General features: G+C 32.0%; 32 protein-coding genes. 7 read left to right on the top strand and 25 right to left on the bottom strand.

The annotated features are described in order from the left end of the window. Positions 1-429: 429 nt before the first annotated feature. Positions 430-1,137, top strand: a complete 708-nt coding sequence (locus CVD18_RS10110; RefSeq protein WP_103865324.1) for a hypothetical protein — start codon at positions 430-432, stop codon at positions 1,135-1,137. A gap of 15 nt (positions 1,138-1,152) precedes the next feature. Then, a complete protein-coding gene (locus CVD18_RS10105; protein ID WP_103865323.1) occupies positions 1,153-2,127 on the top strand; it encodes a T9SS type A sorting domain-containing protein in 975 nt (324 codons plus the stop codon). Between the two features lie 77 nt (positions 2,128-2,204). Here the strand turns inward: CVD18_RS10105 and ilvA are convergent, their stop codons facing one another. The 19 genes from ilvA to CVD18_RS10005 form a co-directional block, all read right to left on the bottom strand. Continuing rightward, entirely contained in the window at positions 2,205-3,470 is a 1,266-nt protein-coding gene (gene ilvA, locus CVD18_RS10100; RefSeq protein ID WP_103865322.1) for a threonine ammonia-lyase IlvA, read from the bottom strand. 151 nt (positions 3,471-3,621) lie between these two features. Continuing rightward, the gene (gene ilvC / locus CVD18_RS10095) at positions 3,622-5,097 is read right to left on the bottom strand and encodes a ketol-acid reductoisomerase (RefSeq protein WP_103865321.1); all 1,476 of its coding nucleotides are present in this window, start codon (positions 5,095-5,097) and stop codon (positions 3,622-3,624) included. 109 nt (positions 5,098-5,206) lie between these two features. Continuing rightward, positions 5,207-5,746, bottom strand: a complete 540-nt coding sequence (gene ilvN / locus CVD18_RS10090) for an acetolactate synthase small subunit (protein WP_199185067.1) — start codon at positions 5,744-5,746, stop codon at positions 5,207-5,209. 51 nt (positions 5,747-5,797) lie between these two features. Continuing rightward, entirely contained in the window at positions 5,798-7,531 is a 1,734-nt protein-coding gene (gene ilvB / locus CVD18_RS10085) for a biosynthetic-type acetolactate synthase large subunit (RefSeq protein ID WP_103865319.1), read from the bottom strand. A 166-nt stretch (positions 7,532-7,697) separates the two neighbouring features. Continuing rightward, on the bottom strand, positions 7,698-9,374 hold the full coding sequence (gene ilvD, locus CVD18_RS10080; protein ID WP_103865318.1) for a dihydroxy-acid dehydratase: 1,677 nt from the start codon (positions 9,372-9,374) through the stop codon (positions 7,698-7,700). Positions 9,375-10,090: 716 nt separating this feature from the next. After that, the gene (locus CVD18_RS10075) at positions 10,091-10,738 is read right to left on the bottom strand and encodes a response regulator transcription factor (protein WP_103865317.1); all 648 of its coding nucleotides are present in this window, start codon (positions 10,736-10,738) and stop codon (positions 10,091-10,093) included. A gap of 154 nt (positions 10,739-10,892) precedes the next feature. Continuing rightward, a complete protein-coding gene (locus CVD18_RS10070) occupies positions 10,893-11,564 on the bottom strand; it encodes a sensor histidine kinase (protein WP_233194521.1) in 672 nt (223 codons plus the stop codon). Positions 11,565-12,342: 778 nt separating this feature from the next. Beyond that, positions 12,343-12,759 carry a hypothetical protein gene (locus CVD18_RS10060; protein WP_103865314.1) on the bottom strand — a complete coding sequence of 139 codons (417 nt, stop codon included), beginning with the start codon at positions 12,757-12,759 and terminating at the stop codon, positions 12,343-12,345. A gap of 288 nt (positions 12,760-13,047) precedes the next feature. After that, positions 13,048-13,908 carry a biotin-dependent carboxyltransferase family protein gene (locus tag CVD18_RS10055; protein ID WP_103865313.1) on the bottom strand — a complete coding sequence of 287 codons (861 nt, stop codon included), beginning with the start codon at positions 13,906-13,908 and terminating at the stop codon, positions 13,048-13,050. Then, positions 13,905-14,630 (bottom strand): 5-oxoprolinase subunit PxpB, encoded by a 726-nt coding sequence (gene pxpB, locus CVD18_RS10050; protein ID WP_103865326.1) that lies wholly within the window; start codon positions 14,628-14,630, stop codon positions 13,905-13,907. Before pxpB ends, CVD18_RS10055 begins: the two co-directional genes overlap by 4 nt. Positions 14,631-14,640: 10 nt before the next feature. Further along, entirely contained in the window at positions 14,641-15,366 is a 726-nt protein-coding gene (gene pxpA / locus CVD18_RS10045; protein ID WP_103865312.1) for a 5-oxoprolinase subunit PxpA, read from the bottom strand. Between the two features lie 26 nt (positions 15,367-15,392). Continuing rightward, the gene (locus tag CVD18_RS10040; RefSeq protein WP_103865311.1) at positions 15,393-16,607 is read right to left on the bottom strand and encodes an Nramp family divalent metal transporter; all 1,215 of its coding nucleotides are present in this window, start codon (positions 16,605-16,607) and stop codon (positions 15,393-15,395) included. Positions 16,608-16,687: 80 nt separating this feature from the next. Then, entirely contained in the window at positions 16,688-17,824 is a 1,137-nt protein-coding gene (locus CVD18_RS10035) for a DUF2891 domain-containing protein (protein ID WP_103865310.1), read from the bottom strand. Positions 17,825-17,968: 144 nt separating this feature from the next. After that, positions 17,969-19,507, bottom strand: coding sequence for a YifB family Mg chelatase-like AAA ATPase (locus tag CVD18_RS10030; RefSeq protein WP_103865309.1), 1,539 nt, complete (start codon positions 19,505-19,507; stop codon positions 17,969-17,971). 188 nt (positions 19,508-19,695) lie between these two features. Next, positions 19,696-21,459 (bottom strand): hypothetical protein, encoded by a 1,764-nt coding sequence (locus tag CVD18_RS10025; RefSeq protein WP_103865308.1) that lies wholly within the window; start codon positions 21,457-21,459, stop codon positions 19,696-19,698. A gap of 12 nt (positions 21,460-21,471) precedes the next feature. After that, entirely contained in the window at positions 21,472-22,668 is a 1,197-nt protein-coding gene (locus CVD18_RS10020; RefSeq protein WP_158250425.1) for a DUF4249 domain-containing protein, read from the bottom strand. Positions 22,669-22,692: 24 nt separating this feature from the next. Beyond that, the gene (locus CVD18_RS10015) at positions 22,693-25,431 is read right to left on the bottom strand and encodes a TonB-dependent receptor (protein WP_103865306.1); all 2,739 of its coding nucleotides are present in this window, start codon (positions 25,429-25,431) and stop codon (positions 22,693-22,695) included. Positions 25,432-25,438: 7 nt separating this feature from the next. Continuing rightward, the gene (locus CVD18_RS10010; RefSeq protein ID WP_103865305.1) at positions 25,439-26,185 is read right to left on the bottom strand and encodes a hypothetical protein; all 747 of its coding nucleotides are present in this window, start codon (positions 26,183-26,185) and stop codon (positions 25,439-25,441) included. Between the two features lie 516 nt (positions 26,186-26,701). Further along, positions 26,702-28,036, bottom strand: coding sequence for an aspartate kinase (locus CVD18_RS10005; RefSeq protein ID WP_103865304.1), 1,335 nt, complete (start codon positions 28,034-28,036; stop codon positions 26,702-26,704). Positions 28,037-28,147: 111 nt separating this feature from the next. Here CVD18_RS10005 and CVD18_RS10000 point away from each other — a divergent pair, with 111 nt between their 5' ends. Continuing rightward, positions 28,148-28,792 (top strand): hypothetical protein, encoded by a 645-nt coding sequence (locus CVD18_RS10000; RefSeq protein WP_103865303.1) that lies wholly within the window; start codon positions 28,148-28,150, stop codon positions 28,790-28,792. A 125-nt stretch (positions 28,793-28,917) separates the two neighbouring features. Here the strand turns inward: CVD18_RS10000 and CVD18_RS09995 are convergent, their stop codons facing one another. From CVD18_RS09995 to CVD18_RS09980, 4 genes are all read right to left on the bottom strand, one after another. Next, positions 28,918-30,987, bottom strand: a complete 2,070-nt coding sequence (locus CVD18_RS09995; protein ID WP_103865325.1) for a M13 family metallopeptidase — start codon at positions 30,985-30,987, stop codon at positions 28,918-28,920. A 205-nt stretch (positions 30,988-31,192) separates the two neighbouring features. Then, a complete protein-coding gene (locus CVD18_RS09990) occupies positions 31,193-31,648 on the bottom strand; it encodes an RES family NAD+ phosphorylase (protein ID WP_103865302.1) in 456 nt (151 codons plus the stop codon). Then, entirely contained in the window at positions 31,648-32,100 is a 453-nt protein-coding gene (locus CVD18_RS09985) for an antitoxin Xre-like helix-turn-helix domain-containing protein (protein WP_103865301.1), read from the bottom strand. Before CVD18_RS09985 ends, CVD18_RS09990 begins: the two co-directional genes overlap by 1 nt. Positions 32,101-32,145: 45 nt before the next feature. Next, complete coding sequence (locus tag CVD18_RS09980; RefSeq protein ID WP_103865300.1) at positions 32,146-34,479, bottom strand: patatin-like phospholipase family protein; 2,334 nt, start codon at positions 34,477-34,479, stop codon at positions 32,146-32,148. A 448-nt stretch (positions 34,480-34,927) separates the two neighbouring features. Between CVD18_RS09980 and CVD18_RS09975 the strand changes: the two genes are divergently transcribed. The 3 genes from CVD18_RS09975 (at position 34,928) to CVD18_RS09965 (ending at position 38,465) form a co-directional block, all read left to right on the top strand. After that, positions 34,928-35,461 carry a hypothetical protein gene (locus CVD18_RS09975; protein ID WP_146052750.1) on the top strand — a complete coding sequence of 178 codons (534 nt, stop codon included), beginning with the start codon at positions 34,928-34,930 and terminating at the stop codon, positions 35,459-35,461. A 175-nt stretch (positions 35,462-35,636) separates the two neighbouring features. Continuing rightward, positions 35,637-37,040: an ATP-binding protein gene (locus CVD18_RS09970; protein ID WP_103865298.1), complete on the top strand. Its 1,404-nt coding sequence runs from the start codon at positions 35,637-35,639 to the stop codon at positions 37,038-37,040. A 123-nt stretch (positions 37,041-37,163) separates the two neighbouring features. Beyond that, positions 37,164-38,465 (top strand): carboxypeptidase-like regulatory domain-containing protein, encoded by a 1,302-nt coding sequence (locus CVD18_RS09965; protein WP_103865297.1) that lies wholly within the window; start codon positions 37,164-37,166, stop codon positions 38,463-38,465. Positions 38,466-38,542: 77 nt separating this feature from the next. Here the strand turns inward: CVD18_RS09965 and CVD18_RS09960 are convergent, their stop codons facing one another. Further along, on the bottom strand, positions 38,543-39,364 hold the full coding sequence (locus CVD18_RS09960; RefSeq protein ID WP_103865296.1) for an IS5 family transposase: 822 nt from the start codon (positions 39,362-39,364) through the stop codon (positions 38,543-38,545). Positions 39,365-39,554: 190 nt separating this feature from the next. Next, positions 39,555-43,991 carry a glycosyl hydrolase family 18 protein gene (locus CVD18_RS09955; protein WP_103865295.1) on the bottom strand — a complete coding sequence of 1,479 codons (4,437 nt, stop codon included), beginning with the start codon at positions 43,989-43,991 and terminating at the stop codon, positions 39,555-39,557. Between the two features lie 340 nt (positions 43,992-44,331). On the opposite strand from CVD18_RS09955, the gene CVD18_RS09950 reads away from it, so the two are divergent. Beyond that, positions 44,332-45,048, top strand: a complete 717-nt coding sequence (locus CVD18_RS09950) for a LytTR family DNA-binding domain-containing protein (protein WP_103865294.1) — start codon at positions 44,332-44,334, stop codon at positions 45,046-45,048. Positions 45,049-45,330: the final 282 nt, after the last annotated feature.

Below are 45,330 nucleotides of genomic sequence, written 5' to 3'. Positions count from 1 at the left end.
TTATTTCTTCTTCTCACAACCTAAAAATAAGGATTTTTAAAACAAAAGATAAACTAATTTATGCTCTTATTAATAACTACCTCTATTTATTTAAAAAAAATATTTATCAAAACAAAAGAGATAACCATGTGGGATCATCTCTTTCTATAATTATACATTAAATTTAGTTTTAATGATAAGAAATAATTAATCAGTTACAATAAATTGTAGTTAAATTATAATTTCATTAAGAACTCTCTTAAAACCAATATTACACAAAAAAAATCATAAAAAACTAAAAATCAATCAATTATATTAAAAATGTTTTTAGGGTTTTATTATCATTCACTGATCAGAATACAATACTCAGTTAACCTTCTGTATATCAGGAATTTAAATTTGTTTCTTCCCTAACTTTGAGTCTATTAACTCAAATTAATATACTCACAAATGAAAAAAAAATGTTTCACAATTGCACTTTCCTTACTTTTAGGAATGAGCATCAAGGCCCAGATCAGTGAGGGTGGTACTCCACGATTTGCTACAGAAAATGTTTCAAAATCAAATGGTATACCTAAGGTAACCATGCCCAAAATTGATTTTAAGAAATTACAGAAAGAGGATCTACAGGACGAAGGTAAAAACATTGCTTATCGATTTGCTTATGGACATGATGTACATCTCAACACAAAGAACTCGGGAAAATGGTATACAGATGCTCAAGGTAATAAGTTTTGGTTATTAACCATTTATTCTCAAGGAGCAAAATCTCTTAATTTTACCTTTTCTGATTTTTATATCCCTGAAGGTGCAAAACTATTTCTTTACAACAAGGATCGTTCTGACATAAGAGGTGCTTTTACCTCTCAAAACAATCATGAATCTGGAGTTTTTAGTACTGCACCAATCAAGGGTGATCAAATTACTATAGAATATTATCAACCTAATACCGTAGTAGAAATTCCAGCATTGCAAATAGAATCGGTAGCTCATGACTACATGGATATTTTTGGTATTGCAAAAGCGATAGGTCACTCAGAAGCAAAAGATTTTAATAGCTCTGGTGATTGTAATATTAATGTAAACTGTCCCCAAGGTAGTCAATGGAAAGATCAAATTAATTCTGTTGCCCTTGTTGTAACCGATAAAGGGAAATGATTTTGTTCTGGATCTTTGCTTAATAATGAAAAAAATGACGGCACTCCATATTTTATAACCGCTTATCATTGTTCTGATAGTTTTCAGCAGACCACTAATATAAAATCTTGGGTTTTTGTATTTAATTATCAATCTCCTAATTGTAGTAGTACTGATGCTCCTAATGCATTTAGAGATTACTCTATATCAGGCTCTAAGGTATTGGCTAATGGTAAAAAAGATAAATTGGGACAGATTGGGCATAAAGAAGATTATTTATTAGTACAACTATCAAAAACTCCACCACTTAGCTATAATGTATATTATAACGGTTGGGATGCTTCAACAAATGTTCCAACACAATCGGTAGGGATACATCATCCAGTAGGAGATATAAAAAAGATATCGATTGATAAAGATCCTGCTACAATAGGTTCACCTACACCTTTTGATACTAAAAACAAAGATCATTTTAAAATTATGTGGGATAAGGACATGGGGATCACACAATCTGGTTCTTCTGGATCTCCTTTATTCAATCAAAATAAACGTTTTGTTGGGCATTTAGAAAGAGGGGAATCTGGTTGTAATCTTCCTTTTGAAACTAACGACTCTTATTTACGATTCAACAGGGTCTATCCTTTCTTAAAAAAATGGTTAGCACCAACTCAAAATATAACATCACTTAATGGACGAAAAGGTAGTGCAAGTAGTGTTGACCCAAGAAGGAGAATGCTACACACAACTTCTAATAATATTGTTACAATTCACCCAAACCCAGCACAGCATACTCTATTTGTAAACACTGTAATAGAACATATCAAAATTAAAACCATAGATATTCTTGATATTACAGGAAAAATAATTAAAAAAGTTCCTGTTAACAAAAATCAAACATCTAATAATCAATTAGAAATTTCTGTAGAAAAATTACCGAAAGGCAACTATTTTTTAAAAATTACTAAAGAGGATAATTCTTCTACTACTAAGAAGTTTGTCATTTCTAAATAATATTTATTGAATACAATACAAAAACGTCTCTATTCTGGAATAGAGACGTTTTATTTACAGCTAATAACTATGTTTTCTTATACCAAAAACTGAAATAAATCGGGTTTATCATTTAGATAATCTCCGAAAAAATTAAGTTCTTTCATTCTGGTAATTAGCGGTTGTAAATCTTTTTTATCTTTTAATTCTATTCCTACTACAGCTGGTCCGTTTTCTCTACTTGATTTTTTTGAATATTCAAAATGAGTGATATCATCATTTGGCCCCAGTACTTCTCCTACAAATTGTTTTAGTGCTCCTGCTCTTTGTGGAAAACGTACAATAAAATAATGTTTTAAATCTGCATACAACAATGCTCGTTCTTTGATCTCTTCTGTACGAGTAATATCATTATTACTACCACTTACAATACACACTACATTTTTCCCTTTGATTTTGTCTTTATAAAACTCTAATGCAGCTAGTGTTAATGCGCCCGCAGGTTCTACAACAATTGCGTCTCTATTATACAAATCCAAAATTGTTTGACATACTAGCCCTTCGGGTACAGTATACATATCAGATAAAGCTGATTTACAGATATCAAAATTATAGTCTCCTACTTTTTGCACTGCTGCTCCATCAATAAACTTATCAATTTCTGCTAGTTCTGTATTCTTATTATTTTGTAATGAGGTAAACATAGAAGGTGCTCCTTCTGGTTCTACACCTATAATCTTTGTTTGCGGTGATAATGCATGTATTGCTCCGCATAAACCAGAAGCCAATCCTCCTCCTCCAATAGCCACAAATATATAATCTATTGGATTCTCTGATTGTTCTATAATTTCTAACCCTATTGTTCCTTGCCCTTCTATAGTTTTAGGATCATCAAAAGGGTGTACAAATGTTTTTCCTTCGGCATTACATATTGCCATTGCGGCTTTATATGAATCATCAAATGTATCTCCTTCAAGTACAATTTTTACATGATCTCCTCCAAACATTTGCGTCTGGGCAACTTTTTGCTTTGGTGTAACAGAAGGCATATAAATGGTACCTTCTATCTCTAAATGGTTACACGCAAATGCAACGCCTTGCGCATGGTTTCCTGCACTAGCACAAACTACTCCTTTTGCCAGTTCTTCTTTACTTAAAGAACTTATTTTATTAAATGCTCCTCTAATCTTATAGGAGCGTACACGCTGAAGATCTTCTCGTTTCAATAAAACATTGGCTTCATATCTACGAGAATACCTAATACTATTCATAAGTGGAGTAACCATTGCCACTTCTTTTATGGTAGAAGCAGCTTTTTGTATATCTTCTAATTGAGGGAAATATGTGGTGGTTATAGTACTCATATTCTAAGCTTACTATTATATATTATTATTCATGTCTGGTTGGTTACTCCTTACATTTTTTTTATTTCTGGCCAGCCAGAATCTATCAAAGACTACACAATACACATCTTAAAACTTCAACAGATTCGGCCAGACAAATAACTTTTTATATTTATACTATTGGTTTCATCGCAGTCATAGATGCTCTCAACCTATCTCCAATGGTTTCTATTGGGTGATTTCTAAGTCCCGTATTTACTTCTATGAGCTTTGCATTATCTACTTCATTACTCTTATTTTTATCATATGCTGTACCAATAACATCTATATCAATTTTTTTCATAAAATCTGCTAATAATGGTTTACATGCATGATCAAACAAGTAACATCCATACTCTGCTGTATCAGAAATAACACGATTCATTTCGAATAATTTTTTACGAGCAATGGTGTTTGCTATCAATGGTGTTTCATGTAATGATTCATAGTACGCTGATTCTTCTATAATTCCTGAATCTGTCATTGCTTCAAAAGCTAGTTCTACCCCTGCTCTTACAAAAGCAACCATCAATACTCCATGATCATAAAACTCTTGTTCAGAGATTTCAACATCTCCTGCAGGCGTTTTTTCGAATGCCGTTTCGCCCGTTGCTGCTCTCCAAGACAATAAGTTTTTATCATCATTCGCCCAATCTTCCATCATTGTTTTAGAAAAATACCCTTTCATAATGTCATCCATATGTTTTTGAAACAAAGGACGCATGATATCTTTTAACTCTTCAGAAAGTTCAAATGCTTTAATTTTTGAAGGATTTGACAATCGATCCATCATATTGGTAATACCACCATATTTCATTCCTTCTGTAATGGTTTCCCATCCATACTGAATTAATCTAGAGGCATACCCTGGGTCAATACCTTTTTCTACCATTTTATCAAAACAAAGGATAGATCCTGTTTGTAATAATCCACATAAAATGGTTTGCTCTCCCATAAGGTCAGATTTTACTTCGGCAACAAACGAAGATTCCAGTACTCCTGCTCTATGTCCACCTGTTCCAGCAGCATAGGCTTTTGCTTGATCAAAACCATGTCCCTGAGGGTCGTTTTCAGGATGCACTGCTATCAATGTAGGTACTCCAAATCCTCTTTTATACTCTTCTCTTACTTCAGACCCTGGACATTTTGGAGCTACCATAATCACAGTAAGATCATCACGTACTTGCATACCTTCTTCTACAATATTAAACCCGTGTGAATACGACAATGTAGCTCCCTTTTTCATCAAAGGCATTACTGCATTTACTACTTGTGTATGTTGCTTATCTGGTGTCAAATTAATAACCACATCTGCCTTAGGAACTAATTCTTCATAGGTTCCTACATTGAACCCATTCTCTGATGCATTTTTAAAAGACTGTCTTTTTTCTTTGATCGCTGCCTCTCGTAATGCGTATGAAATATCTAATCCAGAATCTCTCATATTCAATCCTTGATTTAATCCTTGTGCTCCACATCCTACGATCACTATTTTTTTTCCTTTTAGCGCTTCTACTCCCCCAGAAAACTCTTCTGGTTGCATGAATCTGCACTTTCCTAACTGGATTAATTGGTCTCTTAATGATAGCGTATTAAAATAATTTGCCATTGCTTTTAATTTGTTGTGATTTCCGCGAGGAAATTTGGTTTAATTTTGATTTTAGTTGTTTTATTTTTAATTGTATATATCAATTAATTTTTTGAGAACCTATATCTCTTTATACAAGTTCTTCTTCTATTCCAAAATTCTCTAGTATTTTAGAAATATGCATTTTCTGTTTTGTGATAGAAATTCTACCTGATCTCACAAATTGCATTAAACCATACGGTTCTAATTGATTATATAATTCTTCTACATCCCTTCGTCTTCCCGTCTTTTCTAATACAAAAAACTCTGGAGTTACGGTAACGATATTTGCATTACTATCTTTAATTACGTTTTGGATTTTACGTTCTTCAAATAATAATTTTGAAGCAATTTTATATAATGCCGTTTCTTGATAAATCGTTTCATCATCTTTATGATAAAAAGCTTTGATTACTTCTATCTGCTTTTCTATTTGCCCGATTATCTTTTTTACTTGCTCTTCTGTAATACTTACTACAATTGTAAAACGAAAAACATCTTTGATTTCTGATACCGATGCAGTAAAACTTTCTAAGTTGATATGGCGTCTCAAAAATATTGCAGAAATCCTATTCAACAGTCCTATATTATTCTCGGTATATACTGATATGGTATAATTTTCTTTTTTCATTACTGATATATTGTATATGGATTCCGGTTCTATTCGGAATAACCTATTTTATTACTCTAATCTTATGTCTGAAACTGATGCTCCTGTTGGAATCATAGGGAATACATTATTTTCTTTTTCTACACATACTTCTAAAAAGTACGATTCTTTGCACGCAATCATTTCTGCTATTGCTTCCTGCAGATTTTCTCTTTTGGTTATTCTTGTTGATTTGATATGATATCCTTCTGCTATTTTTACAAAATCTGGATTTACCATTTCTGTTGAGGCATATCTTTTATCAAAAAATAATTGTTGCCACTGGCGCACCATGCCAAGAAAATCATTATTCAAAACAACAATCTTTACTGGTATTTTAGTTTGAAAAATAGTTCCTAGTTCTTGTATTGTCATCTGGTAACCACCATCTCCTATAATAGCTACTACTTCTCGCTCTGGAGTTCCCATTTTAGCTCCAATAGCTGCTGGCAATGCAAATCCCATTGTGCCTAATCCTCCAGAGGTTATATTACTTTTGGATTGAGTAAATTCTGCATATCTGCAAGCAATCATCTGGTGTTGCCCAACATCTGATACAATAACAGCATCTCCTCCTGTTTCTTGATTAATCCCTCTTATTACTTCTCCCATAGATAATCCATCTTTATCAGGAAACAACTCATTCTTAATTACTTTATCATATTCTATAACATCATAATCTCTAAATTTTTTTAGCCAGGAATCATGGGTTTTAGGTTCTACCAAAGAAAATAATTGAGTTAGGGTATTTTTTACATTTCCCATAACGGCTACATCTGCTTTTACATTTTTATTTACCTCTGCTGGATCAATTTCAAAATGTATGACTTTAGCTTGTTTTGCGTAGGTTTCCAAATTACCTGTCACTCGATCATCAAATCGCATTCCTATGGCTAACAACAAATCACATTCATTCGTCAACTTATTAGGGCCGTAGTTACCATGCATTCCAACCATTCCCACATTAAGAGGGTGTTTTGTTGGTAATGCAGAAAGCCCCAAAATAGTCCATGCAGATGGTATTCCTGTTTTTTCTACAAAAGTCTTTAATTCTTCTTCTGCTTTGCCAAGAATTACTCCTTGACCAAATACGATCATAGGTTTTTTGGCATTATTAATAAGTTTAGCCGCTTCTTTTATTGTACTTGGGTCTGTTTTTGGTACTGGCTGATAGCTTCGTACTCCTACACATTTCTCATATATAAAATCCAGCTCTCCAAATTGCGCATCTTTTGTTATATCGATTAATACGGGTCCTGGTCTACCTGAACGCGCTATATAAAAAGCTTTTGCTAATACAGAAGGAATATCTTCTGCTTTGGTAATCTGATGATTCCACTTGGTTATTGGAGTAGAAATTCCTATAATATCTGTTTCTTGAAACGCATCTGATCCTAAAAGATGAGACCCTACTTGTCCTGTAATACATACCATAGGTGTAGAATCAATTTGTGCATCTGCAATCCCTGTTACAAAATTGGTTGCTCCTGGCCCTGAGGTAGCAAGTGCGACCCCTACTCGACCACTAGTTCTAGCATACCCCTGAGCCGCATGTGTTGCTCCTTGCTCGTGTCTGGTTAACACATGATGTAACTGATCCTGAAACTTATACAGTTCATCATAAACTGGCATTATGGCTCCACCAGGGTATCCATAAATTAAATCTACTCCTTCTGCCAATAGACACTGGATTACTGCTTCTGCACCTGTCATACGTTTGTTTGACACTTTTGTTTCTTTTTTTAATGTTTCCGTTTGTGTTTCCATACACTCTTTTTTTTTGAGACCAGACTTTTAGAAACTAGAGTCTAGACTTTTTTTAGATTCTGATCTGTACCAGAATGATAATTTATCAGCATCAAATGCTATCTTTTTTGATTCCAGCATTTGCTGGAAAACAATTATATTAAATTTACAGTGTTCTAAAACATTTTTAGAATTCGTCTGTTACACATCCTTGTGATGCAGACGAAACTGTATGAGCGTATTTATACAATACTCCCTTGCTAAACTTGAGAGGCGGCTGTTTCCATGCTGTTCTTCGTTTTTCTATTTCATTTTTATCAATAGCCACGGTAATAGAATTTGTTTCAGCATCAATGGTAATGATATCACCATCTTCTACCAACCCTATCAGGCCTCCTTCTTGTGCCTCTGGAGTAATATGTCCTACTACAAATCCATGTGTTCCCCCAGAGAACCGTCCATCAGTAATTAAGGCTACATTTTTACCTAAACCTGCTCCCATAATAGCAGCAGTAGGTTTTAGCATTTCAGGCATCCCTGGTCCTCCTTTTGGGCCTTCATATCGTATTACAACGACATCCCCTTTCTCTACTAAACCATCTCTTATGCCATCATTGGCAGCATATTCTCCATTAAATACTTTTGCTTTTCCTTGAAAACGTAGTCCTTCTTTACCTGTAATTTTTGCTACACATCCGTCTTCTGCCAAATTACCAAACATAATTCTCAAGTGACCAGTTTCTTTTATTGGACTTTCTAAAGGTCTTATTACATCCTGTCCTTCTTTAAGGTCAGGTATATCCAACAAGTTTTCAGCTATTGTTTTTCCAGTAACTGTTAAGCAGTCTCCGTGAAGTAATCCTTTCTTTAGTAAATATTTTAATACTGCTGGTATACCTCCTACCTCATGCACATCTTCCATCAGATATTTTCCACTGGGTTTTAAATCTGCCAAAAATGGAGTTTCGTCACTAATTCTTTGGAAGTCTGCTAACGTAAAATCAACATCGGCCGCTCTGGCAATTGCCAAAAAGTGAAGTACGGCATTGGTTGACCCACCAAGAATGGTTACTAATCGTATTGCATTCTCTAGTGATTTTTTGGTTACTATATCTTTGGGCTTGATATCTTTTTCAAGAAGATTTCGCATTGCACGACCTGCCGCAATACTCTCTTCTTCTTTATTTGAGCTAATTGCAGGGTTTGAAGAATTATATGGTAATGACATTCCTAATGCTTCTATTGCAGATGCCATTGTATTTGCCGTATACATTCCTCCACAAGCTCCTGCCCCTGGACATGCTTTTTCTATAACACTTTTATATTCTGTTTGCGTTATGGTTCCTGCTACCTTTTCTCCCCAAGCTTCAAAGGCTGAAACTACATCTAGTTTTTTTCCTTCATGACACCCTGAAGCTATCGTTCCTCCATATACCAGTATTGCAGGACGATTCAATCTAAGCATTGCCATCAACGCTCCTGGCATATTTTTATCGCAACCTACTACAGTTACCATACCATCATATGACATTGCTTGCACCACGGTCTCCATAGAATCGGCGATCACATCTCGTGAGGGTAATGAAAAACGCATTCCTGGAGTTCCCATAGAAATCCCATCACTCACCCCAATGGTATTAAATATAAGCCCTACTACATCTTCTTCTAATGTACCTTTCTTAACTAGCTTTGCCAGATCATTAAGGTGCATATTACATGGGTTTCCTTCGTAGCCTGTACTAGCAATTCCAACCAATGGTTTACTAAAATCTTCATCTGTAAGACCAATTGCGTGCAACATCGCTTGTGCCGCTGGTTGTGTGTCATCTTGGGTAACTTGTTTACTAAACTTATTGATGCTCATCCTTTTTGAATATCAGTTTTTGTGAATTATTTAAAATTTTAACTTTTATTTTGCGATATATCTATCTTATAAAATAAACCACGATATAAAATTATTTCGTTGTAACTAAATCTTTATACATTATTCAATATCCTTACAATATCCAATGAGCTTTAACGCATCATTAAATATTGATTTTCAAATACTTACATTTACTATATTTACAATCACTATTTGTTATTTTTTTATTTTAAGAAGCCTTAATACTAATTCAACTTTCTAATGACGCATTAAATTAAATTGGTATTAGACCAAAAAAAACTCCCTTCAAATACTGAAGGGAGTTTATATTTTTTTGATATACCAAGGCCCTTCATTATGGTGAACTAATCACAATAATGCTAATGACATTGATACGAATATTTATTACTTGTATTTTCATTCTTCTTTAATCTATTTCAAAAAAAAATCCCTTTACTTCTGTAAAGGGATTGTCTATTTATATTTTTACAATACTATCCCTTATCAAGGTGAAATAATCACCTCAATGCTAATGACAATATTGATATGTATGTTTCTGTTATTCATTTATGTTTTCAAATATAGAAAAATATTTATTAGATATACAAAAATAATATAAAAAATTAGAGCCGTCTGCGAAAGACTTAAGATCGCTATCACTTTAAGAAATAAGAAAAACAACGTTTTATTCTATAAAACTGTGGTGAATATGTTCATTAGATCATAATGAGCTTATGTTTTATACAATAAATCACTAATCCTACTCTGGTTTTTATTTCCAATTTTTTAAAAATTGCTTCTCTATAGTTCTCTACTGTTTTTGGACTTAGACTCATTTCTTCTGCAATACCTCTATATGTAAGTTCTGAACAGGCAAATTTCAAAAACAACTTTTCTTTATCTGTTAGTTTTTCATGCAATTCCTCTCTTTTCTTATTCTTATCAGAATTTTGCAATGCTACCTGTATTTTTCCAGAATAGAAAAAACCTTGTTCTAACACCATTTTCATAGCAAATTGAAAGTTTTCTGGGTGCACATCTTTCAGCAAATATCCTTTTGCCCCTGATCGAAGCATTTTTATAATAGTGTCTTCATCATCCTCCATCGTTAGTGCTAATACTTTTTGCTCTGGTTGATTTTCTTTGAGCCATTGCATAGTTTGCACCCCATCCATCACTGGCATTTTTACATCAAGAAGTACCAAATCTGGTGTTCTCCTTTTATGCAAGTAATACTGCGTGAGTTCTTTTCCATTTTTTAAAATGGCTAAAACTTTATATCCTTCGAGTTTAGAAATCAACCCTTCTAATGATTGTGCAAACAAAAGATGATCATCAACAATGACAACTGTCTTCTTTTTCATCTGTTTTTTTTTATTGTCTTCTAAAATGTGCTATACAATACTGATCAAAACATCCTCATTAATCATCTCAATTGATCTTTATCACAAACCCACTTTATCAACAGGTTGTATAGAAACTATCAGTTTCTTTATTTAATAAGACAAATGTATTAAATCAATCCTTATGTTGTATAGGATATGACAAGCTAAGTGAAACTCCTTTTCCTGGTGAAGAGGTATAATCTAATGAAGCTTTAAGCAAAGAAGCTCGGCTTCTCATATTTAATAACCCAGAATTAGACTGAACAGACTGCATATCAAACCCTACACCATCATCTTTTATCGTAATCAATAAAGCTTCTGGAGTATAGTCTAATATTACCTCTAATCGAGAAGCTTCTGCGTGCTTAATTGTATTAGAGAAAAATTCCTGAATGATACGGTATAAAATAATCTCATCTTTGGGATCAATATATACTTCATCTCCTTTTACGGTTAATACAGGAGTTAAAAAATTAAGTTTCTCAAATCGTTTGAGCTCTACCTGAATAGATTTTTCGAGTCCTACATTTTGAATTACTTCATGATTAAGGGTTTTAGACAAGCTACGTATTTCCTGCAAACTATCGCCTACTAGTTTTCTAACATCTTGTAGGGATTCTGATGTTTTCTCATCTATGGTAGTTCCCATAATATTGATCTGCATTACTGCGGTAGATAATAACTGCCCTATATTATCATGTAGCTCCCAACTTACATTTTTTAAGGCCTGTTCTTGAATCTCTATGGTAGATTTAAAAATCTCATCCTCAAAACGCTGTTCTGCCTTTAATTTATCTAAAATCAATTTATTTTTTCTACGTTGAAAAGCCACAAAAAATACGATACTGAATACTATAAAAAAAAGAATAATAACGGTAAAATATATAATTAGTAAGATTTGTTCTTTCGAGAGCATACTATAAATCCAATGGTGTAGCAAGTATACATAAAAATAATTGCACACGGTATAACCACTTTAGTTATTTTAACAAATTCAGGGTTTATAGATGCCTTATAAAATTTAAGAAAAATAAAAAATGGAGTAACGCATAAATGAAAAACTAAAGTTCCTATTGCAATATAAAAAACCAAAGTCTTACCAATTCTGAGTATCTCATCACTTTGAAGTAACTGATAAAAATAAGAAAATACACTATAAAGTAAAAATGTAGTTCCAATAATAATTATAATTGGAGAATGAAGCTTAAAGAATATATCTGTAAATACAAAATGACAAATTGAAAATATAAAAAAGAAAACAGAAATTAAGTTCAATACTTTTGTTGCACTTTTATTTTGAATATTCCATTTAAAAAAATTAATATAAAAAAGATAACTTATAACAGTATGAAGATTATATAACCAAGAATTATCTGCAATAAGAGTTCCCTTTAAATAATTAAAAGTATTATACTTAGAAATAAATATTGAAAAAGAACCTACTATTTCAACAAAAAAAGTAAACCATAAAAAAAAAACAAAATACCGGATATTTTCACTCATCCGATATTTTGATATGTAGAATGTTCCTACTATTGCAGCAATAAGCTCTGCAATCATAAATAAAACTTTTAGTATTCCCATTAATATATTATAGAAGGCTCACCGCTATTACCCCAGTTATACGGCGCAATACTATAATTATTTGGTGCATGTGCTCCTCCTTTACCTTGCTCTCCTGCAGGAGCTCCTGTAGGCGCTAAAAAGACAGTAGCATATCCCTTGTTCATTTTACATTTTTCTTTTGGATACGCTCCAAAATAAATACGAATTCCTGGATTATCTATCCCCTGTTTCCTGGATTGTTTTTTTACATACTTTAAGTATTCCTGTAATTCTGCTACACTCCAATGAAACTCTCTAGTATCATTAAACCCTAAACACTTATCAATCTCTGGTGTTCTGGTATCACACCAATTTTTCTCTAATCCTTTTGCTTCTTCAACACTGATACACTTTTCAGGTCTTTTTTTCTTTTTTTTAGGTAAATCTTTCCCCATAACATTTATGATTTTTATTATTAATACTGTACTAAGATATCTAAAAATCTATGAGCAAAACAAACACACCTACCCTTCTTATCAAAACAAAAGAACCCCAGTCACACTATAAACAACTATTAAACAACACGTTAAGCTTCAAAAACAATGTTGTAAAAAAAACACATAGGGGAAAAATCCCCTATGATAAAATAGGGGTTTTTCCCCTGTCTTACGTATGTATTTTCTTACAAATAATATTGTTACGGTATTAACATACTTATTACAAAAAAAAAGAAAAGAGTTAATCTATATGAATTTAATTAGCTTAAAACTACATTTCTCTTTCATTCTTTTTTGAGCGATCCGATTAATTGAATCTTCTGTCAACTGTAAGATTCTTGGGTATCCACCTGTAGTCTGGCAATCCCGCATTAGTACAATCATTGTACCCAATGGGGTGAGTTGTACAGTGCCTGGTAATACCGCAGAAGTAATAATAGGCGGTATCGTATTAGAAATATTTTCTTCGAGCTGTATTGCCATCCTATTGATGGTATTCGATATGGTAAATTCTGAATTTAATAGAGTAGATCTTTGCGCTGGCGATAACAAATCAAACTCTATTCCTTTGTATACTTCTAACTCTTTTGTGTTTCTCTCTATAGCAGGTATAGAAATAGTTGCAAATTGATTATTATAATATTCTATCTCATTATATGATATTGTATCCCCAGTTTCTATTCTTTGTTTTCTAGTTATTGATTTTAAAAAAGAGCTACTATCAAGTACTACAGGAGATAAAAAACCTTGCTTTATACTTATATACCCATACATATTTTTCCTACAAGTACTTAATTTTAAAACATCATTTGTATTGACTTGAATTTGCTTATACATATCTATTTTTTTGTCATTCAAAAAAGCATCTATTTTGGCTCCTGACAAAGCAATCAATGTGGGTTTTGAAAATTGTAACACGGGAGGTTGCAATGTCCACTCTATACAAGCTGCATTTGTTTTATTTCCTATTATCAAATTTGCATATCCATAGGATTTTTTATCCATGGCTCCACTAGAAGGAACTCCATATTTTGAAAACCCAAAACGCCCTTCATCCTGAATGGTAGTAAAAAAACCTGATCGTACTACTGTAACACTTCCTGTCATAAAATAACATATTCTGGTGCATACACTCCCTTTTCTACAAGTGAACTTATTGCGTTATATTCTTCTTCTTCTATTACTGTAAACTGTATCTTATCTCCTGAAGAAGCAAAACAACAATCTCTATTATTTGGGTCAAAAAAGTTCAATGGACACATACCAATTATATGCCATCCGCCAGGGCTATCCATGGGATATATTCCTGTTTGATTTCCTCCTATAGCTACTGCTCCTTTTTTAACATGCAAGGATGGAGTTTTTTTTCGTGGAGTAGACAATACATCATCAAGTCCCCCCAAGTATAAAAAACCAGGTAAGAATCCTATAAAATAAATGGTATATACTGGGGTGGTATGCAAATGAATTACTTCTCTTTTTGTTAGCTTTTTTTTACTTGCAAATACCTCTAAGTCTGGAGCCAATGTAGAAGAGTAGCAGACTGGAATTTTCCATACTCTTGTTTTATCACTTACAAATTCACCTGTAATATCAGATAAGGATTTTAATTCTAAAAAAGTAGTATAGATGTTTTCTATAGTAAACACATAAACAATTAACAATGAATTATATGAATGGATTACCTCAATGATAAGTTTACCATAAAAAGTTACAATGTTTTTTTTATAGCTGAGTACATCTTGAAGAATATTTTCATTAATTTCCTGAGGCCACTGTATTAAAATAGCATTTTCAGAATATTGTTTATATTGCAATTCATACTTCATTTTCATTCTTTTACAATAGATCCATCTGTGAAAATTCTTTATGTAAATATTTCAAAATACGAACTGATTCTGGGTTATCTCCATGCACACAGATTGTATCAAAAAAAACAGGAACTACTACTCCGTTTTTTGTTTTTACATTCTTATCACACACCATTCTTTTTACATGCTCAAAAACTTCTTTGGGATCCGTAAGTACTGCTCTATTTTCTGATCTCGAAACTAATGTTATATCATCATTATAATTACGATCTGCAAAGGCCTCATATTTCACCTCAATTCCTTGATCTGAAAGATATGAAAATTTATCATTTTTCAAGGTCACTACAGGCAAACTTTTATCGACATTTTTTATAGATTCAATAATAGCCATAGCAACATTTTTATTTTTTACGGCTTCATTATAAAGTGCTCCATGAGGTTTTACATGATGAAGTTTTCCTCCTTCTTTTTCTGTATATGTTTTTACTAATTGTATTTGTTCTGTTATCGTTTTTACTAAATCCTCATATGCTATCTCCATTTTCACTCTACCAAAATTTTGACGATCGGGATACGAAGGATGTGCTCCTATTTTTACACCATGTTGCATTGCTAGTCTGATGGTTTCTTGTATCACCAAATCGTTTCCTGTATGGCTACCACATGCTATATTACACCATGAGATATACGGCATTATATCTGCATCAAAACCAGTTTCCTCTCCTACATCTGCATTGAGTATTATATTTTTCATATTCTTACATTAAACGACGAAAAATCCTACAAATTTTCGATTACTTTCCAAATACCTCTGAACCCCAAAAAACAGGTTATTATTATGATAAAAATCCCTATTAAATTCTGTTTCCATGTATTGGTATACTTTCCTAATATTTTCTGTTGATTCATAACCCACACTAAAAAAATTGCAATTACAGGTAATAGAAGTCCATTTGCTATTTGAGCAAATCTGATAATCACTATAGATTTAATCTCTAGAGAAGAAAATAAGACTCCCAAAAATAAGATAAACATCCATACTGCTCTAAATGGGGTACTTTTGAGTCCATCTTTCCACCCTAAACAGCCTTTTACTACATATGCGGCAGCAAGGGGCGCTGTAATTGCCGAAGTGATTCCTGCGGCAAATAACCCCAAAGAGAGTACATATTTTGCAGTAACACCAAAAACGGGCTCTAAACCTTTTGCTAAATCTGCTGCATTATTTATTTCTGATTGTTGTATAGCTGCTCCTGCTACAATAATAGCCATTGATACTATACCACCTAATACAATTGCTACGATGGTATCTTTTTTTGCAGCTGGTAAATCTTCTGTAGTTTTCCATTTTTCGCTAACTATAGAGGCATGCAAAAACAGATTATAAGGTACTACTGTAGTTCCTATTAACCCTACAATAGTTAATACATTGTCTTCTGAGAAATTAGGAATAAACCCTTTGAAAAGCATAGAGAGATCTGGTTTGGTTACAATTGCAGTTACCACAAAAGCTATACTCATCAACAATACCAATACAATAAGGCTACGTTCTAATACTTTATAATTACCGATATACAGTAAAGTAAATGCAATAATACCAATACTGATACTTAAGTAGTATTTAGGGATATGTATTGTATCTTTTGAGGATTCTAGTATTGTAGCTAATCCAAGTACTCCACCACTTATATTCCCTGCTTCATAGGCTGCATTTCCTATAAAAATAGCTGACAAAATTAAGATAACAAGAATGCTTTTTACTATTTTATTATCAAACTGCGACTTTATTACTTCGCTAAGTCCTTTTTGAGTAACCACTCCTAATCTAGCCGCCATTTCCTGAAGAATAACACAGGCTATTACAGATAACACTAGTGCCCATAGTAGTGAATACCCAAATTGTACACCTGCCATAGTGCATACAGTCACGGTACCAGGGCCTATAAAAGCGGCTGTTACCCATGTACCTGGACCAATATTAAAGAACTTTTTCATTTGTTTAATTTTTTCTGTGGCTTTACACTACCATTCTCTTACTTACTATTTTTGATTGCTATACAGAATACTCTTTTTATTTATTGAGCGTTACTATCAAGTGCATAAATAGCAAACGATCCTAGCCAATGCCCTCCTTCATAACTATCTCCTACCAAATTAGGTAAAGAATAGTTGATATGTGTATTTGCTACAGAAAAAAGATGCTCATATTCCTTGTATTGTACTGCTAAACCATACAACACCCATGCTCGACTAAAATTAAGTCCATCTAAATGAACTAATTTACCATCTGTACGATCAGACACTTCTCCTACACTGATTGTAAAATTTTTAGCTTTTAACTGAGGCATAAACGTAGATATCCAGTTATCAAATTCTTTTTCTGCCAATACCCTACGCATCAAATCTATTTCTTCAAAACAAGGAGATAGAAAATCATATCCACTAGGTTCCCATGTTATTGGACAACCTTGATCATTGCTATAAAAATCCTTTGCTCGAGTTTCTATAAGGCTCTTTAGTTTTTGATTTTGTACTGTATTTGCATAATCCCAGGCAAAGGATAATCCAAAGGCTGTATTGGTATGCTCTCCTACTCTAATTGGGTATTTAAGTTTTGGTAAAAACTCAATAAATCGCTCAACAATAATATTGGTTAATGGCTGTAAATTTTGTTCTAGTTCTCTCGCAAAAGGGTCATTCCAGGTATGTAACTCTTCTGCTAATTTAAGTAACCATGCCCAACCATAGGTTCTCTCGTACACTTTATTGTGTTTTCCATTAAAATACGTAATTTCTGCTTCTATATTTTTCTTGGATATGTTTTTAAGTAATTTGGCTTTTGCTTCTTCTTTTTTATCTAATTCTGGAAATTCTTTGAGTAGTTTTACCAAAGACCAATGCCCATGTACCGAAGAGTGCCAATCAAAACATCCATAAAACGCAGGGTGTAGTTCGTGAGGTTCACCGATACTTTCTTTATCACCAAGAGTCTGTCCTAACCTATTAGGGTATTCCACTTGTAAACATGCTAATGGCAATTCTGCTAAATTATTAGCTTGCTCTAGTGTAAGTTGTAATGGGGGTTGAATTGGATTTGCAGGCAACACCTCCTTCACAGCTGTCTCTACAGATTGTTTACTGGTATCTACTTTTTCAACTTGATTACAACCTATAAAAATCAATAGTGAGGCAATAAAAAATATTCGGTACATATATAATTACATTAAAAATTTCTAAAAGAACTCATTTTGAGTTCAAAATGATATTTTCTAAAAATATTAATTTTAGAAATTGTACGAATACGATTGTTGATAATAACAATAAATAGTTTATAAATTTATAATCATCACAAAAAATTACCCCAACCATCCATCACGATCTAGACTTCGATACTGTATTGCTTCTGAAATATGATCACTTTGTACCCTTTCTACTCCTTCTATATCTGCGATCGTTCTAGAAACCTTAAGAATTCTATCATAAGCTCTAGCGGAGAGGTTTAATTTTTCCATAGCGGTTTTGAGCAGTTCTTTTGAAACTTTATCTAATACACAGAATTCTTCTATCTGCTTCACCCCCATTTGTGCATTGTAATGTATATTCTTTAAGTCAGAAAACCTTTTTGTTTGTATTTCTCGAGCCACAATCACCCTTTTTCTAATATCAATACTGGATTCTCCTTTTCTTTCTTCACTTAATTTATCAAAAGGTACAGGTGTTACTTCGATATGAATATCAATTCTATCCAGTAATGGCCCAGATATTTTACTCAGATATCGTTGCATTTCGGCTGGAGAAGAGGTTACAGGTGCATCTGGATCATTAAAATACCCTCCTGGACTTGGGTTCATGCTGGCAACCAACATAAAACTAGAGGGATAAGTAACTGTAAATTTTGCTCTAGAAATAGTTACCTCCCTATCTTCTAGGGGTTGCCGCATTACCTCAAGCACATCTCTTTTAAACTCGGGTAATTCATCTAAAAACAAAACACCATTATGAGACAATGAAATTTCACCAGGCTGAGGATAACTTCCTCCTCCTACTAATGCTACATTTGATATCGTATGGTGTGGACTACGAAAGGGGCGTTGTGCCATCAGCCCTATACTCTCTTTTATACGACCTGCTACACTATGAATTTTTGTTGTCTCTAGAGCTTCTTGCAAAGACATTGGCGGTAATATACTTGGTAATCTTTTACTCAACATTGTTTTTCCGCTACCTGGTGGGCCTACTAATATAATGTTATGTCCCCCAGCAGCGGCAATCTCCATACATCGTTTTATACTTTCTTGCCCTTTTACATCTGCAAAATCAAATTCTGGATTCTCTAATGCTATATAAAATTCTTGTTTTGTATTGACAATCGTGCGCTCAAGATCTCCCTTATCATCAAAATAATCGATAACTTCTTTTATAGAATCTACCCCATATACCTCTAATCGATCAACTATTGCCGCTTCTTTTGCATTTTGTTTTGGTAAAATAAACCCCTTATATCCTTCTTCTCGAGCCTTGATAGCGATAGGCAATACTCCTTTTATGGGTTGTAAAGTACCATCTAAAGATAACTCACCCATAATTAAATATTTTTCTATTGATGTTCCTTTGATCTGTGAACTTGCCGTAAGAATTCCTAGTGCTAGAGTAAGATCGTATGCCGACCCTTCTTTTCGCATATCGGCAGGTGCCATATTGATTGTAATTTTCTTTCCTGGCAATTTATAGCCATTATTTTTTAAAGCAGCCGCAATACGATAACTACTTTCTCTTATTGCATTGTCTGGCAATCCTACCAAATGATACCCTATCCCTTTGTCTATATTTACTTCTACTGTTATTGTTGTTGCCTCTACTCCAAATACAGCACTCCCGAAAACTTTTGTAAGCATGTGTCATTTTTTTACATTCATACAAACATAAGGATAGTTAGTTTCAAAAAACGAAACTGTAGTTTTATAATAACCAAAATGTTCAAATTTCCCTTTATCTGAAATCACTACGTACCAAATTAAATTATTTTTGGTTCAGGTAAAAAGAAAGAATTTGAAGGAAATTTTATTTAAAAAGCGGCACTATATTACTCTACAGTTATTGTTGTTCTAACAGATACGGGGGTTCCTTTTTGATTGAATCCCTCAAGACAAATCTCATAAACACCACTAATATCTGATGTATAAAAATTAACTATTTTTTCTTCTTTATTTATTTTTAATCTAGGGATCCAAAGTAATTGTCTACGAAAATCAGGAATCTTCTCTGAGTCCTTTTTACTCGCTTCATCATATTTTTGATAAAAATATTTTTTCTCTGGTAAAGGATTAAACAGTTTTATGGGGTGTACGTTCTTATCAACATTATTTACATGAAAATCCCCCTCATTAGTTACGATATCAATAATACCTAAAAACACTTGAGATCCATAAAAATACTTATCTCTGGACAGCTTTATGCTTTTTATTTTTTTTGCGTTATAAGCTATTAGGTTACCATGTTCCTGTATCATCACCCCATCAACAATAACAAGAGGTAACAAGTCTATTTTATTATATGATAAACGCTTTCTTCTTACTTGTAAAACCTCTTTTCCTTTTTTGTTTTTATCTATCCATATATTATCCAAAATTTCTACCACTGTTTCTTTGACAGTTGCAAATCTTGTATAATCATCTAAATAATATGTTTCTATCTCATTACCATAAAAAGCGTCTCTTATTGGCAACTCATTAATTGTATCTGGCTTTACTGTAAAATAAGCATTCCTAATCTGGTTATTTACACTTCTTTCTAGTATCATATCTTTCATTTTAGGAGTTATCTTAAATGAAGGAAATTGTATATCAGAATATATAATATCTTTCTGTTTACTTAATCGAATCTCATATCCTTCTTCATTCCCTAAAATTTGTAGCAATGCTTTATTTCCTTTATATTCTTTATCTAGATTAAAATAAAACCTCCCTTTCTTATCTGTAATTGCAATTTTGAACTGATAGTCTTCTTTATTTGGAATAGATAATGCAATTTTCTTATTAGCAATTTTAAGCAACGGGTTTTTAGGTATTATTTTCCCTGAAATTAGCTCCCCTCTCAATTCTGGTAAAACAAGTGATTCTTTGAGCACTGTATTTTTTGTTTTTTTCTTATTTTGTTTAAAAAAATCTATTGCACTATATCTATATGGTGTTTCTATGGTATCAATTTTTCGTACAGAAAGAGAATAATCTCCATAGTCAAATGAGTTTTGTGTATTTTTTATTTTTAATGATACTTCCTTTCTATTTGTTATTGTTTTTGAATCAACTACTAATTTTATAGTTTCTTCACTTGTCTTTTGTTGAGTTACTTTATCAAGATAAGAGCTTGCTAGTTCTATACTATCATGTGCCACTATTTTTTTTTGATTTCCTTGATATGGATTAAGAATACCTATATCTCCTTGAAAAAAAGCGGGTAGTCCTTCATTTTTCATCCACTCTGTATAGCCTAATAACTTATAGTTTCCTGAGGGTACACTTACTGGGACAAAAAAATCTCCCTGCCCGTTACCATCATTTAATTTAACTTTATGTTTAAAAACTATTTGTTTATCTTCTCCTACAAGCTCTACATATGCAACCTTACTTAAATGGCTTTTCTTATTAGTTTCTAGATTTATACAATATAGTTTATAGTACAAATATTCTCCAGAAAACAATAATGTTGTATTATGATGTATATACACTCCTTCTTGGGGCATACTAACATTCTCTATATCTGTTTGTTTTTCTAATATAGATTGACTGTATACAAAATGTATACTAATGAAATAGAAAACGATATATATCACTTTATTATTAATCATCTTTATAAAGAATTAGTCTTCCCAAAAATCAGGAACTATATTACTACCAAAAACTGTACAATCACCACATTCTTTTCTTGTCATCTCATACGTCTCACTAAACGGATTATAACTATACAGTTTATCCCCTGATTCAATTGCTTGATACAACCTTTCTCCTTCTGAATACACCATATTCTCACCAGAGCAATCAACAACATAAAGAGACGTAGCATCGTCAGGAAAAACATCTTGATAGTTGAAATATATTCTTTTTGAAGAGACCGATGAAACATCAAAGAAACCTATCACTTTTTCATTAGAATTATTTTCTAAAAAAATATTTCCTTCAAAAAAACCTGGTTGAATTTGAGAAAATAGATCACTGTCTGCTGAAGAGAATTTTTTTAACGTTTCATAAAATGTATAAGCTTCTCGTGACTGCACATATTGTTTTGCCAAAATACTATAACGGTACGTTGCGCTATGATGTCCTCTTTCTATAAATCGGAGTGGAACTCCAACCAATCTATCTTCACTTAAATCATTTGTACTTTTTATAATAATTTCATTAGACTCTCTAGTGACATAACACACTTCTTCTTCTCTAGTTTTTGTTACAAGAGACACTCCTACTGGGTTTCCTTGAGCATCTCTATCAATTACAGCCTCCTGACGCCCCCATAATCGAGCCACAATCTTATAGGTTTCTTCATATTCATACTTATAAAAAACAGAGGTTCCGTCTGGGTTATAACCATCTATAAAAATACCTGTTCCATCTACTCCATTATCATCTGTTGTACGAGAAAGATATACTTTATCTATCTGTGCTTCTGCTGTCAAAGTCATAGGGTTAGATAAATATTTACTAGCATCACTTGTGGTAATCGATAATTTATAATACCTATTAGATACTGCTGAAAACTCAACGGTTGATACATATTTTCCTAATGACACTTCTTCAAAAATGTATTCATTCTGTTGATCATCTATTATTTTTACTATTGCCGCTGCTTCTCCTTTTCTCAGAGCGTTATCATTAAGTCTAGTGGAACGTGACAACAAAATTTCATGCTTTTTAAGTTCATTGGTTAGTCGCGCTTCTACAACGAGTACTCCTTCTTGTTCTTGCACTTCCTCTTCAAAATCAAAAGGTTCTACACATCCATAAATAATTAAACCTATTAAAAATAGTATACGTATCTGATGTTTTTTTTGGAATCTCATACTCATGAATTATCCTATAAAAGATTAAAATTTGAAGTTATAAGTAACGGTAGGTACAGGAATTGAAAATACAGAATTTTGAAATGCTTTTATTTCCCCTTTTTCTGTTACAAAAAACACTGAGAATGGATTATTTCTACCTAATACATTATATACTGAAATACTCCAAAAACTATGTGCCTTTTTTTTCTTTTTATGATTTCCTTCTATATTAAGCCCTAGATCTAAACGATAATAATCTGGAATACGGAACTCATTACGGTCACTATATAGTACATATTCTAAGCCTTCAAAATTATATGTTCCTACAGGAAATGTTACTGGTCGGCCTGTTTGGTATACAAAATTAGCTGATAAACTAAATCGTTTTGTAAACTTATAATTAGCTACCACACTTAAATCATGTGGTTTATCAAAATTTGAAGGAAAATAATCTCCTCCATTTACCCGTTCTTCCCTAAATTCACTATCCAATTTTGTAAATGATCTTGAATACGTATATCCCAACCAACCATTAAGTTTTCCTTTATTCTTTTTAATTAAAAACTCAACACCATATGCTTTTCCTTTTCCTTGTAAAACCTCTGTCTCAACAGTTTTATTAAGAAGTAACTGAGAACCCACCTTATAATCAAGAATATTTTTTAATGTTTTATAATATCCTTCAATACTTATTTCATAAACATCATCTTTTAGATTTTTATATATTCCTAATGAATACAAATTAGCCTGTTGAGGTTCTATATTAATATCTGTGAGTTTCCATAAATCTGTAGGAGAAGCTGTCGTATTATTTGATAAGGTATGAATATATTGAGATGATCTATTATAACTTGTTTTTACAGATAAACTTGGTGTTAGTAAATATCTTGCCGACAACCTAATTTCTGAATTTTGATATGTTTTAATAATTTCATTCTTATCAAAGTATAATGTATCTGTTATTGTATTTTCATTTTTTGGCCTATCATAAATTCGTTGTTCTGATTTCCCTAAGGCTGCATACAATGAATATCTAGCTCCAATACCTACAGATAATTTTTCACTTAAGTCAAGCTTACCCGAAAGAAATAGAGCTGATTCTATTGCTCTTTCTTCTGGTATTACCAAGACCTCTGTAATAGATTCATTACCGATAGGTTTAATACTTCCTGGGTTTACAGTATATAATTTACCAGAAATTCCATAATCAAAATTATACTTGGTATTATAATTGTAATCCATTTTCAATTTCACCTCTGTTTCATTTATATCATACGCTAGTTTAAAATCATTATTCCTATTACCTTGATATTCTATTCCGAATTTATATTGGCTATTTGCGAGTAAAACACTAGCATTATTTTTTTCATTAAACCTATGATTCCATTTTAATGATAATAATCGATTATTATAATTGTATAAAGAATCTGAGGTTATACTAAATTCATCATTACTATAATACCCAGTGATTTTGATATTATCTTTATCACTAATTTTATAATGATACTTTGCGATAAAATCATAAAAGGAGGCTTTACTTTTTTGTAATTTTTCGTCATCAAGAGATTTCAAAATCCAATTAGCATATGTTCCTCTACCTCCCACTAGTACAGAAGATTTGTTTTTTATAATAGGGATTTCTACGGCTACATTGCCTGTTACTGGCCCTATTGATGCTTCTCCTGAAAGTTTATCTGTATTTCCATTTTTTGTTTTCAGATCAAATACAGATGATAATCGTCCCCCATATTCAGCGGGGATACTTCCTTTATAGATATTGACACTTCCTAATGCAAAAGGGTTTAATGCAGAAAATATTCCAAAAAAATGCTGTGGATTATATAGCACACCTTCATCTAGTAATGTAAGATTTTGATCGGCTTTACCTCCTCGCACATTATATCCTGTCGCACCTTCTCCTGCAGTTGTTATCCCTGGTAATGTTGTTGCTGCTTTCAAGACATCTCTTTCTCCTAATACAAGAGGGATATTTTTTGATTCTTCTACATCTATCTGTTCTGTTCCTGTTGTAGTTTCTTTTATGTTTTTGTCCATATTTGTTTCAATATAAACTTCATCCAAAGTCTCTAAATTTTCATTTAATTCAAAATTTAAATGACCATTATTATATATCACAACTTTATATTCTGAATCTTCGAAACCAAGAAAATTTATCTTTATATTGTTTACTCCTGTAGGTAGTTCTATAGTATAGAACCCTTTTTCATTAGTTTGCGCAACAATATTTTTCTCCTTAACCACTATATTCACATCTGGAATTGGTTTTTTCGTATTTACATCTTTTACATAACCAGTAAGTGTATACTGTTTTTTTACTCCGTTTCGAGTTTCTTTTCCTATTCTATACGTTTTAATTCTTTTTTCTTCTGAAATCTCATTATCTTGATAAAACAATAGATTTTTCACATCTTTATTATCAGAACCATCAAAAAAACCTTTAGGAAGTGTATCGTATATAATAGTATTACGTGTGAGCACTATTCTTCTTTTGCTAAGTATATAGTAATTAATGATTGAATCTTTTAATATATCATCTAGTATATTGGCAATAGAAACATCCTTATATTCACCAGAAACTTGCACCCTTTCATCTAACCATTCACTAGCATAATAAAAATGATAATCTGTTTTGTTTTCTAAGAGTTTTAATGCTTCTGTAATGGTTATATTATCAAATGAAATAGATATTTTCTTAATATTTTGCTGTGCAGAAATCCAATAAATATTAATAAACAGGGTAATTGTTAAAAAAAACTTCATTCTTTACTTAATTATTTTTTTCTATAATCCATGTATGGATATGCTTTGATAAAGATTTATAAAAAATATCTGGATTAGATTTACGAACTAATCGATTCTTCTTATAAAAAGCCTGTATGTCTTTTTTAAAATTGGGGAATATGCTGATTATATCTTTTTGATTTTTTATTTGATAATATTGCTGGTTATAAAGAATTCCATAAATATACTTATCAATAAACTCGTACGAGATTTTTTTATTTTCCAGGTATTCTTTCTTTACTTTTTTATGTTTTAGATATAATGAGAGAGAAGGATACTCAGCAAGGTTTTGATAAAATCCTTTATTTTCGATTTTTACTTCTTTTTTAGAAGCAATTCTAGAGAACTGATGATTGCCAATAGAAAAATTATCTACTTTATCTTTTATAAGTTGTAAAATAATTTCTCCAAATCCATTGGGTAGTTTTACCAGAATTTCATCTTGGTATATATTATATTTTAAAGATAAATTAAAATATGATTGTCCATCATATTTAACAGTTCCTCTAATAAAATTTTTGGTGTCGAAAAATTGATTCTTATCACTTTTGACTTTATATTCTTCTTCATATTCAATCCCGTTATACAAACCAGTATTATTTACTCCCACACTATTATCAAACCACCTATAATATGCGGGTGTTTCATTTATTATTGCCTGAGCATAAAAAAACTTAGGAAGTATTATAAGTAAAAAAGTGAATACAAAAACTAACGAACTATTATTTACCATCTTATCCTCAATAGCTGTTGTACCAGATATTGTTTTTCTATAAATCTATATTTCATAAGCCCTATTTCACGTATTAATGATATGCTAAAAATTTAATATACAAACCAACCTTTCAGCACAAAAAAGCTAAAAATAAACATTACTACATAACAAAATGTTAATTTTTGTAATTTATCATTAAAATTACAAGATTCGTATTTATTCATTATAAATTCAATCAAAACCTTAAATTATAGCTTTGAAAAAAAGATTTCAAAAGAAAAAGAATATGTAACAAGTTTATAATTAAAGAAAAAGACTTAAATGATTTTATCTATATAACAAGGAACGAAAAAAATCTAAAGTCTTTTTTTGGTATAACCAATAACTACTAGGAAAGTATAAACGGAACACTGTCTAAATTAAACTATTCTATAGGTAAAAAAAGTAGAGGTATACTTAAAACCATTTTATATTTAATGCTTTCATATACCTTCTACTTAATTTTATGCATATTGCATATACATAACAAACAAATTATACGACTGCTTCTTCATAAACCTGAAACAGTTTTTCATTTAAAAATTTCAGGGTTGGTATCTTATCTTTGGTATCTACCAAAATAGAAATATTATTATTACTACCTCCATAGGATACCATACGTACGGGGATAAAATTCAATATCTCAAAAAGTCTATATGATTTTTTATCATCGATCACTGATTCTCCCACTATACAAATAATACTATGATCATTTTCTACTGTTATTTCTGCATACGTTTCTATTTCTTTTACAATTTCATCTAGATTACTTGTATTATCAACTGTTAATGAAATAGCTATTTCTGAAGTTGTAATCATATCTATTGATGTTTGATATGTATCAAAAACTTCAAAAATCCTTCTTAAGTATCCATGTGCCATCAACATTCTATTGGATTTGATTTTGATAGCAGTAATTCCATCTTTTGCAGAGATTGCTTTTAATCCCTTTTGGTGTACCCTATTAGAAATTATAGTACCTGTAGCACTGGGATCAAAAGTGTTTTTTAAAAGTACTGGAATATCTTTACCTACTACAGGAGAAACTGTTTGTGGGTGTAAGATTTTTGCTCCAAAGTATGCTAATTCTGCTGCTTCATTATAGGTAAGATGAGATATTGGGTGTGTATCATCAACATATCTTGGGTCATTATTATGCAATCCATCAATATCTGTCCATATTTGTACTTCTGTTGCGTTTAATGCAGCTCCTATGATTGTAGCAGTATAATCACTACCTCCTCTTTTTAAGTGGCTGATCTCTTCTTTATCATTTCTACACACAAACCCTTGTGTAATATATAATGAAGATTGAACTCCTTTTTCTATAACTGTATGCAAGCGCGCACCTACCTTATCTATATTTGGTTTATCTACAGAGTCTACATGCATAAATTCTTTTGCATCTAGTAATGTATTTGGTATGCCTTCAAAGTTTAGAAAGCCTGAGAATATATATGTCAAAATAGTTTCTCCATAAGTAATAATTCTTGAGTTTATAACTTCTGAGTATTCTTGACTTGCTATTTCAAACATATCTGTAACCATAGAAGACAAACCATCTTTAAGAGTATTTCTAATCTCTTGATCTTCTATCAAAGCATCTATCACATCACTATGTTTACTCTCTAATTGGTGTAAGTTTCTAGTAATGGCATCTGTATCATTAAATTTTATATTCTCTACCAAACGAACTAATTGATCCGTTACGCCAGACATTGCAGAACAAACTACTATTTTATCTTCTTGATCCGAAGTTAAAATTTCTTTTACCCTATTCAGGTTTTCTACAGATCCAACGGATGTACCTCCGAATTTTAAAATTTTCATCAATTTAGGTTTTAGTGGTTTTTGGTACTACATAATTAATTAATAGTCTACAGATAATAAAAAAATTAAAATAAAAAACATAAATTTGCACAAAATGTTAAATATATAACAATGAAGACTATTACTGATTGCGTACACAATATACTTAGACACCAACCTTTTTTGGAGGATGCTTTATCTAGAGATATTATCAATTTTAGTTCTCTGGCTATTGACCTTCTACCAAAAGTGGAAAAGGTCATGAAAAAACCTGTAAAACCAGGTTCTATAGTAATGGCACTAAGGCGTTATCATCCTAGGCGAATAAAACATCTTAATAACTTGAGAAATTTAGGTGATATTGTAGTTCGATCAGGAATAACAGAATATACATTTCTCAATTCTAATAATATTTTAACAAGCCAAAGTAATCTATTGGATAGTGTAAAAAATGAGGCAAAGGCATATTTCACCTATTCTAGCAATTTCCAAGAAAGTAATATACTGGTTACCTCATCATTAAAACCTATTGTAGATAAGCATTTTAAAAACGAGACTTGCATTTCTGTTACCGATAATTTGTCTTCTATTTCTATTGCTTTGCCAGAAGATAACTCAAAAGTTATTGGCTTGTATTTTTACATTTTTAAATTATTAGCCTATGATGGAATCCCAGTATTTGAGGTGATTTCTACTTCAAATTATTTTACCTTATTTTTAGAAAAAGAATATGTAAATAAGGCTTTCTTATTAATGAACGAAATAAAAGAAGAGTGATTAATTATTAAATGACGCATGCTATCTTGTCCTTTTCTTGACTAAACTCTTAAAAATATAGTTCTACAAAAAACCCCAAGCTGTAATAGCTTGGGGTTTTAATATTCTATTTAGACAATATCAATTTACCAGATATGCACTCTGTTTTCTGGAGCTAAATACATTTTATCTCCTTCTTTGATATCAAATGCATCATAAAATGCTTGAACATTCAACAATGGCTGGATCGCTCTTGTTTTCCCTGGAGAATGAGGATCTGTTTTGATTCTTGTTCTCAAAGCATCTTCTCTTATTTTTGTTCTCCACACAGTTGCCCATGACATAAAGAAGCGTTGTTCTGCTGTAAATCCATCTATCTCTTCTGGTCTACCAATTTCTTCAAAATGCATTTGTAACCCATCATAAGCTCCTAATACACCTCCTAAATCTCCAATATTCTCTCCTAGAGTAAATTTACCATTGATAAAAACACTGTCTAATACTTCTATAGCACTATATTGTTCTGCCAATGCATTTCCTCTTTCTGTAAATTTAGTAAGATCATCTTCTGTCCACCAGTTAGAAAGGTTTCCTTCTGCATCAAAACGGGCTCCTGAATCATCAAAAGCATGTGATATTTCATGACCAATTACCGCGCCTATACCACCGTAATTAACCGCATCATCTGCTGAATAATTATAAAATGGAGGTTGAAGTATCGCCGCTGGAAAAACAATCTCATTAAACAATGGATTGAAATATGCATTTACTTGCTGAGGAGGCATTCCCCATTTTGTTTTATCTACAGTCTCTCCTATCTCTAAGATTGATTTTTTAAATGACCATTCTGATATTGCTATAGTATTTTCAAAATTAGAATTCTCTTCTTTTACATCTAATTTTGAATAATCTTCCCATTTATTCGGATATCCTATCTTAACAGTAAATTTATCTAATTTTTCTATCGCCTTGATTTTTGTACTATCACTCATCCAATCCAGAGCTTCAATTCTTTTTTGGTAAGCCTTGATTACATTAGCTATCATTTTTTCTGCCTTCACTTTAGCTTCTGGCGGAAATTTTGCATCTACATATAATTGACCAATAGCCTCTCCTACTGAATTATTAACTCTTGCTAATGCTCTTTCTTCTATTGGGCGTTGTTTTTTTGCTCCTCTAAGCGTTTTACTAAAGAAATCCCAATTTGCTTTTTCTATTTCTGTAGAGAGTGACCCTGTTACACTATTTAATGTAGACCAACGCACCACTGTTTTTAAATCTTCTATATCTGTACTAGCCAACACCTCTTGCAGTGTCTCCATATACTTTGGCTCTAAAACAATTACAGTATCTAATTGCTTTTCTACTCCTACATCTTTGATTAATTTAGACCAATCTATCGCTGGAGTTATCTTAGAAAGTTGTGCTATACTTCTTGGGTTATTAAAATTACGCATATCTCTACTCTGCACCTTATCAAATCTAGGTTCTGCTAATTTAGTTTCAATCGCTAAAATAGTCTCAGCAGCTTTACGAGCTTGTACTTCTGTATCTCCTATAAACTGAAGCATTCTTGTTATATGATCTACATACTGTCCTCTTATCTCTTTTGATTTTTCATCTTGATCCAAATAATAATCTCTATCAGGCAATCCTAATCTTCCCGTTGACACATATGGTGCATTGATATCACTATTACTTAAATCAGGAAAAGAAGTAAATCCTAAAAAAGGAGCATTAACAGCTGTTTCTGTTACTAATAATGTTTGAATATCTGCTATATTTTTTACAGCCGCTATTTTATCTAATGTTGGTTGTAATGGTGTAATACCTGCTTTATTTCTTGCAACGGTATCCATAATCGATTCAAAAATGAGCAATGCTTTGTATTGATCTGTTCCTTTTGCATATTTACCACTAGATTTTGCTTCTTTCAATATAGCAAGCACATCATCATCTGTTTTCTTTCTTAAAACACCAAAACCACCCCAACTTGTTCTATCTTCAGGAATTTCTGTTGTTTTCATCCAGCTACCATTTACGTAGTTGTAAAAATCTTCTTTAGGACTTATGGTTGAATCCATATTCTCCAACACTATCCCTGGGATTTTTTCTACTTCAACAACTTCTTCATTCTCATTGTTACTTTTTTTTGCTTCATCTTTACAACTTACAAAAGCGAGAACAAATACAGTTAAAAAATATACATTTTTCATTTTTATATACATTCTATTATTAAATTAATATTAGTTATTAGCAATATGACGTCTAAATTAAGAATTCGTTACGCATATTATGTTCGTAATTTATACAAAACGAAACATGATATTTATTTTTGAGTAAATTTTTAACGAAAAAATAAGAACTCTAAAAGAGAGTAATAGTTTTATTATAATTTTTTTAGTACAAACAGTGATTATTTCATTTTAACAACCTAGTATCAAAACAAAAAGGTTCTATATCTATAAGCTTTACTTCATTAAATCTTGGATGTAATGGATTTACCAAAAGATTTTGTTCTTTTGGAATTATAATACTAGGCACTTTAAGCCCTAAATATTGTTCTTCTGTTATCCACTGCATTGCAAAATTCTGAACCTCGATTGGTACTGGAATCTCATTCCAATCATTTGGCAACTTTTTTGTCTCTATTGTAGTAATCAACGTATCTGGTACTTCTATGGTAGCAATAGACATATCATCTGGAAAATATGCAGCTGGTAAATGTGCCAAAACCTCAAGCGCCGACAATGCAGCAGAAGTACTTGTATACAATACAGCCACTCCTTTTGGATTCCACCTACCTCCTACTGTTTTTGCTCCAATACCAGTAAGGTCTTTAATATATTTTTGTTTTGCGATTCGATATACTTGCATTATGCAAAAATTCCATGCTCTATTCGAACTAATTCTTCATTAAGTAACTGAAAACCAAAAGTTGTATCTAATAATTCTTTTGGTTTTTTCATAGCCAAAGCAACACTTGGGTGTTCCATCCAATTTTTAAAACGAGTAAGATCCCCAAATATATTTTCTCCTTTGGCATACAATTTTGCTAATTGCAATACCCGTGCGCTCGCCTCTGTGTTTAGCTTTTTATTCAAATCATATCGTTGAATAGTTCGCTCAGACATATGAAGTATATGTGCTAATTCCTTGAGATCAATACTAATTGTCTTAGCTAGATGCAATAACGCTTTTTTATCTATTCCGTTTCTAGACAATTCTATAAAATCATACATATTACGTAACGGGATATCAATATTTAAATAACGTAATAGTCCTTTATTTTCAAAATTGTCGAAATCTAGTGGAGATACTGCACTCATATCTTATTATTTTTGACAAATATACAAAAAAAAATGACAACTGTCTTAATTTATGGTTAAAATAGAGTTTAATTCTGGTTTCACCACATTTAATCTAGCTTCTATAGATCTTATGGCTACAGTAGATAAATACCTACCCAAGGGCAAGAGTGGTTTTATTAAAAGAGCTTCTTTCTCTGTGTCTTTTGATACTATTTCAGGATTTAGTAGTGGAATCATAGTAGGTTTTAGCATAATAGAGTAATTACTTCCTAGTTTTTTTGTGATCTCTCGAGTATGACCATATCTTACATTTTGCAAGGTAGTTAAAGGGGCCTGTAGTTGTGTTTGTGTTTTTATTATTTTACGCTCCTCATCATTAGCTATGACTAGATGTTTTAATTTTATTTTAGCCTGTAGACCTGGAAAAGAATCTCTCAGTATCTGTTTAAAAACCTCTTCTACTCCCTTAGACACTCGGCCACCAATATTATCATAATATCCAGCATCTGCATACTGATCTGAATATACCCTCCCTGATTCTGAAACTTTTTTTACCTCTCCAACAGGAGTGATATATGGAAAACTTGCATTAATTCTCATTGCTGTAGACAATCCAATAGAAGTATCAGGATAATACATTTGTAGATTATCTATAAAATCATTCATTCCTGTAAGCTCCCTTAAATGTGAATATTTTACAGGACTTATCATATTATAACTTCCTGTTTGTGTATGTGTCGTATTTATAAATAAAAGAGGAGGAACTGTTTTATTTATAATCTTTCCTTTTGCATCTGTAATATTTTCATAAAAAGACAAAAACTCTTTTTGCAAAATGTCTTCTCCATTATTGTTTTCTAAAAAATAGTTCTTATACGAAGTGCTCCATTGTTCTTCTAATAATTGCCCTCTATTTTTAAATCTAAATAAACTTGTTACCTCTTTAAAAAGATCTCTCCCTAAAAATGATAATAATGCAACAGATAAGTAATTTTCTTTATAAATAGCACTTGCTTTATATTTTAAAACAGGATACCTATTTTCTTTATTTTGTTTTATTTTAAAACTAGCTGTCGTATCATTCTTCATTGCACGTTGTGCTTCAGCAAAAAATAGCGCATTACCAACACTACCACCAGAAGCACCTGTCAAAGACAATAAGTTTTTCTCAAAATATTCCCCATTAGATTTTTCATACAAATAACTATGTACCAAAAAAGACCATAACCCAGCTCTAGAACCACCTCCTTCTGAAGAGACTATGATTGCAGGAAAACATCCTTCTTGATTTTTGATAATTTCTTCTCGACTTTTTATCCATTGATATATGTACTCCTCCATAGTAGCTCTAACTACTGTACTTTTCTTTAAATCTAATTGATAGTGATCTGATTCTTTCGAAAAGAGCCTCCCAAAAAACAAACTCAAAATGACAGTTATAGTAAATAATGGCATTTTTAATTTTTTCCCGCACAAGATCAATATAAAACTAATCATGAATAAGCTTACCAATGACAATATTAAAATAGACAAAGGATTTATTCTACCAGCCCATTCTGGAATAAAATTAAGAACCAAAAAAGATATTAATAAAATAAAGCCTGCAACGAGAACGGTTCCATAAAATAATTTTTCGGGAAATTCCTTTAAGAAATTATAACTATTAAATGATAATGTGAAGAAAAATAATACCAACGCATAATTTGATAAAAAGAGATTACCTAAATCTTTTTCTGTCTGAGTATTCAAAGTACCAAGAGATATTATAAAAATCACCAACCCTACTGACAGTAATACAATAAAGGTGTTCGTTTTTGGAATTTTGGTTACAAAATTTTTTAAATGTTCATAAAATATAGGCTCAGTAAAAAAAAGTAAAAAAAATATACTAGAGATCAATGTATTGGTAGGATCAAAAAAGCTAGTATATATATTTTCTAGTTCAAACACCTTCATGGCATTAAGAATACTAAGTGCAGATATTATCAATAATAACAAAGCCAATATTCTAGGAACTACTTTTCGCATATGTACTCTTACCTTATAATGGTATCTCGCATACTTATTCTTTCTCTGAAATTTGTAATGTTGATTTGGTACAAAACCTATAAGGTTATAAAATGTAATATCCTTATAATTATAAAAGTAAAAGTATTTAGGGATATTCCAAATCAAAAATGCGGAGGCCATAAGTAAAAAGAAATACAAAGGGACTTCAAATAAAAAAGCATCTGCTTGATTTAATATTAATAACAAATCCAAAGTCTGCGGAAAATGCCATAATGCAAAATACAAGGATAAAATAAAAAAAAGACTAATTAAGTTATTATACAACTCTCCTATTAATGTTTTAAACCAGATACTAAATCGTTGAAAAAATAACAGCAGTTTTACCATTTTTTGTTGTAATTAGGTTGTAAGAATAACACAATAAATCTAATGAATTAAACGAATACTCTCTGGTAATATTCTTTAAAATATCTAGTAAATTAATACAATCAAAATAAGCTTATATAGTTTCTTAATGAAAAGGTGTTTTTATTTTAGGAAAAGTCAAGTATTATTATCGCATTAAAAACTAAAATCAATCAATTAGTATATTCTTTAAAAAAAATGTTAAAAAAAACAAAAATAAATAAAACCCTAAAACTCCTGTATTAACTAGGGTTTTGAGATATTTTGACTCTTAAACTACCTATTAGCATCTATATTAAACTCAATAAAGTTACGTTTTTAACACAAAAAAGTGTATATTGTCGTTGATTTTGTGTTTTACAACGATTTAAAATCACATCAAGTAAGATTTAACTTACAAAACAAAAGTTCAACCCCAAAACCAAACTTTATGAAAACAATTCTACCTTTACTACTCTTGTTCGTAACAAGCTTAACATTTGCAAACTCAAAAATCGATATTTCATATAAGTTAATGTCGGTTACAGAAAATACTGTCGTTGATGGTTTGGATGAAAACACTGAAGAAGGTGTTATTTTTATTACAGAAAGCCTACATCTTGAAGATGGTGTACGTATCAAGGTAAGAAACGCATGCCTTATCATTCTTGGAGATTTAACAGGTAATGGCATTATTGATATCGATCATACTGCTACTGTAACACTAGAAGGAGAAGAGCAAGGAAGAATCACTTTTGTAGATAGATTTCTTGCAGACAATACCTGCCAACAAAACACAGATGAAAAAACGTTTAAACATATAAAAGATGTTCCTCAAGGCCTTAATTATAGCCTTTACAATATGTCTGGAAGACTATTAGACAAAGGAGAAGTTGATGACTACATTCAAAATTACATGGACCCTAAAACATATTTAATAAAAATAGACGGATACAAACTTAAAAGAATCATTTTTAAGCCATAATCCGATCAATAAAAGTAAGGTTTAAAGTCCGCGATAATTAGTTATCGTGGACTTTTCTAAGAATACTATTAACTATTAATTCCCTGAAAAAAACTTATATTTAATGATAACTCTCAATATTCACTCCCCAATACCTTCTACTCTTTTATAATAAAGAGTCTAACTTAACAATTATATGGTGCGAACATCATGGTTCAAATCTGAAGCGGCTAGATACGCATTTTATGGAATCCTATTTGGACTCCTATTTCCTATTTTGGCTACAAGTATAGATATTGCCAGGTTAGGAATAGAATTCTCGTGGCAATCTATAATATGGGTACAACAACAACAACCTATTCATTATATCATAGATACTGCTCCCCTATTTCTTGGTCTTTTTGCTATGTTTGGAGGTAGAAATCTTGATAAGTTAAAAGAAAAAAACAAACAAATCTTAAAAGCTTCAAAATTCAAAGAAGACTTCCTAGCAAATATGAGCCATGAGATCAGAACTCCCATGGTAGGCGTAATTGGTATGATAGATTTACTTTTCAAAAACACCAAATTAGATGAGCTTCAAAAACAATATGTAAGTACTATTTATCAATCTTCACATAACTTATTGGATATCTTGAATCAAATTTTGGACCTCTCAAAAATGGAAGCTGGAAAATTTAACCTTTCCCCCGTACCAACTAATTTTAAAGATCTGATTCATCAAAACATAGGTCTATTTATGGCAATTGCTACTTCAAAAAAAATAGAATTAACATCTAATTATTCTCATGAATTGCCCGAGAATATCATGTCTGATAATAAGCGGTTAACTCAAATTATCTCAAACCTTATAGGCAATGCTATAAAATTTACAGATCAAGGGCTAATACAAATACATACTTCTTTGGTATCAAAAAAAAACGATAACCTAACAGTTAAAGTAGAAGTTATTGATTCTGGAGTTGGTATTGATACAAAAAATCAGGCAACACTTTTTAATCGTTTTAGCCAATTTCATCAAGCTTCAATACTTGCAGGAGAAGGTAGTGGTTTAGGTCTCTCTATTTGTGAGAAACTAGTTCAGCTTATGCAAGGAGAAATTGGTGTAAAAAGTGAAATCGGAAAAGGGAGTAACTTCTGGTTTACCTTTCAAACAACTAAGGTCAGTATTCCTATACCTCAAAAGAATAAATCTTTACCCTCTTTAAAAAATCAAAAATATAATTTACATGTTTTACTTATAGAAGACTCTGATACCAGTATACTTGTATCTCAACAAATTTTGAAATATTTAGGGTGTACATCAGATACAGCAAAAGACGGAAGACAAGCAATACAGATGTTTCAAGAAGGCATCTATGATCTAATCCTAATGGATATCAATTTACCTGGAATCGACGGTGTACAAACCTCTCAAATATTACGCAAAACTTATAATACAATCCCTCCTATTATTGCGATAACTTCTAATGCGCTTCCAGGTGATGCAGAACGATATATAGCCAAAGGATTAGATGATTATATTACAAAACCCTATACTACAGAAATATTGAATATCAAATTAAAAAATTGGTTTGGGAATCATTCTCAGAACCACTAGAAATACATAATTACAAGTAACCTCTTTGCTTTAAGAAATCAACAACGTTCTTGTTCAGCAAAATTTCTTACCTTGTAAGGTACACTAAACTCTTTATTAAAAGACAATTAAAAACTTTGGGTAATGCAACAAACAAACAAACTATTCCGTAAAAAACATATTTCTTTTATACTTCTTGTTTTTTTAGTTTTAGGATTTCCCTCGAAAACACACGTATATGCTTATATACAAGATATTACATCTAATTCTGATTATAATAAATACAAAGGAATAATACTTGATAAAAAAACCAACAAACCGCTTATATCTGCTTCTATTTCTGTAAATCAAACTAATATATCTACTGTTACCAATACCGAAGGAAAGTTCTTATTAAAAGTTCCCGCAGATATGAATACTACCACTATTACCATCTCTTATCTAGGATATAGGGATAAAACAATAGCGCTTTCTGAGTTTGAAGGAAAAGAATTAAAAATAAAATTAAATGTATCGGTTACAGAATTATCTGAAGTCAGCATTACCCCAATAGATCCAATCCAACTCCTAAAAAAAGTAATGCAAAAAAAAGGAAGTAACTATCTAAATGAGCACACAATCATGACTGCATTTTATAGAGAAACCATCAAAAAAAGAAGAACATATGTATCGCTTTCTGAAGCCGTCGTAGATATCTACAAAAATCCATATGAATCTAAAAAAACAGATGTACTCAAACTATTCAAAGCCCGAAAAAGTGCAGACTATAAAAAGCTAGACACGCTAACCCTAAAACTACAAGGAGGACCTACAACTACATTATATATTGATGTAATGAAGAATTCAGATATTCTTTTTACTGACAATATGCCAAACTTATATAGTTTTAGTTTTGATACCTCTACAAAAATTAATGACCAAGACATCTACGTACTTAATTTTAAACAACATCCACATATAAAAGAGCCATTGTATTTTGGCAAACTATATATCGATTCTAAAAGTTTTGCTGTAACCAAAGCTGTGTATAGCCTAAATATGGAAAATAAAGAAGAAGTAAGTAAAATGTTTGTTCGTAAAAAACCCAAAAAAGCAAAAGTCAACCTTACTAAAGTTAGTTATGCCATCGATTATCGGCAAAAAAACGGAAAATGGTATTATAGCTACGGTAAGGTTAATATGAATGTAAAAGTTAACTGGAAAAAGAAATTATTCAATTCTTTATATAAATTGAATGTCGAAATGGCGGTTACCGACTGGAAGAAAAACACTGATAACCTGTCTATTAAACAAAGAAATCAACTAAAACCTTCTGTTATTATTAGTGATGAAGCTTCTGGGTTTTCTGATCCAGTGTTTTGGGGAGAATTCAATGTTATAGAGCCTGAAAAATCTATAGAATCAGCCATCAAAAAAATCAAAAAACAGTTACAAAGATTAAATTAAAAGTGTAAATAATCAAAAAAATAATATCATAGCAACTTTTTGATTGTATATAGCTTATGAAGTGATTTAAACTTTTTCTAGTTCTTTTTTTTAAATTTTTTAATCGCTATGACAATGAATGACAGGTAATTAAAACCTATCCAACTAGTTACGGTAGTATCATACCTATTGAGCAGTGACCTATAGCTATCCATCCAAGCATTGGTTCTCTCTATAGCATATCTTTCATTGTAAAGTTCTTGGTCGAAATATTCACCTCTGTCTAGGTCTCCATTACGTTTATTGAAACATACATTTGCATTAATATCCTTTTTATCACATGAGTTTCTAAAGTCCTTGGCGTCAAAGCCTGCATCTGCATTGAGAAATAACCCCTCTATAGAAATATTAGCGTCTTCCAATGTTGATGTTACTACCTCGAATTGAACCTCAATATCATAGAGATCATTATGATTACCTGCTAAAGGTTCTGACATGGCAAGAGGCAATCCCTGTCTATCACTTAAATAAAGGGCATTGGTAGTTTTACGTTTTTTTCTTCCTTGATATTCCACTTGTTCTCCACCTCTAATAGCTGGAGTATGACTACCATCTAAATCTACACTAGAGAGATCAAAGTTAGATTTATGCTTAGTTAGAAAACCTACCCAACAAGATTTCCAAACTCCACTAACACACCATTTTCTGTAATGATAGTAAACAGACTCCCAACTCAATGATTTTCCTTCAAAGAAAATTTGAGTTGGTAATTGATGCCATTGAACTCCTGTTTTTAACTTGTAAAGTATAGCATTTACAATCTCAACTAAGGGAACTCTTGGAGGAAACCCTCGCTTGGCTAATGGTATGTGTGGAATTATTTCCATTTCTATTGTATATTTGTCTAGTACGCTGTACATAATAGGCTGCTTTTAAATAATTTACGTGTCGTAACGCAAATATCGGCAGCCCGTTTTTACAATTCAAAAAAAAGTTTAAATCAGTTCAATTTATAATATATAGAAACCTATTTGTTATTAAAAAAATAGGGCTCGGAATATCCGAACCCTATTAAATCAATTATAGTCTTAAAAATTAATTTAAAGCCTATTATTTTCTAATTATCTTACCAGTCGTTTTATTTTTAGAAACCGAAATTGTGTAAAAATACATTCCTGATTCTAAATCACCTATATCAAAACTCATAGTCTCTTGCCCTGATCTTAGGTTATCATTCTGAAAATTAAAAACTTCCACTCCACTAGTATTAAATACTTGGAATCTGAAATAATTAGCTCCTCCAGACTTAGAAATAGCACTATTATCTAATGCTACATTAATCATATTACCTGACAGAGGGTTAGGGAATACTTTTCCTACACTCTGACTAGCTGCTGTAGCATTTCTACTAGCAACTCCTTTTAAGTAAGCACTATGACTTGTAGAGAATGCAGAATTGTTTACTAAATCCCAGTTGATTGACCATGTCATCAATCCTCTAAAAGTAGGATAAGTTGCACTAGTAGTGTATGATCTACCAGGATAAGAAACACCTTTGATCAAATAATCTAATGCCTGTTGTACTACTGCTTCAGAAGTATATCCACTTCCTGCTGCTTGCGTAGTAGATGGTAAACCAATTGCTACTTGATCAGCTCTAAGCCCTGGAAATGTAAGTCCTGTTTGAGCAACAGGGAATCCTGTAATCAACATTTCTGCCATTGCTACATGAAAATCAGCCGTTGCTGGTTGATATACCTGTCCGTCTCTACCAAACATAGATCCAGTATTATAATGCTGTACATGTATGTAATTCATCTCATTACGTAATGCATGCACAACAGGTAAATATGCTCCGAATATCCCAGAGTAATTTCCATAAGCACCTTGTACATAAGCTGTTTCTGGAGCCATACTCAAAATAAAACGATTTGCTCCTATATTAGATCTAATCGCTTTTGTAGCATCTATAAGATTGATTATCTTTGGCGTCGTTGGACTTCTAAAATCAGTATCTCCTGGATTTAATGAAAGAGAACTTCCTTCTAAATCAATGTCTAGTCCATCAAATCCATATGTATTAATAATATTAGTCATAGAACTAATAAATTCATTTTTCTCTGCTGTATTTGTAAGCTCAACTCTAGCATTTGCTCCTCCTATAGAAATCAATACTTTCTGTCCTCTACTCTGTAGAGTAGCTACATCATCGATAAATGCTTGAGTATTTCCTGCATAGATACTATATGGGCTAAATTGCATATCAGAAGCACTACCTCTTACTGGTTCTGCAAAAGCAACGCAAACTACATCCCAATCTCTAGACACTTCACTCAATCTTGGAGTAGTTGATGAATTATCAAAATTATGCCAGTATCCTACAAGAATCTTACCAGGAAGGTTATTATTTCCTCCTCCTGGAGCTTGACTTCTAATAACAACAGCATCAGATGTTGTTTGATTATTTTCATTATCAGTAGCTACTGCTGTCAAAGAATAACTTCCTGTTTGTGCATTTGCTATTGTGTAAGAATATGGCCTTGTAGTATCTTCTCCTAATTTAGTAGTTCCATTAAAGAACTCAACCTTGGTCACACTACCATCATCTGTAGCATCTGCTGAAACAATTACAGAACTTCCTACAGGATATGTAGCACCACTAAGAGGAGAGGTAACACTTACCACAGGAGAAGTTCCTGGTCCTCCACCACCAGTACAGTCACCAGCTTTTGTCCATGCATTTTGCCAGTAAGCTCCAGTACCAGGTGCATACGCCCAAGCTGCTGCAGATGAACACCATCCTGGAACATCACAACTATATTTTGCTCCATCATTCTGTACCTCATCATTTTGTCCATAAGAAGTACCTGCTGCATATTGTGCTACACTAGCACAATTTCCACTTCCACCACCAGTTGGTGTAACTGAAACTGAAACTACTGAAGAAATTGTATTAGCACCTTGGTTATCTGTAGCCTTTGCAGTAAGTGTATAATTTCCAACTGCTGCATTTGCAACTGTATAAGAATAAGGACTAGTAGTATCTTCACCTAACAGAGTAGCACCATTATAAAATTCTACCTTAGCAACAGTACCATCAGAATCTGAAGCATCCGCAGTTACAGAAATAGAAGTTCCTTCTACAAAAGATGCATTATTAGTTGGTAAAGTTATTGCTACCGTAGGGTTTACATTAGATGTACCTCCTCCTCCTGTACAGCTTCCAGTTTTTGTCCATGCATTTTGCCAGTGAGCTCCAGTACCTGGTGCATATGCCCATGCAGCATCAGATGAACACCACCCTGGAATACTACAAGTATATTTTACTCCATCATTTTGCACCTCATCATTTTGTCCATAAGGAGTACCTGCTACATACTGTGGTATTGCAGCACAATCACCTCCATCGCCAGTTGTAACATTCACTGTTACCACTGCAGAAGTCGTAGTTGCCGCTTTATCATCTGTAGCTACAGCTGTTAAGGTATAAGTACCTACCACTGCGCTAGCTATACTATAACTATAAGGGCTGGTAGTATCTTCTCCTAATTTTGTTGTCCCGTTAAAGAACTCTACTTTAGCTACAGTACCATCACTATCTGCTGCTGTCGCGGCTATTGCTATAGATGCTCCTGCTGTAAAAGAATCATTATTGTTAGGAGATGTTATACTTACTGTAGGTGGTACATTAGGTGTACTTCCTACAGAAATAGCAACCGCTGAAGATGTTTTTGTTGCTCCTTCATTATCTGTTGCTTTTGCTGTAATAGAATAATTACCTACTACAACATTTACCCATGAGTACTCATAAGGAGCAGTTGTATCTTCTCCTAATTTTGTTGCTCCGTTAAAAAATTCTACTTTGGTTACTGTACCACTACCTGAATCTGATGCATTTGCGGTTATTGTAATAGTTGAACCAGGAGCAAAATTAGCATTATTTGCAGGAGATGTGATATTTACTGTAGGAGCAGGATTTATGATTATCCCATTTGCAAATACCTCATTCATTTTGTTTACTAAAGGAGATTTTACATTAGACCATCTTTTTAATTTAGGTCCAAATGAAGTAGCAGAACCACTTATTTCTAAATCACCATATACAGTCCATACAATAGTACCCGCAAGATTATTATCTTTTATAAACTGAGCTTTGATACCTATAGATTCCTCATCATCATAACTTAAGAAATATTTTCCGTTTACCAAATAAGGAACCTTTGCCTCATCATCCCATTTTCTGGTCCAGCCACCAGTACCAGATAATGCTTTTTGTTTTATAAAAAAGTAATTAGGTGTACCATCATATACATCTTTTGGCCAATTTGTATAATCAGCTGCCGTCTCAATTGGTCCATCTGGTTGTACATTGTCTTGTCTTTTTACTGTAGCAACATTAAGATCGGCATTACCCGCAGTAATTACTCCTCTACCATAAAATGGGGCTCCAAAACATATTTTATTTGAAGGCACTCCTAATTCGTTTAGTTTTTGTAATGTTGACTGCCAGTTAAAGAAAGGTACTTCTGCTCCTGTGTATGGGTATACTGGTGCATTATGTCCTGCAATATTAGACCATCCTCCATTGAAGTCATAGGTCATCATATTAAAGTAATCCATGTTTTTAACAACATTTGTCCAGTTAAACCCTTCTAGTTTTCTTGGATCTGCAGACATAGCCGATGTGATCAATTTATCTGGCCCAATAGCAGTACGTATTTCTTGTAACAATGTTTCAAAATTTGCAAAATCTGCCTGAGTTCCTGTAAAGTTCATTCCTGAAAAAGGTCCTGGATACTCCCAGTCTAAATCAATTCCGTCGAACCCTGTAGCTATCAATTTTTTACAGTCTTCTACGAATTTGGCTCTTTTTACAGGATCTGCAGCCATCTCAGGAAAATGTTTACACATACTCCATCCCCCAATAGAAGCCATTACCTTAACTCCTTTTTGATGAGCTAACTCAAGAAGCCCTGGTGCTCCTGTTTCCTTATGCAATGGTAAAGGAAGTGATCCACTTAATCCCCATGCTGGGTGTGTCCATGTACTACCTCCAACAGCAACTTGAAAACCTTGAGCCTCTGCTCTTCTTTTTGCATCTTCATTGATATATTGAAGTGGATCAATCTCTCCAAAAAGAATATGCATATCCCAACTACTATAAATATCAGTAAAGAATATATCAGCTGGTTCTTGTGAAACACCTTGTTGGTAAATCTTTTTATCTCTATGATCCCCACTATGTAATGATCCATCTCTAGCTACTCCAAAAAATGAATAATTAAGAATGGTATACTTAGAATAATCAATATTAAGGTGCGTTAATGCCCCTGCTGCTGGAACGCCTGCAGTATTCGTTTTCCATGCATCCCAATTGGTAATATAACCGATTATCTGTTTCTGGTGGTTTGCTGTCGTTGCAGTTCCTCCAGTGTTTACCTGTGCAGAGCCTATGCTCCATGCACATAATAAAATTAAAAGTAAGAATGTTTTCAAATACTTCTTTTGAAAACACCTGACCTCAAAAGTCTCGTTTAATCTTTTCATAATTTTTTACCTTAAGTTATAAAATGGTTTGTGTAATTATTTCTGGAAACAAATTTTATTTCCAGTGAAAAATTAAGAAAAACTCAAACTTTTAAAAAACTAAATAGCTAAATGACTATAATTCATAGATTTTCAGAAGAAAAACAAGAATAAGACGTAAATTACTTATATTCTATAATTTCTATAGAGAAACAAGATTATTAAGAGACTCTTCATCAAAAAGAACAATAAAAAGTAATAATTCTGGTTAAATATGATGATGTAGGAAATCAAAACGTATTAGGGATAAATCACGTAAATAAGGAATTTTAACTTAGAATAATTGTTAAAATATTATAGAATGAAAGTAAAATGTTTACTTGTTGATGATGATCCATTAGCGATTAATATTATAAAAAAGCATTTGAAGTACTTTGAAAACTTTGAAGTGACTGCTATGTGTAATAATGCTGTGGATGCCTTTGATTTTACACGAAAAAACTCAATCGATTTAGTTTTTGTAGATATTAATATGCCAATAGTAAATGGTATAGAGTTTATAAAAAGCTTACAAGATCCTCCTTTAATTATAATAACCTCTTCTGATGAGAAGTATGCTGTACAAGGTTTTGAATTAGGGGTTGTAGATTATTTAATAAAACCCATATCAATTAAAAGGTTAGTCAAATCTTTGCATAAAACTTCCAAAATACTTAATACTATAAATAAACCTTCTCTTCTATCAGATTTCGAGCCAGAAGATCATATTTTTATAAAAGTAGATAAAAAGATGATTAAGGTTTATTATAATGATATATACTATATTGAGAGCCTCAAAGACTATGTTATTATAAAAACAGCTCATAAAGACTATGTTACACACTATAATCTTTCTGCTATAACAAAATTAATTCCTAAATATCTTTTTACAAGAATTCATCGCTCATACACAGTTGCAATTGGTAAAGTAAAGGCGATCGATAAAAATTGTGTAGAAGTTAATGGAGAATTACTTCCTATGGGTAGGAATTACATCAAAGAAGCTAAGTATAAAATTATAAATGGAGTTGCATGCTAATGTTTAAGCCTCACTCTATACCTATAAATTAAAAAATCCAGAAGCATGTTTCTGGATTTTTTGTTTAAACCAAAAAAGAATAATTAATTATTATTCATTTTCAATATAATAATAATATTAATTAGTATATCGTTTAGCATTATATTTCTAAGTGAATCTTCATTTTTTTCTAACTCACAAGCTGTAATACTCCTCAAAAGAAAATGGCTTAGTTATGATTTGTATATGTTTTATCTTAGCCTAAATTTTATTTTTGATGATTCCTGAAGATTTCAAAGACTT

Source organism: Aquimarina sp. I32.4 (genome assembly GCF_002924285.1).
In the GTDB taxonomy this organism is placed as follows: Bacteria; Bacteroidota; Bacteroidia; order Flavobacteriales; family Flavobacteriaceae; genus Aquimarina.
This window is presented reverse-complemented; position numbering and strand designations above follow the sequence as displayed.

Bases quoted from the DNA above. Each gene is read 5' to 3' on its own strand.
- CVD18_RS09960 (WP_103865296.1), bottom strand. From the start codon at position 39,364: ATGTACAGCGTACTAGACAAATATACAATAGAAATGGAAATAATTCCA.
- CVD18_RS09950 (WP_103865294.1), top strand. From the start codon at position 44,332: ATGAAAGTAAAATGTTTACTTGTTGATGATGATCCATTAGCGATTAAT.
- CVD18_RS10110 (WP_103865324.1), top strand. From the start codon at position 430: ATGAAAAAAAAATGTTTCACAATTGCACTTTCCTTACTTTTAGGAATG.
- CVD18_RS09990 (WP_103865302.1), bottom strand. From the start codon at position 31,648: ATGCAAGTATATCGAATCGCAAAACAAAAATATATTAAAGACCTTACT.
- CVD18_RS10030 (WP_103865309.1), bottom strand. From the start codon at position 19,507: ATGCTTACAAAAGTTTTCGGGAGTGCTGTATTTGGAGTAGAGGCAACA.
- CVD18_RS10010 (WP_103865305.1), bottom strand. From the start codon at position 26,185: ATGGTAAATAATAGTTCGTTAGTTTTTGTATTCACTTTTTTACTTATA.
- CVD18_RS10025 (WP_103865308.1), bottom strand. From the start codon at position 21,459: ATGATTAATAATAAAGTGATATATATCGTTTTCTATTTCATTAGTATA.
- CVD18_RS09980 (WP_103865300.1), bottom strand. From the start codon at position 34,479: ATGGTAAAACTGCTGTTATTTTTTCAACGATTTAGTATCTGGTTTAAA.
- CVD18_RS09995 (WP_103865325.1), bottom strand. From the start codon at position 30,987: ATGAAAAATGTATATTTTTTAACTGTATTTGTTCTCGCTTTTGTAAGT.
- CVD18_RS09970 (WP_103865298.1), top strand. From the start codon at position 35,637: ATGGTGCGAACATCATGGTTCAAATCTGAAGCGGCTAGATACGCATTT.
- ilvD (WP_103865318.1), bottom strand. From the start codon at position 9,374: ATGAGCATCAATAAGTTTAGTAAACAAGTTACCCAAGATGACACACAA.
- CVD18_RS10000 (WP_103865303.1), top strand. From the start codon at position 28,148: ATGAAGACTATTACTGATTGCGTACACAATATACTTAGACACCAACCT.
- CVD18_RS09965 (WP_103865297.1), top strand. From the start codon at position 37,164: ATGCAACAAACAAACAAACTATTCCGTAAAAAACATATTTCTTTTATA.
- CVD18_RS10005 (WP_103865304.1), bottom strand. From the start codon at position 28,036: ATGAAAATTTTAAAATTCGGAGGTACATCCGTTGGATCTGTAGAAAAC.
- CVD18_RS10075 (WP_103865317.1), bottom strand. From the start codon at position 10,738: ATGAAAAAGAAGACAGTTGTCATTGTTGATGATCATCTTTTGTTTGCA.
- ilvA (WP_103865322.1), bottom strand. From the start codon at position 3,470: ATGAGTACTATAACCACCACATATTTCCCTCAATTAGAAGATATACAA.
- pxpB (WP_103865326.1), bottom strand. From the start codon at position 14,630: ATGAAGTATGAATTGCAATATAAACAATATTCTGAAAATGCTATTTTA.
- ilvC (WP_103865321.1), bottom strand. From the start codon at position 5,097: ATGGCAAATTATTTTAATACGCTATCATTAAGAGACCAATTAATCCAG.
- CVD18_RS10015 (WP_103865306.1), bottom strand. From the start codon at position 25,431: ATGAAGTTTTTTTTAACAATTACCCTGTTTATTAATATTTATTGGATT.
- CVD18_RS09955 (WP_103865295.1), bottom strand. From the start codon at position 43,991: ATGAAAAGATTAAACGAGACTTTTGAGGTCAGGTGTTTTCAAAAGAAG.
- ilvB (WP_103865319.1), bottom strand. From the start codon at position 7,531: ATGGAAACACAAACGGAAACATTAAAAAAAGAAACAAAAGTGTCAAAC.
- CVD18_RS10020 (WP_158250425.1), bottom strand. From the start codon at position 22,668: ATGAGATTCCAAAAAAAACATCAGATACGTATACTATTTTTAATAGGT.
- CVD18_RS10040 (WP_103865311.1), bottom strand. From the start codon at position 16,607: ATGAAAAAGTTCTTTAATATTGGTCCAGGTACATGGGTAACAGCCGCT.
- ilvN (WP_199185067.1), bottom strand. From the start codon at position 5,746: ATGAAAAAAGAAAATTATACCATATCAGTATATACCGAGAATAATATA.
- CVD18_RS10060 (WP_103865314.1), bottom strand. From the start codon at position 12,759: ATGGGGAAAGATTTACCTAAAAAAAAGAAAAAAAGACCTGAAAAGTGT.
- CVD18_RS09975 (WP_146052750.1), top strand. From the start codon at position 34,928: ATGAAAACAATTCTACCTTTACTACTCTTGTTCGTAACAAGCTTAACA.
- pxpA (WP_103865312.1), bottom strand. From the start codon at position 15,366: ATGAAAAATATAATACTCAATGCAGATGTAGGAGAGGAAACTGGTTTT.
- CVD18_RS09985 (WP_103865301.1), bottom strand. From the start codon at position 32,100: ATGAGTGCAGTATCTCCACTAGATTTCGACAATTTTGAAAATAAAGGA.
- CVD18_RS10055 (WP_103865313.1), bottom strand. From the start codon at position 13,908: ATGACAGGAAGTGTTACAGTAGTACGATCAGGTTTTTTTACTACCATT.
- CVD18_RS10035 (WP_103865310.1), bottom strand. From the start codon at position 17,824: ATGTACCGAATATTTTTTATTGCCTCACTATTGATTTTTATAGGTTGT.